Source organism: Desulfoscipio geothermicus DSM 3669, assembly GCF_900115975.1.
In the GTDB taxonomy this organism is placed as follows: Bacteria; Bacillota; Desulfotomaculia; order Desulfotomaculales; family Desulfallaceae; genus Desulfoscipio; species Desulfoscipio geothermicus.
This window is the reverse complement of record NZ_FOYM01000002.1, coordinates 115,343-173,013: the sequence shown is the minus strand read 5'-3', so window position 1 is coordinate 173,013 and position 57,671 is coordinate 115,343. Positions and strand designations below refer to the sequence as shown.

At 51.6% G+C, this 57,671-nt stretch carries 54 protein-coding genes and 1 riboswitch (2 of these 55 running past the window's edge); of the genes, 5 read left to right on the top strand and 49 right to left on the bottom strand.

Features of this window, described 5'->3' with window-relative positions:
* The 13 genes from BM299_RS02315 to BM299_RS02255 all read right to left on the bottom strand — a co-directional run.
* A protein-coding gene (locus tag BM299_RS02315; RefSeq protein WP_092481843.1) for an acyl--CoA ligase family protein crosses the window boundary here: on the bottom strand, positions 1-213 show its beginning. 1,383 nt of this gene lie to the left of the window's left edge; the window shows 213 of its 1,596 coding nt (coding positions 1-213); the start codon lies at positions 211-213; its stop codon lies off the left edge, out of view.
* A gap of 283 nt (positions 214-496) precedes the next feature.
* Complete coding sequence (locus tag BM299_RS02310; protein ID WP_092481842.1) at positions 497-1,132, bottom strand: GDSL-type esterase/lipase family protein; 636 nt, start codon at positions 1,130-1,132, stop codon at positions 497-499.
* Positions 1,132-1,740, bottom strand: a complete 609-nt coding sequence (locus BM299_RS02305) for a DedA family protein (protein WP_092481841.1) — start codon at positions 1,738-1,740, stop codon at positions 1,132-1,134. Before BM299_RS02305 ends, BM299_RS02310 begins: the two co-directional genes overlap by 1 nt.
* Positions 1,741-1,825: 85 nt before the next feature.
* Positions 1,826-3,577, bottom strand: coding sequence for a pyruvate kinase (gene pyk, locus BM299_RS02300; protein WP_092481840.1), 1,752 nt, complete (start codon positions 3,575-3,577; stop codon positions 1,826-1,828).
* A 14-nt stretch (positions 3,578-3,591) separates the two neighbouring features.
* Positions 3,592-4,554 (bottom strand): 6-phosphofructokinase, encoded by a 963-nt coding sequence (pfkA, locus tag BM299_RS02295; RefSeq protein ID WP_092481839.1) that lies wholly within the window; start codon positions 4,552-4,554, stop codon positions 3,592-3,594.
* A 200-nt stretch (positions 4,555-4,754) separates the two neighbouring features.
* Complete coding sequence (gene mtrB / locus BM299_RS02290) at positions 4,755-4,985, bottom strand: trp RNA-binding attenuation protein MtrB (RefSeq protein ID WP_092481838.1); 231 nt, start codon at positions 4,983-4,985, stop codon at positions 4,755-4,757.
* Between the two features lie 167 nt (positions 4,986-5,152).
* Positions 5,153-8,578 (bottom strand): DNA polymerase III subunit alpha, encoded by a 3,426-nt coding sequence (locus BM299_RS02285; RefSeq protein WP_092481837.1) that lies wholly within the window; start codon positions 8,576-8,578, stop codon positions 5,153-5,155.
* Positions 8,579-8,643: 65 nt separating this feature from the next.
* On the bottom strand, positions 8,644-9,219 hold the full coding sequence (locus BM299_RS02280; protein ID WP_245779607.1) for a class I SAM-dependent methyltransferase: 576 nt from the start codon (positions 9,217-9,219) through the stop codon (positions 8,644-8,646).
* Between the two features lie 158 nt (positions 9,220-9,377).
* Complete coding sequence (locus tag BM299_RS02275) at positions 9,378-11,096, bottom strand: sigma 54-interacting transcriptional regulator (protein ID WP_245779606.1); 1,719 nt, start codon at positions 11,094-11,096, stop codon at positions 9,378-9,380.
* Between the two features lie 147 nt (positions 11,097-11,243).
* Positions 11,244-12,134: an AAA family ATPase gene (locus BM299_RS02270; RefSeq protein ID WP_092481835.1), complete on the bottom strand. Its 891-nt coding sequence runs from the start codon at positions 12,132-12,134 to the stop codon at positions 11,244-11,246.
* A 69-nt stretch (positions 12,135-12,203) separates the two neighbouring features.
* A complete protein-coding gene (trmL, locus tag BM299_RS02265; protein ID WP_092481834.1) occupies positions 12,204-12,662 on the bottom strand; it encodes a tRNA (uridine(34)/cytosine(34)/5-carboxymethylaminomethyluridine(34)-2'-O)-methyltransferase TrmL in 459 nt (152 codons plus the stop codon).
* A 7-nt stretch (positions 12,663-12,669) separates the two neighbouring features.
* Positions 12,670-13,299: an endonuclease III gene (gene nth, locus BM299_RS02260; protein ID WP_165608139.1), complete on the bottom strand. Its 630-nt coding sequence runs from the start codon at positions 13,297-13,299 to the stop codon at positions 12,670-12,672.
* A 29-nt stretch (positions 13,300-13,328) separates the two neighbouring features.
* Entirely contained in the window at positions 13,329-13,739 is a 411-nt protein-coding gene (locus BM299_RS02255; RefSeq protein WP_092481832.1) for a CoA-binding protein, read from the bottom strand.
* 248 nt (positions 13,740-13,987) lie between these two features.
* Between BM299_RS02255 and BM299_RS02250 the strand changes: the two genes are divergently transcribed.
* From BM299_RS02250 to BM299_RS02240, 3 genes are all read left to right on the top strand, one after another.
* Positions 13,988-14,743 carry a DUF4912 domain-containing protein gene (locus BM299_RS02250; protein ID WP_092481831.1) on the top strand — a complete coding sequence of 252 codons (756 nt, stop codon included), beginning with the start codon at positions 13,988-13,990 and terminating at the stop codon, positions 14,741-14,743.
* Positions 14,744-14,821: 78 nt separating this feature from the next.
* Entirely contained in the window at positions 14,822-16,432 is a 1,611-nt protein-coding gene (locus BM299_RS02245; RefSeq protein WP_092481830.1) for a glycoside hydrolase family 57 protein, read from the top strand.
* 394 nt (positions 16,433-16,826) lie between these two features.
* Positions 16,827-17,444 carry an acetate uptake transporter family protein gene (locus BM299_RS02240; RefSeq protein ID WP_092481829.1) on the top strand — a complete coding sequence of 206 codons (618 nt, stop codon included), beginning with the start codon at positions 16,827-16,829 and terminating at the stop codon, positions 17,442-17,444.
* 146 nt (positions 17,445-17,590) lie between these two features.
* Here the strand turns inward: BM299_RS02240 and BM299_RS02235 are convergent, their stop codons facing one another.
* From BM299_RS02235 to BM299_RS02095, 29 genes are all read right to left on the bottom strand, one after another.
* Positions 17,591-20,089, bottom strand: a complete 2,499-nt coding sequence (locus tag BM299_RS02235) for a sugar phosphate nucleotidyltransferase (RefSeq protein WP_092481828.1) — start codon at positions 20,087-20,089, stop codon at positions 17,591-17,593.
* A 21-nt stretch (positions 20,090-20,110) separates the two neighbouring features.
* Positions 20,111-21,352, bottom strand: a complete 1,242-nt coding sequence (locus tag BM299_RS02230; protein ID WP_092481827.1) for a glycosyltransferase family 4 protein — start codon at positions 21,350-21,352, stop codon at positions 20,111-20,113.
* Positions 21,353-21,510: 158 nt separating this feature from the next.
* Entirely contained in the window at positions 21,511-21,882 is a 372-nt protein-coding gene (locus BM299_RS02225; RefSeq protein ID WP_092481826.1) for a carbohydrate-binding protein, read from the bottom strand.
* A 318-nt stretch (positions 21,883-22,200) separates the two neighbouring features.
* Entirely contained in the window at positions 22,201-23,202 is a 1,002-nt protein-coding gene (locus tag BM299_RS02220; protein ID WP_092481825.1) for an isocitrate dehydrogenase (NAD(+)), read from the bottom strand.
* Between the two features lie 70 nt (positions 23,203-23,272).
* Positions 23,273-24,445, bottom strand: coding sequence for a homocitrate synthase (gene nifV / locus BM299_RS02215; RefSeq protein ID WP_092481860.1), 1,173 nt, complete (start codon positions 24,443-24,445; stop codon positions 23,273-23,275).
* A gap of 247 nt (positions 24,446-24,692) precedes the next feature.
* Positions 24,693-26,135 carry an Asp-tRNA(Asn)/Glu-tRNA(Gln) amidotransferase subunit GatB gene (gene gatB, locus BM299_RS02210; protein ID WP_092481824.1) on the bottom strand — a complete coding sequence of 481 codons (1,443 nt, stop codon included), beginning with the start codon at positions 26,133-26,135 and terminating at the stop codon, positions 24,693-24,695.
* Between the two features lie 21 nt (positions 26,136-26,156).
* Complete coding sequence (gene gatA, locus BM299_RS02205; RefSeq protein ID WP_092481823.1) at positions 26,157-27,611, bottom strand: Asp-tRNA(Asn)/Glu-tRNA(Gln) amidotransferase subunit GatA; 1,455 nt, start codon at positions 27,609-27,611, stop codon at positions 26,157-26,159.
* A gap of 24 nt (positions 27,612-27,635) precedes the next feature.
* A complete protein-coding gene (gene gatC / locus BM299_RS02200) occupies positions 27,636-27,917 on the bottom strand; it encodes an Asp-tRNA(Asn)/Glu-tRNA(Gln) amidotransferase subunit GatC (RefSeq protein ID WP_092481822.1) in 282 nt (93 codons plus the stop codon).
* Positions 27,918-28,023: 106 nt separating this feature from the next.
* A complete protein-coding gene (gene ligA, locus BM299_RS02195) occupies positions 28,024-30,069 on the bottom strand; it encodes an NAD-dependent DNA ligase LigA (RefSeq protein WP_092481821.1) in 2,046 nt (681 codons plus the stop codon).
* A gap of 21 nt (positions 30,070-30,090) precedes the next feature.
* Entirely contained in the window at positions 30,091-32,259 is a 2,169-nt protein-coding gene (gene pcrA / locus BM299_RS02190) for a DNA helicase PcrA (protein WP_092481820.1), read from the bottom strand.
* Between the two features lie 75 nt (positions 32,260-32,334).
* The gene (gene hisI / locus BM299_RS02185) at positions 32,335-32,727 is read right to left on the bottom strand and encodes a phosphoribosyl-AMP cyclohydrolase (RefSeq protein ID WP_092481819.1); all 393 of its coding nucleotides are present in this window, start codon (positions 32,725-32,727) and stop codon (positions 32,335-32,337) included.
* A 151-nt stretch (positions 32,728-32,878) separates the two neighbouring features.
* Positions 32,879-33,637 carry an imidazole glycerol phosphate synthase subunit HisF gene (gene hisF / locus BM299_RS02180; RefSeq protein WP_092481818.1) on the bottom strand — a complete coding sequence of 253 codons (759 nt, stop codon included), beginning with the start codon at positions 33,635-33,637 and terminating at the stop codon, positions 32,879-32,881.
* A complete protein-coding gene (gene hisA, locus BM299_RS02175; RefSeq protein WP_092481817.1) occupies positions 33,631-34,377 on the bottom strand; it encodes a 1-(5-phosphoribosyl)-5-[(5-phosphoribosylamino)methylideneamino]imidazole-4-carboxamide isomerase in 747 nt (248 codons plus the stop codon). Before hisA ends, hisF begins: the two co-directional genes overlap by 7 nt.
* A complete protein-coding gene (gene hisH, locus BM299_RS02170) occupies positions 34,371-34,982 on the bottom strand; it encodes an imidazole glycerol phosphate synthase subunit HisH (protein WP_092481816.1) in 612 nt (203 codons plus the stop codon). The genes hisA and hisH overlap by 7 nt, the downstream gene beginning before the upstream one ends.
* A gap of 19 nt (positions 34,983-35,001) precedes the next feature.
* Entirely contained in the window at positions 35,002-35,604 is a 603-nt protein-coding gene (gene hisB / locus BM299_RS02165; RefSeq protein WP_092481815.1) for an imidazoleglycerol-phosphate dehydratase HisB, read from the bottom strand.
* Positions 35,601-36,683 (bottom strand): histidinol-phosphate transaminase, encoded by a 1,083-nt coding sequence (gene hisC / locus BM299_RS02160; RefSeq protein ID WP_092481814.1) that lies wholly within the window; start codon positions 36,681-36,683, stop codon positions 35,601-35,603. Before hisC ends, hisB begins: the two co-directional genes overlap by 4 nt.
* A complete protein-coding gene (hisD, locus tag BM299_RS02155) occupies positions 36,680-38,218 on the bottom strand; it encodes a histidinol dehydrogenase (protein ID WP_092481813.1) in 1,539 nt (512 codons plus the stop codon). The genes hisC and hisD overlap by 4 nt, the downstream gene beginning before the upstream one ends.
* A gap of 59 nt (positions 38,219-38,277) precedes the next feature.
* The gene (locus BM299_RS02150) at positions 38,278-38,604 is read right to left on the bottom strand and encodes a YerC/YecD family TrpR-related protein (RefSeq protein WP_092481812.1); all 327 of its coding nucleotides are present in this window, start codon (positions 38,602-38,604) and stop codon (positions 38,278-38,280) included.
* Between the two features lie 156 nt (positions 38,605-38,760).
* Complete coding sequence (purD, locus tag BM299_RS02145) at positions 38,761-40,026, bottom strand: phosphoribosylamine--glycine ligase (RefSeq protein WP_092481811.1); 1,266 nt, start codon at positions 40,024-40,026, stop codon at positions 38,761-38,763.
* A 34-nt stretch (positions 40,027-40,060) separates the two neighbouring features.
* Complete coding sequence (gene purH, locus BM299_RS02140; RefSeq protein WP_092481810.1) at positions 40,061-41,602, bottom strand: bifunctional phosphoribosylaminoimidazolecarboxamide formyltransferase/IMP cyclohydrolase; 1,542 nt, start codon at positions 41,600-41,602, stop codon at positions 40,061-40,063.
* Positions 41,603-41,669: 67 nt separating this feature from the next.
* Complete coding sequence (gene purN, locus BM299_RS02135; RefSeq protein WP_092481809.1) at positions 41,670-42,284, bottom strand: phosphoribosylglycinamide formyltransferase; 615 nt, start codon at positions 42,282-42,284, stop codon at positions 41,670-41,672.
* A gap of 20 nt (positions 42,285-42,304) precedes the next feature.
* Positions 42,305-43,345, bottom strand: coding sequence for a phosphoribosylformylglycinamidine cyclo-ligase (gene purM, locus BM299_RS02130; protein WP_092481808.1), 1,041 nt, complete (start codon positions 43,343-43,345; stop codon positions 42,305-42,307).
* A 22-nt stretch (positions 43,346-43,367) separates the two neighbouring features.
* Positions 43,368-44,804 carry an amidophosphoribosyltransferase gene (gene purF / locus BM299_RS02125; protein ID WP_207545100.1) on the bottom strand — a complete coding sequence of 479 codons (1,437 nt, stop codon included), beginning with the start codon at positions 44,802-44,804 and terminating at the stop codon, positions 43,368-43,370.
* Positions 44,805-44,873: 69 nt separating this feature from the next.
* Positions 44,874-45,578, bottom strand: a complete 705-nt coding sequence (purC, locus tag BM299_RS02120; RefSeq protein ID WP_092481807.1) for a phosphoribosylaminoimidazolesuccinocarboxamide synthase — start codon at positions 45,576-45,578, stop codon at positions 44,874-44,876.
* 91 nt (positions 45,579-45,669) lie between these two features.
* Positions 45,670-46,962 (bottom strand): adenylosuccinate lyase, encoded by a 1,293-nt coding sequence (gene purB / locus BM299_RS02115; RefSeq protein WP_092481806.1) that lies wholly within the window; start codon positions 46,960-46,962, stop codon positions 45,670-45,672.
* Entirely contained in the window at positions 46,959-47,492 is a 534-nt protein-coding gene (gene purE / locus BM299_RS02110) for a 5-(carboxyamino)imidazole ribonucleotide mutase (protein ID WP_092481805.1), read from the bottom strand. Before purE ends, purB begins: the two co-directional genes overlap by 4 nt.
* Before the next feature lie 140 nt (positions 47,493-47,632).
* Positions 47,633-47,746: riboswitch (guanidine-I (ykkC/yxkD leader) on the bottom strand.
* Positions 47,747-47,905: 159 nt separating this feature from the next.
* Positions 47,906-49,447, bottom strand: coding sequence for a glutamine-hydrolyzing GMP synthase (guaA, locus tag BM299_RS02105; RefSeq protein ID WP_092481858.1), 1,542 nt, complete (start codon positions 49,445-49,447; stop codon positions 47,906-47,908).
* 145 nt (positions 49,448-49,592) lie between these two features.
* A complete protein-coding gene (hpt, locus tag BM299_RS02100) occupies positions 49,593-50,132 on the bottom strand; it encodes a hypoxanthine phosphoribosyltransferase (RefSeq protein ID WP_092481804.1) in 540 nt (179 codons plus the stop codon).
* Positions 50,133-50,266: 134 nt separating this feature from the next.
* Positions 50,267-50,965, bottom strand: coding sequence for a hypothetical protein (locus tag BM299_RS02095; RefSeq protein ID WP_092481803.1), 699 nt, complete (start codon positions 50,963-50,965; stop codon positions 50,267-50,269).
* 148 nt (positions 50,966-51,113) lie between these two features.
* On the opposite strand from BM299_RS02095, the gene BM299_RS02090 reads away from it, so the two are divergent.
* Both BM299_RS02090 and BM299_RS02085 read left to right on the top strand, forming a co-directional pair.
* Positions 51,114-51,446, top strand: coding sequence for a nucleotide pyrophosphohydrolase (locus tag BM299_RS02090; protein ID WP_092481802.1), 333 nt, complete (start codon positions 51,114-51,116; stop codon positions 51,444-51,446).
* Complete coding sequence (locus tag BM299_RS02085; protein WP_092481801.1) at positions 51,447-52,757, top strand: DUF1015 domain-containing protein; 1,311 nt, start codon at positions 51,447-51,449, stop codon at positions 52,755-52,757.
* A 75-nt stretch (positions 52,758-52,832) separates the two neighbouring features.
* Here the strand turns inward: BM299_RS02085 and fliY are convergent, their stop codons facing one another.
* The 7 genes in view from fliY to BM299_RS02050 are tightly spaced (at most 26 nt apart) and all read right to left on the bottom strand, a layout consistent with a single transcriptional unit that may run on beyond the window.
* Complete coding sequence (gene fliY / locus BM299_RS02080; RefSeq protein ID WP_092481800.1) at positions 52,833-54,212, bottom strand: flagellar motor switch phosphatase FliY; 1,380 nt, start codon at positions 54,210-54,212, stop codon at positions 52,833-52,835.
* Positions 54,205-55,200 (bottom strand): flagellar motor switch protein FliM, encoded by a 996-nt coding sequence (gene fliM, locus BM299_RS02075; RefSeq protein ID WP_092481799.1) that lies wholly within the window; start codon positions 55,198-55,200, stop codon positions 54,205-54,207. Before fliM ends, fliY begins: the two co-directional genes overlap by 8 nt.
* Before the next feature lie 16 nt (positions 55,201-55,216).
* Entirely contained in the window at positions 55,217-55,582 is a 366-nt protein-coding gene (locus BM299_RS02070) for a response regulator (RefSeq protein WP_092481798.1), read from the bottom strand.
* A gap of 19 nt (positions 55,583-55,601) precedes the next feature.
* Entirely contained in the window at positions 55,602-56,222 is a 621-nt protein-coding gene (locus tag BM299_RS02065) for a chemotaxis protein CheC (protein WP_092481797.1), read from the bottom strand.
* Between the two features lie 26 nt (positions 56,223-56,248).
* Complete coding sequence (locus BM299_RS02060; protein WP_092481796.1) at positions 56,249-57,019, bottom strand: CheR family methyltransferase; 771 nt, start codon at positions 57,017-57,019, stop codon at positions 56,249-56,251.
* Complete coding sequence (locus BM299_RS02055; protein WP_092481795.1) at positions 57,020-57,520, bottom strand: chemotaxis protein CheD; 501 nt, start codon at positions 57,518-57,520, stop codon at positions 57,020-57,022. It abuts the gene before it with no gap.
* Positions 57,521-57,538: 18 nt separating this feature from the next.
* Positions 57,539-57,671, bottom strand: the 3' portion of a protein-coding gene (locus tag BM299_RS02050) for a flagellar hook-basal body protein (protein ID WP_131820594.1). 650 nt of this gene lie beyond the right edge of the window; 133 of the gene's 783 nt are visible here — the last part of the coding sequence; its start codon lies beyond the right edge, outside the window — the gene reads right to left on this strand; it ends in the stop codon at positions 57,539-57,541.

Sequence of the window (57,671 nt, the reverse complement as noted above, 5' to 3'; positions counted from 1 at the left end):
CGGCGGGAGGTTGGGGCACAGGAACGCCACCTTGTCGTCCTTGCTGATTCCCTGCTGCTTTAAAGCAGTGGCGAACTTTTCCACGCGCTGTTTAAATTCAGCATAGGTTGCTGTAAAGTCATTATAAATTACAGCCTTTTTTTCGGGGTAAACAAAAGCACTTCTCTCCAGGAAGCTTAAGGGTGACAATGGTTCATAGTTGGTCTGGCGCATATGGTCCCTCCTTGGCATCATTATTTTTTAAGGATAAAATAAGTTGTTGCTGGCGCCGTTGCCAGATGTTTGTATGCAATTCTTTCAGGGCGTTGGAAGAGGTTTTGGTTCTATTTGCCACCTCCCCGGAGTGGGTGTGATGTAATATTTATAATTGCAAAAATTGTGCAACTTTTTTAAAAAACAAGGCCGCGTGGTAAAATTTCCAGTGTAAATGGTATGTTTTTAAAGCTAAACGGTTGATTGTTCCGGTATTCGATCAGTTAGTGTAAATCATCATTTACTATAGTGTAAAAAATAGTGACTGCTCTTCAGTGGTTAATAAGTCTTTAAAGGATTTCGCCGCCACCACTGCCATCATCGCGTTCCCATCGTGATTAAGATGACCTTCATCATAAAAATACCTGGCCTCGCCTTCCTCGGTTCCCGGCAGGCAGAGCGGTGTGTAATAGTCAATCAATGGAATATCATGCAGTGCGGTGTAATCTTTCAGCCATTTCCGGAAACGGGACAACCAGACCTTGATCTTGTCTGTGCCAAACGGAAAAAAGGAATTGCCTGCCAACGGGTTTGAGCAAATTGGCGTTGTCAGGCCGAGAACGGGTTTTATGCCGTGTTCCAGGCTCAGTTCGACCATATTGCATATGCTGTGCTGCGATTCTTCAGGGTCAAATGCAAGCCAGGCATCATTGGTTCCGCCCAGAATATGCACATGGGTGGGGGCCGACGCCAGCACATCCCTGCTGAAACGGCGCAGCATATCATTGGTGGTATCGCCGTTCATGCCCCGGTTAACCAGGTTCAGACCCTGGCTGCGCAGCCGGTTGATCCAGGAAAATGCGGGTCCGAAAGGATAACCGAAAGTAATGCTGTCGCCCAAGCAGATTATTTTGTGATTTGTTTGTATTGGAGTTGTCATTAAATTTTTTCACTCCTCAATGCGTGCAGTTGTCTGACCAGGTATTTGACAACCAGGTACAGCAGCAGCAAAGCCAGGGCCGCCAGGGGCACCTGGTTCTTGAAGTAACCTGCTATTAAAGGCCAGTTGTGCCCGAACAGCATACCCACGGAAACATTCATTGAAACCCAGATAATGGTAAAAATAAAATTATAAAATAAAAAATGGTACCATTTGAGGCCGCTGGCCCCGGCCATATACGGGGTTAAGTTGCTGACCATAGGTACAAACCGGCCGATGATGATAAATACGGCTGCTGATTTTTCCATCCAGTCGCGGGCCTGTTCCATTTTACGCCGGTCTATGCGCAAAAATTTACCGTAGCGATCAAACACGGGGTCCCCAACGTAACGACCGATGGCAAAGGCCAGAACGGCTCCTATATTGAAACCCAGCACGGCAACCAGGAAAACGCTGTAAAAGTTCAGCTGGTGCTGGTTGACCAAAAAGCCGGAAAACATAATCATCACTCCGCCGGGAAAGGGCAGTCCCAGCGCTTCGATTATCAACCCGCCGAGCAGGCCGCCCAATCCCAGCGTGTCAAGGTAATTTGCCAAAAAATCCTGCATGTGAAAAATCGCCTCCCCCCATAGCATATCCTGCGAGGAGGCCATTTTTTCACAATTCAATGCCCGATACCTTAAACGGGTAATTTTACAGGACTTTGGCTATGCCCTTGTAGACCAGTCCCCGCTGGCCGTCAACGGTGACGAAATCCCCGTCCGGAATTAAGGACGTGGCATTCTCCACCCCCACGACAACGGGTATGCCGTATTCCAAGCCCACAATGGCGGCGTGTGAGGTCAAGCCACCGGTTTCGGTAACGATCGCTGCGGCTTTTTCAATGGCCGGTATAAAATCGCGATCAGTATCGTAAGTGACCAGTATATCGCCATCCTGGATTTTATCCTTGGCATCCCGAGGGTCGGTGGCTATACAAACCTTACCGGTCACCGCCCGGTTGCCGATACCGGTGCCCCTGGCCAGAATATCGGCTACAGTATGTACCTTGATCAGGTTGGTGGTCCCGTGTACACCCACGGGCACGCCGGCGGTAATTACTATCAAGTTGCCGGGTTTGATCAGTCCGGCTGCCAGAGATACCTGCACCGCCGCCTCGATCATGCTGTCGGTGTCCCGGGTATGGGCCACCGGCAGGGGGTGTACGCCCCACACCAGAGCCAGTTTGCGTAACACGCGGTAGTGAGGTGTAACGGCGATGATGGGGGCCCGGGGCCTGTACTTACTGACCATTTGGGCTGTATATCCGGATTCCGTTGAAGTAATGATTGCCGCCGCCCCCAGATCCTGGGCGGTGGAAACAGTGGCGTGGCTGATGGCGTCGGTAACCGTTCTGGATAGGACCCGGCGCTTGTTTTTCAGTACTTCTTCATACTTGATGGCCGATTCAGCGTGGGCGGCAATACGGGCCATGGTTTCCACCGACTGTACCGGGTATTTGCCGGCGGCTGTTTCTCCCGAAAGCATAATAGCGTCCGTCCCGTCCAGGATGGCGTTGGCCACGTCGCTGGCCTCGGCCCTGGTGGGGCGGGGATTGTGAATCATCGACTCCAGCATCTGGGTGGCGGTGATCACCGGTTTCCCTACCTGTACGCATTTTTCAATGATGGTTTTTTGGATCAGCGGCACCTCTTCGGGAGGAATTTCCACGCCCAGGTCGCCCCGGGCCACCATTATGCCTTCCGATACCTTTATGATTTCATCCAGGTTCTTAACCGATTCTTGGTTTTCTATTTTGGAAATGATATTAATGTGACCGTTGTTGTCTTCGATAATTTTACGGATGGTCAGCACATCGTTTGCCGTACGCACAAAAGAAGCGGCGATAAAATCAAAATCGTGTTCCACGCCGAAAATAATATCGCGTTCGTCCTGTTCGGTAATCGCCGGCATTTTTACAAAAACACCGGGTACGTTCACACCTTTTTGGCTGGTTATCTCGCCCCCGTTTTCCACCAAACAGTCAATTCTCCGGCCCTCCACTTTTTGCACCCGCAAGGCGATTAACCCGTCGGATATTAATATTCTATCGCCCGGTTTGACGTCATCCGGCAGGCCCTGGTAAGTCACCGGCAATATTTTTTCGTTGCCCTTGATATTTTCCGTGGTTAGACTTACCACGGAGCCGGCATTGAGCCGGACGGGTTCCTTTTCCAGATAGCCCAGTCGTATCTCAGGACCTTTTGTGTCCAGTAAAACAGCTATATTTTTACCTGTATTTTTGGCTGCCCGGCGGATAGCCGCCAAGCGCCGGGCGTGATCGTCATGGGAGCCGTGCGAAAAGTTTAGCCTTGCCACATTCATGCCGGCCTGTATCATTTTTTCCAGTATATCTACCGATTCGCTGGCCGGCCCAATGGTACATACTATTTTGGTGCGCCGCAAAAGTTATCCCTCCCTCAAATGGATAGTATATTAGCCAGGTTATATATTTCCAGGTCGATGGGTCTTTTGCCATGGAAAGCCGCCTCAAGGGGGGACGCAACAACCTTGCCCGCCACCATTCCCACCATGTGATTGCGACAGCCTTCCATCAATAGTTCCACGGCTTTGGCGCCCATCTGGCTGGCCAAGATGCGGTCAAAGGCGGTGGGCGTGCCCCCGCGCTGCAGGTGGCCCAAAATAGTGACCTTGGTTTCCAGTCCTGTCATCTCCCTGATTTGCTTGCCCACCTCCAAACCACTGGCTGCTCCTTCAGCTACGATGATAATGCTGTGCAGCTTGCCTCTCTTGTATCCGCGCTTGAGTTTATCACATACTTCTTCGATGCTTTGCCGGAGTTCCGGGATCAGTATGGATTCGGCCCCGCCTGCCAGGCCCGCCATTAAAGCGATGTATCCGCTTTCGCGTCCCATAACTTCCAGAATGAAAGTTCTTTCGTGTGAGGTGGCGGTATCTCGAATCTTGTTGATTGCTTCCACCACGGTATTGATTGCGGTGTCAAAGCCGATGGAAAATTCAGTGCCTGTGATATCGTTATCTATGGTACCCGGCACGCCGATGACCGGTAAATTGTATTCCCGGTTAAAAACCTCCGCTCCCTTGAATGAGCCGTCGCCGCCGATAACCACCAGGCCCTGGATACCGAAGCGCTGGACATTGGCAAAGGCTTTGGACCTGCCCTCGGGCGTTTTGAATTCTTCCGACCGGGCTGTGCGCAGGACGGTACCGCCCCGGTGGACTATATCGGCCACCGAGCCGAGGTTCATCGGGCCCATGTCGGCCTCGATGAAACCGCTGTATCCCCTCTGGATGCCGATTACTTCCAGACCATGGTAGATAGCCTTCCTGACCACCGCCCGGATGGCCGCGTTCATACCCGGTGAATCACCGCCACTGGTTAAAACGGCAATGCGCTGCATCATATGCTCCCCCTTTTATGCATTAATCGGAATGTTAGTCTTGTTGTGCATAGGATAGTTACCTATTTTGCCGTAACGACTTAAATATGCAATTATTTTTTCTGGTAGCGGTGTTTAATATCCAGTGAGCTTTGCATAAAGATATTTTGGTAAATAAAGAAATATATCCAGAGCGCTTGCTCTGGATGAAATATGTTCAGTCACTCGTCGGTTCTAACCGTGCCGTGCTTGGACATTATTTCCGCCCGGCCGCGTATTTTGATGGCTGAAGTATGCTGGGTGAATTGCGCAATCATCACTTCACCCTTGTCCAGTTTTTCGGAATGATGGAATTTCGTATCGCGTCCCCGGGTCAGCCCGATAATGGTGACCCCGTTTTCCAGGGCCTTGATTACGACATATTCCCCGCTGACTTCATTAAATTCTGCCATGCTTTCACCTCGTAGTAGTTACCTTTTTCTAGCAGTCATCATAACACAAGGGAGCGGGTTTGACAAGCTGGCAGCTTATGAATTGCTGGACCGTTGTTTCCGCTGCGCCGGCGAAGATACATTGATTGCGGGGAACAAACGGTCCCAGCGGTTGTCCTGCCGGGGTTTTATGCAGAACAGGTGGGGGCTGCCGGTTGTTCCTTGATCTTGACCCGGTCCGGGCCCAGTAGGGCGGTGAGTTCCTCCAGCACTCCGGAATCCAGGTTGACCCAGAAACGGCGGTCGGCCCGGGCCAGCTTTTTTTCCCGCGGGAAATAAAGATAAACCGGGCATTCACCGTGGAATGAGCATAAAACCATTTGTATTTTGGAGAGGATCTCCGGCGATGTGTCCTCCATTTTAATGTATAATTCTCCGGTCCTTTGTAAAATTAGCGGCTCTAAGGCATTGATAATGATTTTAACTTGTTCGTCCTTTTGCTCGGCAACCCCTTTGACTATTACCGGGTTGTCCACTTTGAGCAGGGCGGCGTACTGCTGGTAAGTACGGGGGAAAACCACCAGTTCCACCGTGCCGGTCAGATCCTCCAGGTTGGCGAAGGCCATGCTGTCCCCCCGCTTGGTGACGATTTTCTTGACCATGGTTAACAGGCCTCCCACCACCACTTCTGATCGTTCTTCCAACTCCGTCAGGCCGGCTACTTGGTGTGTGGCCTGGCGCATGATGGCTTCACGGTATTCGGAAAGGGGGTGCCCGCTGACATATAAGCCCAGGGCCTCCTTTTCCAGTGCCAGTAATTCCCCGGGGGAGAATTCCTTGAGATCGGGCATGTCCAATGATAAGGTGTCTTTAACTTCATCGCCCCAGAAGTCCAGCAATGACAGCTGCCCGTTCTTCTGGTCCTGCTTGGTCAACTGGGCCAGTCCCAGCCCGGCGTCTATGGCGGCCATCATCTGGGAGCGATTATGCCCCAGGGAATCGAGAGCGCCGCTTTTAATCAAATTTTCCAGTACCCGGCGGTTGATTACTTTGGTGTCCAGCCGCTGGCAAAAATCGGCAAAGGATTTGTAGGGGCCGCTTTTTTCCTTGGTTTCAATGATGGCCTTTACTGCATTCAGGCCCACATTTTTAATGGCGGCCAAACCAAAACGTATTTTATCACCGTCCACCGTAAAGTCCGTGCCGCTGGCATTAACGTCCGGAGGCAGTACGTCAATTTTCATGCGCCGGCATTCCTCGATATAGAAAGATACCTTGTCGGTGTTGTCCCTGATCGAGGTCAACAGCGCTGCCATGAACTCCACCGGGTAGTTGGCCTTTAAATAAGCCGTCTGGTAAGAAACCAGGGCGTAAGCTGCTGAGTGGCTTTTATTGAAACCATAACCCGCAAAGTATTCGATTAAATCAAATACCTGGCCGGCAATTTCCGGGTCGACCTCGTTTTTCTCCGCACCCTCCATGAACTGCACCCGCAGGTTGGCGAGAATTTCCGGTTTTTTCTTGCCCATGGCCCGGCGCATCAGGTCCGCTTCGCCCAGGGTAAATCCCGCCAGGTCGCTGGCGATGCGCATGACCTGCTCCTGGTAGAGAATAACGCCGTAGGTATCCTTGAGAATGGGCTCCAGCTTCGGGTGCAGGTATTCAACCCTTTTTTCCCCGTGCTTCCTTTTAATAAAGTCCTCCACCATGCCGCTGCCCAGCGGCCCGGGGCGGTACAGCGCCACCAGGGCGACAATGTCTTCAAAAACTTCGGGCTTTAACTCGCGCAGGATGGCCCGCATGCCGCTGCTTTCCAGTTGGAATACGCCCACTCCTTCGCCGCGGCCCAGTAGTTCAAATGTTTTGGGGTCTTCCAGGGGAATCTCTTCAATGTTAATGTCGACACCCCTGTTTTCCCGGATCATTCCAATGGCATCGGCGATTACCGTTAGAGTGCGCAGACCAAGCAAATCCATTTTCAACAGGCCCAGTTCTTCGGCCTGATCCTTGGCGAACTGGGTGGTCAGCGGGCCGTCGGCGGCTTTATATAATGGAAGATAATGGGTCAACGGCTGCCGGGTAATCACCACCCCGGCGGCGTGGGTGGAGGCGTGTCGGGGCATACCCTCCAGCAGGGCGGCCATGTCGATGAGTTTTTGCACCTGGCTGTCTTCCCGGTATGCCTGGGCCAGTTCCGGGGAGTCCTGTAGCGCCTTTTCAATGGTGATTTTCAAATCATTGGGCACCAGCTTGGCAATTCGGTCCACGTCCCCGTAAGTCATGCCCAGCGCCCGGCCCACGTCCCGGATGGCCGCCTTGGCGGCCATGGTGCCGAAGGTGGCGATCTGGGCCACCCGGTCGGCGCCGTATTTCCCGGTCACGTACTCAATGACTTCGCCGCGCCTTTCAAAGCAAAAGTCAATATCGATATCGGGCATAGACACCCTTTCGGGATTCAAAAACCTTTCAAACAGCAGGTCGTATTTCAATGGGTCCAAATTGGTGATGCCCAGCACGTAAGCCACCAGGCTGCCCGCCGCCGAGCCTCGCCCGGGTCCTACGGGGATGCCGGCCTGTCTGGCAAAGTGAATAAAGTCCCAGACGATCAAAAAATAAGCGGAATAACCCATTTGCTTGATGATGCCCAGTTCATATTCCAGCCTTTGCCGCACCGGTTCGCTCATCCCACCGTAGCGCCATTCCACGCCCTGCAGGCATAACTCGCGCAAGTAAGAGTCCACGGTATGCCTTTCCGGTACATTGAAAACCGGCAGGTGCAGTTTTCCAAACTCCAGCTCGACGTGGCACCGGTCAGCGATACGGTAAGTGTTTTCCAGGGCGTCCGGCACTTCCCCGAACAGCGCGGCCATTTCCTGTTCGCTTTTCAAATACAGTTCCTGGGATTGAAATTTCATTCGCCTGGGGTCATCAATGGTCTTGCCGGTCTGGATGCACAACAGCACATCCTGCATTTCGGCGTGTTCCCGCAGCACGTAGTGCACGTCATTGGTGGCCACCAGCGGTATGCCGGCCTTTTGGTGCAGCTGAATCAAGCCCCGGTTGGCCACCCTTTGTTCATCAAACCCGTGGTCCTGTATTTCCAGGTAATAGTTGTCTTTGCCGAATATATCCAGGTATTCGGCCGCGCTTTTGGCCGCCTGCTCCGGATTGTCTTTAATTATATGCGAGGCCACTTCACCGGCGATGCAGCCGCTCAAAGCAATGAGCCCTTCGCTATGCGCGGCCAGCAGTTCTTTGTCCACCCGGGGCTTATAATAAAAGCCTTCGATGAAGCCCAGAGAAACGAGTTTGAGCAGATTTCGATAGCCCGTTTCGTTTTCTGCCAGCAACACCAGATGGTACAGGTTATCGTCCACCCGGGGTGTCCGGTCGTGCCTGGTGCGCGGGGCCACGTATACTTCGCAGCCAAGCACCGGTTTAATATTTTGCTTTTGGCAGGCTTTATAAAAATCCACAATACCGTACATGACCCCGTGGTCGGTCATGGCCAGGGCGGGCATGCCCATCTCGGCGGCTGTTTTGACTACCTCTTTGATTCTGGCCGCCCCGTCCAGCAGGCTGTATTCGGTATGCACGTGGAGATGGACAAACAAGATAAATTACCTCCGTGAATTTAATTTGCACTGTCTAATTGGCGCAAAGGGTGTATCGTAAATAATTAAACATTATCAAAAATGATATGATGTACATATATATCGTAATAAGGAAAGTAGGGATCATCGATGGTCACCGGTATAACGGCCCGGTGTGCTTCATTGAGCTGGCGCCGGTAGCGCAGTTCATCAATGAACGCGAAGGTGGCCGGCCTTCCCGGGTGGGCTATTAAAAGATTGCCACCGGGGGCAGCTGCCCTGGATATTACGTTTATTAAATGTACATTTAGTTTGGGATCGTAAAAAATGTCCGAGCCCATGACCCACTGGAACTGCCGGGTTACATTAAAGTCGCGCCAATCACCCCGGAAAACGGCAAAGTCGGTAAGTCCGTTACAGGCGGCGTTCTTTTTTACCAGTTCCAGGGCGGACGGGTTGAAATCGGAAAAAGTTACCCTGGCCCCTTTCAACCCGCACACTATGCCGGGGAGACCCAGGCCCGCGCCCAATTCCAGCAACTGAGCGCCCTTAAACTCCAGGTTGTCCCATACCCAGCTGGACAGCCCGCGGGCCGCCGGCCATATTTCCGCCCAGCACGGTACCTTGTCTTCGTCTGCCGGGTCGGTTATTAGTTTTTCCACATCCTTGACCCCCAGCAGGTGTAATTGCCGCCCGGGCAGGTCAAAGGTGATCTCCCTGGTTTCGTAGGCTAATATTTTTCACACCACCTTTGGCACAAAAAACTCCCCTTGCTCTCAAGGGGAATTTTACCGCAAATTAAGCCGGGATACAATTGGCATTACGTTTCAATCTGATACTGTTTAATTTTTTTATAAAGCCAGGCCCGTGATATGCCCAGTAGTTTAGCTGCCCGCAACTTATTGCCCCCTGTTTTTTCCAGGGCGTCCAGCAGGGCTTCCCTTTCCACGTTTTCCAGCAGGGCCGGGAGGGTTTTTTCCGCGGTTGCCTCTTTGCCGTCTGTTCCCTGCCTGGTCAGGTAATGTGGCAGGTGTTCCAGCTCTATCTTTTCTCCTTCCACCAGGTTAAACGCTCTTTCTATAATGTTTTCCAGTTCGCGAACATTGCCAGCCCAGTGGTATTCAGCAAACAGCCGGTTAACTTTTGTACTACAACTTTGTACGTTTAAATTAAATTCGCGGTTGAATTTATTAATGAAATGATCTACTAAAACTGTAATGTCTTCTTTTCTCTCCCGTAAAGACGGTATATTAAGATTAACCACATTTAAGCGATAATACAGGTCCTGGCGGAATTTGCCCTCCTCTGTCAATTTAGTCAGATCCCTGTTGGTGGCGGCGATGACTCTTACATCCACTTTCCTGACGTATCTGTCGCCCAGCCTTTCAATTTCCTTTTCCTGCAGCACCCGGAGCATTTTAGCCTGCATATACAGCGGCATATCTCCTATTTCGTCAAGAAAGATGGTTCCGCCGTGGGCCAGTTCAAATTTACCGATCTGGCCTCCTTTCCTGGCACCGGTAAACGCGCCCTCCTGGTAGCCGAATAACTCCGACTCCAGTAAATTTTCCGGTACTGCCGCACAGTTAACCTTGACAAACGGCCCTTCGCAGCGGGGTGAGTGGGCGTGCAGGGCGTGGGCAAACAGTTCTTTGCCGGTACCGCTTTCACCCGTTATCAAAACGGTGGACGGCCCTCTGGCCACCCGCCGCACAATTTCTTTCAGCCTGCCGATGGTTTTGCTGCAACCTATTATATCATCGAGCGTGTAGCTGGCGCCCTTGCCCGGCGCACCGGGTTTGACAGTTTTGCGCCTGGTGGCCAGTGCGGCCAGCCTATCAATGTCCTGGTATATAACTTTGCTGATGGAGCCGTCTATTTTACCGTTTTTCACCACCGGATAACGGCTGACCAGCGCACTTTGCTCGCCGAAACGCATCAATTCGCTGTGCTGCGGCTGGCCGCTAATGGGCATCAAATGAAGTTTGGTTTCGGGCACTATCTCGGTAATGTGCCGGCCCAAAGCATCTTTCGGCGCAATCGCCAGCAGTTCCGCCATCGCTTGATTGATAAAGTTTATATACCCCTCGCTGTTAATTGAAATGTAACCTTCGTGGGTATGATCAAATATTGATTCCAGGGCGTTCTTTTGTTTGGTGACTTGTTTCAATTCTTCAGCCAGGTGGTGCAGCTCTGTTATTTCCTGGACCACCCCGATGGCGCCCACGATGCTGTTATCCTTGATAATCGGGGTGCGGTTGGTAATGTAAAGGGCGTTGCCCAGCACGAACTTGCGCCCGATATGGGCTTGACCGGTCTTTAATACTTTAATCAGGCCGGTATAGGGAATGACATCTGAAATTAACCTGCCTTTGGCCTGTTCAGCAGTGATACCAAACAATTTTTCACAAGCGCGATTAAATATGGTAATTCGCCCCCGGTGGTCCACGGCTATCACCAGGTTGGCAATGCTGTTAAAAATGAAACTGTCATCACCCAAAGGCGACGGGCTTTTAACCAGGTTGCTTTTAACGGCCACCTAAATCACTCCCTTTGACCGCAGGTAGAGCGCTAATGTTCGACAATTTAAAATATTCTACAAAAAAGAAATAAGTCCTGCATGCAAAAATAAAAATTGTTTTAATTATATTAGTATTCTATTATACACAAATATACACAAGCAGGTTTAATATTTACCAATAATTTTATTAAGATTTTCTCCCAGTTCATTTTTAAAAACATCCTGGTCATCTTTATTTTTCAAAATCAGGTTTATAGTTTTATTTATATTGTCTGTATTTAGTGAACTTTCTTCCAGTGCGGCCAGCGCCCTGGCCCAGTCGATGGTTTCGGCAATGGACGGTTTCTTGCGCAAATCCAGGTTTGCCCGGATATAACGGGCCACGTTGGCTATTTGGGCGGTTATTCTTGTGCCGGCCTGGGGAACCTTGACCTGTAAGATGCGTGTTTCTTTTTCCACAGACGGAAAATCAATGTACAGGTAAACGCAGCGCCTTTTCAGCCCGTCTGACAATTCCCGTTCCCCGTTGCTGGTAAGCACTACGATGGGTACATGCTTTGCCGTCAGGGTGCCCAATTCGGGTATGGATACCTGGAAGTCGGACAGCACCTCGAATAAAAAGGCTTCGAACTCGGCCTCAACTTTATCAACTTCATCAATTAAAAGAACAATTTTATCCTCGGAACGGATGGCCCGGAGCAGCGGGCGCTCCAACAAGTATTCCTCGTTGAATAAATTGCGCTCCAGATGGTCTTCCGCTGCGGAGTTCCGGGAAATCTGAATCTTGATTAGCTGTCGCTGGTAATTCCACTCATAAAGGGCCTTGTATTCGTCCAACCCTTCGTAACACTGCAGGCGGATCAATTCAGTATTGAATATGGAGGCCAGCACTTTGGCAATTTCCGTTTTACCGACACCGGGCGCTCCTTCCACCAGCAGCGGTTTTTCCAGGGTCAGCGCCAGGTAAATGGTTACCACCACTTCTTCTTCGCAAATGTATCCTTCCTTTTCCAGTGCCGCGCGTAATTCCGGTATGGTTGGTACGGTCGGTTTCATATAATCCCCCCATTTTAGTCAGTTATTTTAAAGTATCCTCGGGTGCTGCATTCGGGTGGTTGGCTGCCGTTACTTGAGACCGCAAAACCCGTTTTGCCTTAATGCTTCATAGAGCACCACCGCCACCGAGTTGGACAGGTTGAGCGAGCGGGCGTCGTTGATCATGGGAATGCGTATGCATTGATCGGAGAAACGCTGTAGCAGGTGGTCCGGCAGGCCGGCAGTTTCCTTGCCGAAAACCAGAAAATCGTCAGGTCCGAATTTAACGTCGGTGTATCTCCGCCCGGCCTTGGTGGTGGCAAAATGAAAACTGTGACGGGGATAGGCGGATAAAACTTCCTCGAAATTGTCATGGTAATGAATGGTCAATAAATGCCAGTAATCCAGCCCCGCCCTTTTCAAGTGCTTATCATCCACCGAAAAGCCCAGGGGCTTGACCAGGTGCAATTCTGCGCCGGTAACGGCACAGGTGCGGGCTACGTTACCCGTATTCGCGGGAATCTCGGGTTCCACCAGTACCAGGTGCATGATTGATTCAATTCTCCTTGTCAGGGTGATGTACTTTTTTTTTGGAATGCCGGCAATACCGGTTAACTGTGCATTCGTGGCATTTCGGGTTCCGCGCCGAGCAGGTCGAACGCCCGAAACTAATCAGGCGGTGATGCCAGACGCCCCGTTCAGCGGGCGGTATCAGACGGGTTAAATCCTTTTCCACCCGCAAGGGGGTGCTGCTGCTGGAAAGGCCCAGCCGGCGCGCCACCCGAAAAATATGGGTATCCACAGGGAAAGTGGGCTTGCCGAAGGCTACATTCAGCACCACATTGGCTGTTTTGCGACCCACCCCGGGCAACGATTGCAGCACAGCGGGATCTTCCGGCACTTGGCCACCGTATTTTTCCTCCAACAGGCGACAGGTTTTTATGATATGCAGGCTTTTGTTGCGGTGCAGGCCGCACCCTCTTATTTCCCGGGCCAAATGTTCCTGACTCAGGGAGGCAAAGTCCGCCGGCGTTTTATATTTGGTGAACAGGCGGGCGGTGGTTTGGTTTACCCGTATATCGGTGCACTGAGCGGATAAAATAACAGCGATCAGCAGTTCGAAGGGGTTTTTAAAATGTAGGGTGGGCCCGGCTTCCGGGATATGCCGGGCCAGTGTCTGTAGGATTTTTTTTTACTGTCCATAGTTAAGTCCTCCTAAAACAGTCGCGCATGTTCCACTTTAATGCACTTGTCCATGATGAAATCCACCCCGGCTTCCCGGCACAGGCGCGCCGCTTCGTCGTTGATGATGCCCAACTGCAGCCAAATAGCCCCGGGCTTGATTTTCAACGAATCCTGCACGATGGGCAGCACCTGGTCGCTGCGCCGGAAAATGTTGATTATATCCACCTTTTCCGGAATTTCCAGAATGTTGGTATAAGCGGTTTCGCCCAATACAATTTTTGCCCTTGGATTAACGGGGATTATCCGGTAACCTTTTTCCTGCATGTACCGGGCCACTTGATAGCTGTCACGATGGACTTTATCGGAAAGGCCGACCACTGCGATAGTGCGTCCCCGCTCTAAAATTTGCTTAATTTTATTATCGTCAGGATGAATGTACATATCTATTTACACCCCCGTAAATTATTATAAAAAATTTTTTCTATAAAACCTAAAGAGTACCTTCCACCGCTAGAATTGCTTAAACTTCTTTGCACAAAAAAATTATAATCCCAAAACCTGTTGGCAATAATAAAAAAAGCTCTGAGGATAAAACAATTATACCGCGGAAAACTAATGTTTAGCAAAAAATCCGTCGGTTTTAATTTTTTTAGCGTAAACTATCAATTTCATAACAAGGAGGGCATTGCATGAATGTCATGTTGACCTGGGTCCTGGGGGCCGTCATCTTAATCGTGCTCTTGGCCGTTTTTTTATGGTTGGCAAAAAATCGGCAGAAGAAACCCGCCTCATTATCACCGAAAGTGCCTGACGCTCCCCGGGAAGAATATGCCGAAGAAATTGCTTTCCCAGTCCCCGCTTTTCAACCCAAACCGGCAGTAAAACCGGAAACGCCCGAGATACCATGGCATTATGGTATGGATAGAATGGTGCTCATGGTGCGTGACCCCAGCTGGATTTTTGCTTACTGGGAAATTTCGGCTACCAAACAAGAAGAGTTTGCCAGACAGTACGGGCCGGATGCCTGGAACAACTCCAGGTCAGTGCTGCGTGTTTATGATGTGACAGGTATAGAACACTTTACCGGCCTGAACGCTAATAATTACATGGATATATCCATCAACGACGAAGTGGATAGCTGGCATATCGATGTTTCCCGGCCCAATTCGGCTTTCTGCGTTGACCTGGGACGACTTTTTCCCGACGGCACGTTTATAACCCTGCTGCGGTCCAATATTGTTCAAACACCCAGCGTCAGCATATCCAACCTGCTGGATGAAGAATGGATGTGGATAGAAGGTATTTACCGCAGCATTACTCACCTGCATATGGGCAGTTCGCCCATGATGGCCGAGGAAATTGCGCAGGGGATGGGGCTTGTACCACTGGGCATAAGCTCGCCCGGCTATATAAGTTCCACCGGATTTGCAGCTGGAAAAGAATAACCGCCGTCCCGGTCCGTTATCCGAGCGGGCGTTGTTTTTAATCAACTTTGATTAAATGCTGTAAAGGAGAAGTAAACATTGGCTAAAGGATACCTGTGTTTTGTTTTGCATGCACATTTGCCCTTTGTAAGGCACCCCGAGCATGAATATTTCCTGGAAGAAAGGTGGCTTTACGAAGCCATTACCGAAACCTATGTGCCGTTGATTGAAGCTTTCGATGAACTTGTAGAAGAAAACATACCGTTTCGGTTAACCTTTTCGGTTTCCCCGCCCCTGATGACCATGCTAACCGATGGGCTTTTGCAGGAAAGGTATTTGAGACACCTGCATAAACTAATTGAACTGGCGGAAAAGGAAGTTGAGCGAACCAGGGGTACAGAATTTCATGCCACCGCCCAAATGTACAGGGACCGGTTCCACCGGATCAGATATATTTTCACCGATAAATACCAGCGTAATATTTTAAATGCTCTGCGTAAGTTTCAAGACCTGGGCCGCCTGGAGGTCATCACCTGCGCCGGTACCCACGGGTTTTTACCGTTGTTGATGCACCAACCGGAAGCGGTACGCGCTCAAGTCGGTGTAGCTGTGGACCTGTATGCAAAACACTTTGGCAGAAAGCCGCAGGGTATTTGGCTACCCGAATGCGCATATACCCATGGTATTGATAATATCTTGAAGGAATTCGGCATCAAATACTTTTTTACCGATACCCATGGCGTGCTCTTTGCGTCACACCGGCCCAAATACGGTATTTTTGCGCCCATATTTTGCCCTTCGGGGGTGGCTGTTTTCGGGCGGGATGTGGAATCGTCCAAGCAGGTTTGGAGTTCTAACGAAGGTTACCCGGGAGATTTTGATTACCGGGAATATTACCGGGATATCGGCCATGACCTGGAATACGGGTACGTCAGCCCTTATATCCACCCGGACGGCATCAGGGTCAATACCGGTATCAAATATTTTCGCATAACCGGTAAAACCCACCATAAAGAACCGTACCGTTGGGAGTATGCTTTGCGTAAAGCCGATATGCACGCCGGCAATTTTATGTTTAACAGAGAACATCAAATCCGCCACCTGTGTTCATTGATGGATCGGGAGCCCATTATTGTTGCCCCGTACGATGCGGAACTCTTCGGTCACTGGTGGTTTGAGGGACCGGACTGGCTCAAGTTTTTGTTGCGCAAGATATACTACGATACGGATATCGTTGAAACCATAACGCCTTATGATTATTTGCAAAAATACCCTTGTAACCAGGTGGCCCGGCCCTGTCCCTCCACCTGGGGCAATAAAGGGTATAATGAAGTATGGCTGAGCCGGGAAAACGATTGGATATACCGGCATCTACACATAGCTGCCATGAAAATGGTGGAACTGGTGGAACAAAATCCCTTTGCCGGCGGTTTAAAACACCGGGCTTTAAAACAGGCCGCCAGGGAGTTGTTGCTGGCGCAGAGCAGCGACTGGGCCTTTATTATGTATACCGGCACCATGGTGGATTATGCCGTCAGACGGACCAAGCAGCATATTCATAATTTTTTGCGCCTTTATGAACAAATCAAAAACAATTGCATTGATGAAGGTGCGCTGAGGGAATTGGAATACAGAAACAACATTTTTCCCGATTTAAATTTAAGTTACTATAATAAAATTAACCCCGGTATATATAAAGCTACGGGATAAAACTGATAATATATTTTACACTGTAAATATATATTTACATGGTTTGTAAACCCCGGCCGGGGGTTTTTTTTATGCCGGTACAAGGGTACTATTTCCCAGAATTATAAGAAAATTTAATCAAGTGTAAACAATCATATAATTTTTTATTTTCATTTCAAGTGAACAATAAGTAAACAGAATACCGTTAGAGCTTGTAAAATAGCCTTTTAAGGGTGGTATCAAGCCGTTTAAAGGCTAAATTCTTAATTATCATTCTATATGACATGCTTTTTGCAAAAAATATTTAACATGCAAGTGTACGATTTTTATGTTTTTTATCGCGAGGGGGGTGGTATATCCAAGTAATTTGGTCTTTCTGAGGAATATAATATTAAATTTATAAGGAGGTTGTTTAATGTCTCACGGACACGGACCGGCAAACCCCGGACCTGCGGGTCTGGTAGCCCTGGCAATGGCTTGTTTTACTTTTTACGCCGTACACACGGGAAAAGTTGATGGTTCCTGTATACCTTTATTGGGTATTTGGCTGATCGGCGGATTTATCGTACAGGTTATTGTCGGCATTATGGAGCTGAACCACGGTAATATAGTGGGCGGCAATATATTTACCTTTTTCTCCGCCTTCTTTATGTTTGTTACCGGAGGCGAACTTATTTTTAAGTTTTTCGCTGCGCAAAACGGCTGGACCATTGACGCCCGCATTGACGGGTGGGCCTGGCTGGCTTTGGCCATAGCGTTGTTAACTTGGACGCCGGCTTATTTCAAGTCGCCGCTTAGTCTGCTGGGCGTGGTGTTGGCTCTTGATGTGGCCGTTCCGGTGGTGGCTTTTATGGATCTGGGTATTCTTGGCCACGAATGGCATGCCGTTTCAGGCAATTTCCTCGGTCTGGCCGGAATTTTCGGTTTATACACTGCCTGGGGCGTCATCTTGAATACGCAATTTGGCCGGACAATAATTCCCCTGGGTGGACCGATCGTGAAAGATCAGGTTTCAGTAAGTGCCAGCAAGTAAATACAATAAATATATCCCGAGTAAAAAACAAAAGGGGACAGGCACCGATTCGTTTTATGAATCGGTACCTGTCCCCTTTTACGGTGCCCTTTTTGCGTATGCTTTTCTTAGCAATAAAAACAGCGGAGGTTTGCCTCCACTGTTTTTTAACCGATTTTCTTGACCGGCCCCACTATATTATTTATTTTTTCAATGTAAAAGTCAGCCAGTGATTCGGCGATTTCCATGGTGCTTCCCTCGCTGAAGACGCGGCACACCGGCTCTTCCGGGTCCGGCAGTACCAGCGCCCAACCGTCGGGGTGGTAAACCTTGACCCCGTCCAGTAATTCCAGGTTGTCTTTGGGCATTTCTTCGATGAGACTGCGAATAACGGTACCTTTGGCTTCCCAGGGTACCTGGGTTTCTTTCTTTTCCATGAAAAACGATGGGACTTCGTCAATTAAGTCCGCCAGGCTGATTTTTTCCGTGGATAAGTATTCAGCTACCTTAATGATCTCCGCCAACGCGTCGAAGTGGAGCAGCGACTGGGAAATTTGCCATCCGGAGCCGTTTGGTGCCAGGTTGTCCTGGTGCACCAGCTTTTCATAAAAATCCTGTACCGCCGTTTTGGTGCGGATAACCCGGGCGCCGTATTTTTCTGCCAGTGCTTCAACCGCCCTGGGGGCGGTCACCGGCACCACCACCGCTTCGCCACGGGAGCGCAGTATCAGCAGGGCGGTCAGCGCTATGAGCATATCGTCCTGTACCGTGCGCCCCCGGTTGTCTATCAAAGCCAGGTGGTCGGCGCCGGAATCCATGATTATTCCCATGGCCAGGCCCTCTCCGGTAACCACATCGGCAACCTTGGCGGTTATTTCCTTGTAATTGCGCCAGTTCAGGGGCAACTGCCATGTTTCCGCCATATCCAGGCGTTTAATGTCAATGCCCAGTTCCCGGCACAGCGGTTCCAAAAAACGTCCCGCACTGTCATGGTCGTAAACGGCAGCGATGCGCAGACCCATTTCTCGAATGGCCTTCTTATTAACGCTGCTTGACAGCATTTCCAGGTAATCTGCGGGTATTTCCCGCTCATGTTGCGTTTCCGTAATATGAGCAAAGTCAGCACGTTTGAAGTCTTCGCGCGCCAACAGGTTTTCCACCTTACGTTCCAGACTTCGGGCAATATTGCCGCCGTTTTTATTGGTAAAAATAATATTTAAGAAATTGGTTTGTCTGGGTGAAACTCTTACATGTATTCCCCCGTCGCACTTTAGTTTGCGCACCGCGTAACGGTGCATGGCGGTAATGCCGTCGGGCAGTTTTACAACTCGGACTCCCACCGACCGCAGGCCGCAGATGACTGCGTCGCCGATCATATGGGACGGCGAATAAATATCGCTGCTCACGCAAATGCGCGCCCCCGCGCCCAGGGCGCTGGCATAAGCCGCCGCCACCCGGGTGGCGAATTCTGGTGTAATTTCTACATTAGTGATGCCTGAGATACCCTCCAACCCAAAAATGCGTCTTGGCGCACGGTTTCCCCAAACCATGCTTTCCCGGACCACTGAACCGGTTTCCACCATTTTATGCGGCCAGAGCTTGATGTCGGGATTGATGGTGCACCTTTCCTTGATCACCGAGTCACTGCCTATTACAGCTCCTTCATAAATATTGCTGCCGGATTGTACCTGTACCCGGCTACCCAGCACGGCCCCGCGCAGGTTGACCCCCGGGCCGGTGAAAACATTATTCCATAATACACTTCTCTTAATGGAGGTTTTTTCCTGAATAGTACAACCCAATCCGATCACGGTAAATTGTCCGATGCTGCAGTTCCTGCCGATGGTTGTGTTCTCGCCGATGAACACCGGACCGTTGATCCTGGCGGTTGGGTCTATCTGTACATCATTACCGGTAAAAATCCCGGATCGGATTTCTTTTGCCGGAATTGGCAAGCCGACTTTCCCGGAGAGAAAATCATAGTGGGCCTGCAGGTACTGTCTTAAATCGCCGATGTCACACCAGTAACCCGTAAGTACCACCCCGAAAAGCGGTTTGCGGTTTTTCAGCAGCAGGGGGAACAAGTCCTTGCTGAAATCGAACTTTTGACCCTCCGGGACAAAGTTCAATACTTCCGGTTCGAGAATATATATCCCGGTATTGACAGTATCGCTGAAAACTTCGCCCCAACTGGGCTTTTCCAAAAATTGATTAATGCGGCCATCCTTACTGGTAATTACCACTCCGTATTCCAGCGGGCAGGGCACCCTGGTCAGTACCAGCGTAGCAATGGCGCCGTTTTTGCGATGAAAATCCACCGCTTCGGATAAATTGAAATCGGTCAGGGCGTCACCGCTGATAACGATAAATGTTTCATCCAAAAAAGTTTCCGCATTTTTCACGCTACCGGCCGTACCCAGTGGCGTTTTTTCTACAAAGTATTTTAAGTTCGCCTGGTAATCACTGCCATTACCAAAATGATTGCGGATCACCTCCGGCAAATATTGCAGGGTAATCCCGATATCGTTGAATTTATGTTCTTTTAGCAGACCGATAATATAAGACATGATAGGTTTGTTCAACACCGGAACCATCGGTTTGGGGATGCCGCAGGTAAGCGGCCGCAGGCGGGACCCTTCACCGCCCGCCATAATAATAGCTTTCAAAACTTACTCCCTCCTCGTAGATTATGAATATTTTCCAAAAACCCTGGAAAAACGGTCAAACATTCTGCCCTGGCGCACATGCCAGCTGCTGCTGCGGTGTTCATTCCATACTTTTTGGTAAACATCCAGGGTTTTTGCGGCAATATCCTGCCAGTTGAACCGCTGCTTTATTTTCTGATAAGCATTTTGCTGCAGCTGTTGTGCCGGTCCGGGGTTTAATAAAATGGTCAAAATCATATCTGCCAGTGACCGGGGGTTGCCTGGATATGCTTTTAAACCGTCAATGTTATGCATTACAATTTCACTCAAGCCCCCCGTGTCCGAAACAACCACCGGGGTTCTGGCGGCCATTGCTTCCAGGGCCACGATGCCGAAGGGTTCATATAGGCTGGGAAATACTGCCACATCCGACCAGCTGTACAGCGAATTGCGAGTGTAATCGTCAACATAACCGGTAAAATATACACGGTTGCCAATCCCCATGCGCTTTGCCTGATCTTGTAATTCTTTCAAGTAAGGGCCTTTGCCGGCAATGACGAATTTGGCGTTGGGTACCCGGCCAAGTATCATGGGCGCGGCATCCAGGAGTACCTGCACACCTTTTTCCCGCACCAGCCTGCCAACGTAAAATATAATCTTTTCATCCGGAGTTGCATAATTGTTGCGGGAAATGTTGTTGTTTTTTTGTATGTAATTTGCCGGATCCACCCCGTTGGGGATAATCACCAGCTTATCGTCGGGAACTTGAAAAACAAATTTCACTTCACCCTTCATGTATTCGCTGCAACAGATAACCTGCCAGGCTTCATAACAGAGCCACCATTCCACGTCACTGATATGACGCTGCAGGTTATTATGCAAGCCCTGATTCCTGCCATATTCAGTGGCATGTATGGTTGCGATCAGGGGTCTGCGATACGCGTGCTTCAAAGCTCTAACCGCGTAAGCCACCAGCCAGTCATGACCGTGGATGATGTTCCAGTCGCTCAGTTCATTGAATACAGGTATGGCTTTCTCCAGCATGGCCACGTTGAGCTGGGTTACCCAGGTGGTGAAATCGGGTGAAGAAACGTTATAAGGGTTCACCCGGTACACTTTAACACCGTTTACCCTTTCATAGTCCGGTAGGCCCGGCTCGCCCATAGTAAACAAATGTACGTCAACTCCGAGATCCGAAAGGGCGTTAGTAAGGTCGTAAACGTGCTGGGCCAGACCGCCCACGCTTTTAGGGGGGTATTCCCAGGAAAACATAGCCACGCGCATGAAATATCCTCCTTGCAATCTTGTTGTAATGATATAAATTGACAACATTTATATTTTATGTTAAACAGTGAAAATTTATTATAAAGAAACCCAAGAATGTATGTAAAAATAAAAACCTGCCGTAGTTTCCCCGGCAGGAATTAATATTATCGATTAAATTAATGCTGTCTGCCGCCATGAATTTGAAAACTCCAGTTGATGCCGTTATTATTATCCCAATTGCCATACCCGTCATGGAAGCAAAAATTGAACCGGTTGTCATCGGGTATTTGTAAGGTTTTCACCCATCCCCAGCCGGTGCGCGACATGCGCAGGTCCTGAACATTGTGCCACTCCTTGCTGTCACCGTACCCCACGTGCAGGAATATTTGTGTGGCACCGCTGGCCGCCAGCAGGCCGTCGTACAGGACGGTGATTTCCTCGCCGATGGTGATGGGGGTGGGATCGACCACTACCCCGCCCGGGTAACGGGCCTCGTGCATGGCTCTTAATTTATATTCTCCAGTACCGAAGTTGGTGGGATCGGACATTTTATCGCCTCCAAATTGATCTTTTCTTCAAGAAGTATTATCTATTGGAAAGACCATTTTTATGCGTTATAAGAAAAAGGGGACTGGCTCCGACGTTTTGTGAATCGGTGCCAGTCCCCTTTTTCTTATGTCCCCTTTTGCATTTTAGTAAATCTTAACACTACAGTATAATATTGCTTATTTCGCTATGCCCGCTAGGCCAAGGGGACGGTTCCATCGTCTTCCCTTCGGCCCTTCGCTGCGCTTCGGGGACGCTCGAACCGTCCCCATGGCTCCGCTAACCTTTAAAATACGCTGTAGTATTGAAAAAAACTGCAGTTATCCCAGCTTGCTGATGATGGCATCGGCCATGCCGCTGGTGGAAGCGGTGCCGCCCAGGTCGTAGGTGACGCTGGCTCCTTCCTCCAGAACGTCAATAACAGCCTGCATAATGCGCTCAGCGTGTTTGTCTTCGCCCAGGTGCTGCAGCATCATGACTCCGCTGAGAATAATGGCCAGCGGGTTGACCTTGTTTTTGCCCGCATGCTTGGGTGCGCTGCCGTGTACCGGCTCGAAAACGGCTGCTTCCGTGCCAATGTTGGCTCCCGGCGCCACACCCAGGCCGCCCACCAGCCCGGCACAGAGATCGCTTAAAATATCTCCGTACAAGTTGGACATCACCATTACATCGTAATTTTCCGGCGTCTGCACCAGCTTCATGGACATGGCGTCCACGATCATGTCTTCAAATTCGATATCCGGGTAGTCTTCGGCCACTTTACGGGCCGATTCCAAAAACAAGCCGTCGGAAAGCTTCATAATGTTGGCCTTGTGTACTGCCGTAACCTTTTTACGGCCCTGTTTGCGGGCCAGCTCAAAGGCATGACGGCAAACGCGCTCAGACGCCTCACGAGTGATTATTTTTATGCTTTCGGCGGCATCCCGGCCCACCCGGTGCTCAATACCTGCGTACAAATCTTCCGTATTTTCCCTGACCACGATCAGGTCAATATCACGGTACCTGGTGACGATACCGGGCAATGAACGCGCGGGTCGTATATTGGCGTATAAATTCAGGCTTTGGCGCAGTGTAACGTTGACGCTGCGAAATCCCTTACCTACCGGCGTGGTCAGAGGGCCTTTCAAAGCCACCTTGTTTTCCTTGATTGAGTCCAGCACGTATTCCGGCAGTGGAGTGCCGTATCGTTCAATAACCGCTTCTCCTGCTTCCACTACTTCCCAGTTAATGTCCACCCCGGTGGCATCAATAACCCGCCGGGCCGCTTCCGATATTTCCGGTCCGATACCGTCGCCCGGTATCAATGTAACATTGTAGGCCACTGTAAAAAACCTCCTAATTTAGCTTGGAACCGCCGTTAATGCTGATTCACACGGGGGCGGGCCCCGTGTTTTATATCGTATTAGGTGAATTTAATCTCTTTCCGCCGTAATAATCTTCGTAAATATACATCAATTCTTTGTCGAAAAGGGGCCGTTTCATGGATACCGTGTAGGAACGAATTTTGGGCAATAATTCTTCGGCCTGGTGTTCGGTAAGGCGAATACCGTATTCCGCGTATTTCGCTTTCAGCGCGGCTGTTCCCGAATGTTTGCCCACCACGATTTGTCTTTGCAGTCCTACTTCCTCGGGCAGGAAGGCCTCATATGTTTTGGGGTTCTTCAGCGCGCCGTCGGCGTGGATACCGGATTCGTGCGCAAACATATTGGAACCGACAATAGCTTTCCAGGCCGGCAATTCACGCCCCGAGGCGCGGGAAACATATTCCGCCACTTCCCGGAACATTTCGGTTTTAAAGCCGAGGTCTATTTTAAACAGGTGTTTCAATGCCATAACCACTTCTTCCAGCGCGGAGTTGCCGGCCCGCTCACCGAGACCGATGACGGTTACGCCCACCCAGTTGGCACCGGCCATTAAGCCCGCCAGGGCGTTGGCGGTGGCCATGCCGAAGTCATTATGCGTATGCATTTCAATGTTGATGTCTACATTGTCCAGGATATGCCTGATGTTTTTATAGGTTGTAAAGGGCTCAAGGATGCCCACGGTGTCACAATAACGCAGCCGGTCGGCACCGGCTTCCTTGGCAGCCTTGGCGAATTTAATCAAAAAGTCCAGGTCGCTGCGGGAAGCGTCCTCTGCGTTGACGGAAATATACATACCTTCTTTTTTGGCAAATTCCACGGCCTTGACCACATGGTCCAGCACCCATTCACGACTGGTTCTCAACTTATGTTTGATGTGGATGTCCGAAGTGGATATGGAAATGGCCACTGCGTCCACACCGCACTCCAGGGAGGCTTCAATGTCCTTGATCACCGGGCGGTTCCAGCCCATGATGCTGGCTTTGAGGCCGGACTGGCAGATCTTTTTGATGGCGTCTTTTTCATCGCCGCCCATTACCGGGATGCCTGCTTCAATCTGATGCACGCCCATTTCGTCCAAAAATTTGGCAATTCTTACTTTTTCCCTGTTGGCAAAAACCACCCCTGCGGTTTGTTCCCCGTCCCGTAAAGTTGTATCAATGATGTAAATGTCTTCGACGGGAGGAATTCTTTTCTCAAACATTATCATTGTGTTTTCCTTCCTTTCCTCTCAATTAATTAAATATATACAGAATATTAATAAAAATTAAGTATGCCAATTATTAAAAACTCACATTTAATTTTATCATAATAATTCAATTATGAAAAGATTTAGAAGGTATAATATTGTATACATTAAATATTCACCAAAAATGTATAAAATGAATCAGAGCAGGGTAAGCCCCCTGCTCCGCAGAAAAATTATGATAAAGCAACATAAATGAGTAATTTCAGCTATCCAGTTTTTCCTTGAGCAATTTATTGACCAGTCCCGGGTTGGCTTTTCCTTTAGTCGCTTTCATGACCTGCCCCACCAGAAAACCAATGGCCTGCTTTTTGCCACCCCGGTAATCTTCCACAGATTTGGGATTGGCGGCAATAACATCGCTGACGATTTTTTCAATTTTCCCTTCGTCGCTGATCTGTACCAGCCCTTTTTCCTCCACGATAACACCGGGGTCCTTGCCGGTATTAAACATTTCTTCAAATACCGTCTTGGCGATTTTGCCGCTAATGGTACCTTTGTCCAGCAGTTTCAGCATTTCGGCCAGTTGGGCCGGTTTGATGCGCACAGCGCCGATTTCCCGACCGGTGGCATTCATCATTCTGGCCAGATCGCCCATTACCCAGTTACTGACCGTCTTGGGGTTATTAAACAGTTCTACGCATTGCTCAAAGTAATCCGCCAGTTCCCTGGTGGAAGTCAGTACCAGAGCGTCATATTCCGGCAAACCATACTCATTGACAAAGCGGGCTTTGCGTTCGTCCGGCAATTCGGGCAGGGAGGCCCTTATTTCGTCAACCCATGCTTCCGAAATGACCAGTGGCACCAGGTCCGGGTCGGGAAAATAACGGTAGTCGTGGGCTTCCTCCTTGCTGCGCAGCGGCAGGGTGACGCCCTTGTCTTCATCCCAGGTCCTGGTTTCCTGCACCACTTGCCCGCCCTCATCCAACACGTCAATCTGGCGTTCAATTTCGTAGGTGATGGCTTTATGCAGGGCCTTAAACGAATTCATGTTTTTCAACTCGGTTTTGGTGCCGAATTCAACCTGACCCACGGGCCTGACGGATATGTTGGCGTCACAGCGCAGGGACCCTTCCTGCATTTTACAGTCGCTGACTTCGGTATATTGGATAATGGCCTTTAATTTTTCCAGGTAGGCCACCGCTTCCTCGGGGCTGCGCATATCCGGTTCGGAAACTATTTCTATGAGCGGCACTCCGGTGCGGTTATAATCCACCAGGGAATAAGGGGTGGTGGAAATGGTACCCTGGTGCACCAGTTTACCGGCGTCCTCTTCCATGTGTACACGGGTGATGCCGATGCGCTTGGTTTCCCCGTCCAAGTTGATTTCCAGTTGGCCGTGTTCGGCGATGGGCAAATCATACTGGGATATTTGATAGTTCTTGGGTAAGTCCGGGTAATAGTAGTTTTTACGGTCGAACTTGGAAAAGGGAGCAATTTTACAGTTTAAAGCCAGGCCGGCCTTGATGGCGTACTCGACGACTTTTTTGTTGATTACGGGCAGCACGCCGGGTAAGCCCAGGCAGACCGGGCAGACATGGTGGTTGGGATCGGCACCGAATTCGGTGCTGGAATTACAAAAAATTTTGGTGTTGGTTTTCAATTCAACGTGCACTTCAAGGCCGATAACCGCCTCGTATTGAGCCAAAACTGGCACACCTCCAGGAATTTATTCGGGAAACTTACGGTGGTGTTCGGTAGTTTGTTCAAAGGCATGCGCGGCGCGCAGAATGTCGCCCTCGCCGAAGGGCCTGCCGATCAACTGCAGCCCCACGGGCAGATTGCCGGCCATCCCGGCGGGAACGGAAATGGCGGGCAGGCCGGCCAGGTTTACGGAAAGGGTACAGACATCCACCATATACATCTGCACCGGGTCGTCCACTTTTTCACCGCGTTTAAAAGCTGTCACCGGCGCAGTCGGCCCCAGCAGCAGGTCAAACTTTTCATAAGCCTGATCGAAGTCTTGCTTAATCAAGGTACGTACCTTGAGGGCTTTATTATAATAGGCATCGTAATAGCCGGCCGAAAGGGCGTAGGTGCCCAGCATGATTCTGCGCTTAACCTCGGGCCCGAATCCCTCACTGCGGGTTTGCATGAACATGTCCACAACGTCACCGGCCTTTTCCGAACGATAGCCGTAACGTACCCCGTCGTATCTGGCCAGGTTGGAACTGGCTTCGGCCGGGGCGATCAAGTAATAGGCCGGCAGGGCGTGTTCGGTATGCGGCAGGGTTGTTTCCGCCACCTCGGCACCCAGGTTGCTCAGCACGGCAATGGCTTTTTTGATTACTTCTTTTACGGCGGAGTCTATTCCCTCGCCCATGTATTCCACCGGCACCCCTATTTTCATCCCTTTGATATCGCCGGTTAAAAACGAGGTATAATCAGGCTTGTCGTAAGGGGCCGATGTTGAGTCAAAGGGATCGTGTCCGCAAATTACATTGAGTAACAGGGCACAATCGGTGACATCCCTGGTCAGTGGACCGATCTGGTCAAGGGACGAAGCGAAGGCCACCAGCCCGTAACGGGATACGGTGCCGTAAGTGGGTTTCATACCCACCACCCCGCAAAACGACGCGGGCTGGCGAATGGAGCCGCCGGTATCGGAGCCCAGTGCCAGGACGGCCTCGCCGGCCGCTACCGCTGCTGCCGACCCGCCGCTTGAACCGCCGGGCACCCGCTCGGTGTCCCAGGGGTTGCAGGTGGGAAAAAAAGCTGAGTTTTCACATGATGAACCCATGGCAAATTCATCCATATTGGTCTTGCCGACCATAATGGTGCGGGCATCGTTAAGTCGTTCCATGACCGTGGCGTTATAAGGGGGTATGTAATTGTACAACATTTTGGAAGAACAGGTGGTACGCACGCCCACGGTGCAAATATTGTCTTTTATTGCCACAGGTATCCCGGCCAGCGCGGGCAGTTCTTCACCGGCCGCCCGGGCATTGTCCACCTGTTGGGCCTGCTGCAGCGCCTGTTCCCTGGTCAGGGTGACGAAAGCACGGATTCTATCGTCCAATTTATCAATGCGCGCAAACACCGATTTGGTCAATTCGACGGCGCTGATTTCTTTGTTGACCAGCATGTTATGCAGCTGATGTGCAGTCAAATAATATAAATCCAAAACAGTTCCCTCCAGCCTGAAAAACTAGACAATCTTTGGCACTTTAAAGAAGTTGTCCTGCCGCTGCGGTGCATTGGCCAGCACTTTCTCCACCGCCATGTGCCCGCCCACCCGGTCTTCCCGGAAGACATTCTGCAGCGGCAGTACATGCGCTGTAGGCGGGATGTTTTCGGTGTCAAGGTCCTGCAATTTGCGAAAATTATCCAGAATATCGCTTAACTGTCTACGGTAGGTTTCTTTTTCTTCGTCGGTCAATTTTAAACGGGCCAGCAGGGCCACGTGTTCCACTTCTTTTGGGCTTAGCATGGCGCACCTTCCTTTTCTCTCAAAAACTGACATCATTATATCACCAGGCAACATATGGTAGCAAGGGTCGACGCAGCGGGGCTTGCAGCCCACTACGCCGGCCAGTCTACGTGTCCCCGCCACCTTCGTTTTCATCTGCCCCGATCAGTTCCAGGAAGTCTTGCTCGTCAAGTATTTCGATTCCCAGCTTGACAGCCTTGTCGTACTTGCTGCCCGGGCTTTCACCCGCCACCACGTAATCTGTTTTTTTACTGACCGATGAGGAGACTTTGCCCCCGTTCTTTTCAATCAACTCTTTGGCATCGTCTCTTTTCAGCGTGGCCAGGGTACCGGTCAATACAAATGTTTTGCCGGCCAGCCCGGCATTCTCCCCGACCGCGGCGTTATTATCCGCCGTGACGTTGACTCCCAGGTCGATTAAGCGCCCGATTAAAGCGCGGTTTTGTTTTTCGTGCATGAAACTGACCACGCTTTCGGCAATCTTGGGGCCGATCTCCGGGATGGCCACCAATTCCTCGTATTCAGCGTCCATAATTTTTTGTATATCCCCGAAATGTTCGGACAAAAGGCGAGCCGCCCTTTCACCCACGTGCCGAATGCCCAGGGCGAAAACCAGCCGGTGCAGGGGGTTTTCCTTGCTGGCGGCGATGGCCCGGACCAGGTTTTGTGCTGATTTATCGGCAAAGCGTTCCAGGTGGACCAGCTGTTCGGCAGTGATTTTGTACAGATCGGAAACGTCTTTGACCAGGCCCGCCTCCACCAACTGCCTGAGTACGGCCGGTCCCAGACCGGCTATATCCATGGCCCCCCGGGAGGCGAAGTGAATCAATCCCTCAAGCAATTGCGCAGGGCAGGCTGCGCCTGTGCAGCGGTGGGCGGCTTCGCCGGTCTGCCGCACCACTTCGGCTCCGCAGGCCGGACACGCGCGGGGCATGGAAAATTCTCTTTCCGTACCTGAGCGCCTGTCCTTTAATACCTCCACCACTTCCGGGATGACGTCACCGGCTTTCTGAATAATCACCCGGTCACCGATGCGAATATCCTTTTCCTTTACGATATCTTCGTTGTGTAAAGTGGCCCGGCTGACCGTGGAACCGGCTAAGGACACGGGTTCCAGCAGCGCCGTGGGGGTTAGTACCCCTGTCCGCCCCACGCTGACGATGATATCACGTACGGTGGTTTCGGCCTGTTCGGGAGGGAACTTGAAGGCAATGGCCCAGCGAGGGCTTTTCATAGTGGCGCTTAAAGCGGCCTGCTGAACCAGGGAATTAACCTTGATTACCATGCCGTCGATGGCGTAGGGCAGTTCGGATTTTTTATCTTGCCAGATCCGACAATAGCTTACGGCCTCATCAATATCCCGGCAAACCTGGAAATGCGGGTTTACGCGCAGGCCCAGGCGTTCTAAAAATTGCAATCTTTCACTGTGCAGGTTGGGGGCCTGGCCGCCGGTAAATTCCAGCACGCCGATGGCATAAACAAATATCGTCAGGTTGCGCCGGGCGGTGATGTTCGGATCCAGCTGCCGCAGTGAACCGGCGGCAGCGTTGCGCGGGTTGGCGAAGGGCGGTTCGCCCCGTTCGTTGCGCCGGCTGTTGAGGGCCAGAAACGAATCCTTGGGCATGTAAACTTCGCCCCGCGCTTCCAGCAAGTCCACCGGTTCGCGCAGGCGCAGGGGGATGCTCCTGATGGTTTTGAGGTTGGCGGTGATGTCTTCGCCGGTTTCTCCGTCCCCCCGGGTGGCTCCCTGTACAAAAACGCCGTTTTGGTAGGTTAAGGATACCGCCAGGCCGTCGATTTTCAATTCCACCACATATTCGTACCGCTCACCACCCAGGGCGCTCTTCACCCGGCGGTCAAATTCCCGCAAATCCTCTTCGCTGAAAGCGTTTCCCAGGCTGAGCATGGGCACGGCGTGTTTTACGGTAACGAATCCTTCCCGCGGTTTGCCGCCCACCCGCTGGGTCGGGGAATCCGGAGTGATTAAAAAGGGGTATTCCTTTTCCAGTTGCTGCAATTCGACCATCAACCGGTCATACTGTGCGTCGGTAATGGTTGGTGCGTCCAGCACGTAATAACGGTAGTCGTGTTTTTCTATTTCGCGGCGCAGTGCCTCAACTCGCGCGCGGATTTCAGCAAGTTCAGCGCCCATGAGCATTCCCCTTCCCCTTACTTATCGTTCCAAAGGTGCGTATCGGGCCAGCAATGTTTTCACTCCCCGGCCGGGAAATTCTATTTTCAACTCGGCGTTGTCGCCCTTGCCCCGCACATCTATGATTGTACCCTCGCCCCACTTGCGGTGTTTGACCACTTCTCCGGTTTTATAATTGATATTTGACCCCGGTGTTGCTGCTTGCGCGGAGCCGGTAATTTTCCCTGCTGCGGGTTGCTGCTGCATTTTACTGTAGCTTTTGTCCAAACGGTCTTCTTTACTCAACAGGCCGGGCGGCAGTTCGTGCAAAAACCGGGAGGGCTCGTTGGAGCGAGTATGCCCGTAAAGAGTACGTTCCCAGCAGTGGGACAGGTACAGTTGTTCCATGGCCCGGGTTATGCCTACGTAGCACAACCTTCTTTCCTCCTCCAGTTCGTGCCTGTCTTCCAAGGAACGGGAATGGGGAAAAATACCTTCTTCCATGGCCACCATAAAAACAATGGGAAACTCCAACCCCTTGGCGCTGTGTAGAGTCATCAGCGTTACCTGGTCACTATCCTCCTCGTACTGGTCCAGGTCGGTAACGAGGGACAGTTCCGCCAGAAAGTCTTCCAGGTTACCCGTTACGACATGCTGGTCATATTCGTTGGTAACTGAATAAAACTCCTGCAGGTTTTCCAGCCGCGTTCGGGATTCCACGGTGTTTTCAATCTCCAGGGCCTGCCAGTAACCGGTTTCCTCCAATACCATTTGGACCAGCCGGGTAACGGGCAGGTCGTGCATGCGTTCCCGCAATTCCCGCATTGTGCGCCCCAACATGTAAGCTGACTTGGCGGCTTTTCCGGTCAGACCAGGTATGGTTTCTCCGTTTTCCAGCAAGGTCAACGGGTCCAGACCCAGTTCATCGGCCCGCTCCAGTATTTTGTTCAGCGAAGCGGCCCCGATGCCTCTTTTAGGCTCATTGATGACGCGGCGCAGGCTCAACCTGTCCCCCGGGTTGACCAGCAGCCGTAGGTAGGCCAGCAGGTCCTTGATTTCCTTGCGCTCGTAAAAGCGCAGTCCGCCGACTACGGTGTACGGGATGCCTGCCGCCAGGAATTTTTCTTCCAGTACCCGTGACAGGGCGTGGGTCCTGTATAAAACGGCGATATGGCTGTAAGGTCTTTTTTGCTCAATATGCCAACGGGTGATCTTGTCCACCACGAAGTTTGCCTCAGTATGCTCGTTTCGGGCGGTGAACAACATGATGGGGTCGCCTTCCGGCCCGGCGGTCCACAAATTTTTCTTCTTACGGTCCCGGTTGTTGCTGATTATTTCGTTGGCCGATTCCAGAATGGCGCGGGTGCTGCGATAATTTTGCTCCAAAATGATTATTTCGGCGTCCGGATAGTCTTTTTCGAAACTTAAAATGTTCTGGATATCCGCGCCCCGCCAGCCGTAAATACCCTGGTCGGGGTCTCCGACCACGCATAGGTTGCGTTTTCTTTGCGCCAGCAAATTAACCAGTACGTACTGGGCATGGTTGGTATCCTGGTACTCGTCCACCATTATATAGTGAAATCTTTCCTGGTAATAGTCCAGTACATGGGGGTTGTTCTGCAGCAGGCGCACCGTTTGCATAAGTAAATCGTCAAAATCCAGGGCATTGTTCTGCTGCAGCTTGTTCTGGTACAGGTTATATACTTTGCATATAACCTGGCTGTAATGGTCGTATGATTTTTTTTCCAGTTGCGATGGACCGTAAAGCATGTTTTTGGCCTGGGATATGGCCGCCGCTATGGCGGGCGGTGTATATTTCTTGTCATCAATGTTTAGTTCCTTCAAACATTCCCGGATTACCGTCTTCTGGTCATCCGCGTCGTAAATGACGAAATTGGGCGTATACCCGGCAAACCCGGCCTGACGCCGCAGGATGCGCAGGCAGGCGGCGTGAAAAGTACACACCCACAGGTCCTGCGCCATCTCGGGCACCGCAGCGGCAATTCGCTCCCGCATTTCCCGCGCCGCTTTGTTGGTAAAGGTTATGGCCAGTATGTTGTAGGGGTCCACGCCCTTTTCTTTTAGCAAGTAAGCGATCCTGGTGGTGAGGGTTCTGGTTTTGCCGCTGCCCGCCCCGGCCAGGATGAGCAGCGGGCCGTCGCCGTAAGTTACCGCTTTTTTTTGCGCTTCGTTCAGCGCGGTTAAATCCATAGAAAACCTCCGTATTTAGCTTAAAACTTCCTGAAAAGACGACTAAAATGCCACCTTGCGGTGGCTTGGGTGAATTTATTTATTCTTGCCGTAAACCTTTTCCGGGTCGAATAATTGCTCTCCCTTTACGGTTACAGTTCCATCCGGGGCCAGGGCGTAGTGAAAACAACTGTAGTAGCCCTCGTGACAGGCCGCGCCCTTTTGTTCGACCAGCAGCAGCAGGGTGTCTTTGTCGCAGTCAAAATACATTTCCTTGACCTTTTGGACGTTACCCGACGATTCGCCCTTGTGCCAGAATTTTTGCCTGCTCCTGCTCCAGAACCAGGTTTCGCCGGTGGACAGGGTTCTGGCTACGGCTTCGCTGTTCATGTAGGCCATCATGAGCACTTCTCTGGTTTTGACATCCTGCACGATGGCGGGTATGAGTCCATCGCTGTTGTATTTCAATTCTTCGGGTTTAATCTGCAATTCGCCACACCTCGTTAAAGCTTTTTATATTACCTGTCCCCATGTTGCTTACTGCTGTACGGGGAATAACCGGACCCGTGCATTTCCATCTTTTCCTGTAATGTCAACATGGCAGCCATGTTACCGGCGACCAACCTCTGACGACCGATGACTATATCCTTACCGGTACGTTGTGTTTTTTCAGATACTGCTTGGCCTGGGCAATGGAGTAAGTACCGAAGTGGAAAATTGACGCCGCCAGGGCGGCATCGGCTTCTCCTTCCGTTAGCCCTTCCACTATGTGGCCGAGATTGCCCACTCCGCCGGAAGCGATGACCGGTATTTTTACGGCCCGCGAAATGGCCCGGGTGAGGGCGATATCGTACCCGTCCTTGGTGCCGTCCCGGTCCATGCTGGTCAACAGTATTTCCCCGGCGCCCAGGTTTTCCATTTTAACCGCCCAGGTTACAGCATCTATGCCGGTGGGGGTTCGTCCGCCGTGAATGTAAACTTCCCATTTATCCCTGCCGACGTTGCGCGCGTCTATGGCTACCACAATGCACTGACTGCCGAATTTGGCGGAGGCTTCAGCGATGAGCTGTGGATTTTTCACAGCGGCGGTGTTGATGGAAACCTTGTCCGCGCCCGCGGACAGCATGGCCCGGATATCTTCCAGGGTACTGATGCCGCCGCCCACGGTATAGGGGATAAAAACTTCTCCCGCGGTGCGGTATACCATATCCAGTACGGTTTTACGTCCCTCCGCGGAGGCGGTGATGTCCAGGAAAACCAGTTCGTCTGCGCCTTCCCGGTCATAAAAGGCGGCCAGTTCCACCGGGTCGCCCGCGTCCCGCAGGTTGACAAAATTAGTCCCCTTGACCACCCGCCCGCCGGTGACGTCCAAGCAGGGGATAATGCGCTTCATCAACATGTTGCAGACCGCTTTTCCGCCGCCAGGTTCAGCGCTTCATCTAAACTTACCGTACCCGCGTAAAGTGCTTTCCCCACAATAACCCCCTCCACGCCGAAGGGCGTTAAACTATTGAGCGCGGCTATATCTTCAATGGTGGAAACTCCGCCGGAAGCAATAACCTTTAATTTGCTGACCTGGGCCAGCTTTTTTATAGCTTCAAGATTCGGCCCCTTTAAGGTGCCGTCGCGGGAAATGTCGGTAAAAACTACCCGGGTTGCGCCCATGCGGCTGATTTCATCGGCCAATTCCAGCGCATCCTTTTCCGCCGTAAAGCCCCAGCCTTCAATAGCCACTTTGCCTTTGCGGGCGTCAATGCCCACCACGATGCGTTCGCTGCCGAAGCGGGCGCAGGCCTGGGCAACCAGCGCCGGGTTTTGTATAGCCACTGTACCAAGAATCACCCGGGCCACGCCCATTTGCAGCAGGCGCTCGATGGTGGCCAGGTCGCGTATGCCGCCGCCCACCTGGACAGATATGTTTATTGCACTTATTATTTCCTGTATTGTGTCCAGGTTTTTCGGTGAACCGGCAAAAGCTCCATCCAGGTCCACAACATGCAGCCACTGTGCGCCGCTGGCTTCCCATAAGCGAGCCACGGCCACCGGATCGTCCGAGTATACTGTTTCGCGGTCCAGCTTGCCTTCCACCAGGCGTACGCATTTACCTTCCCGCAGGTCAATAGCGGGGAAAATTAACATTTTTTAACCAACCCCCCAAAATTCTGCAAAATACGCAGGCCCAGGGCACTGCTTTTTTCCGGGTGAAACTGAATACCGAATATGTTATCTCTGGCGGCAACAGAAGTAAATTCAATGCCATATTCGGTGGATCCCGCAGTTAACCCGGGATCGGCGGGATCCACATAATATGAATGGACAAAATAAAAGGCGGCATCATCGGGAATACCGGTAAAAACAGGGCATGGTTGTTTAATTACTAAAGTGTTCCAGCCCATATGCGGGATTTTCAACCCCGACGGCAAACGCCGCACCCGGCCGGGAAAAATTCCCAAGCCACTGGTGGTCCCCCACTCTTCGCTTGATTCAAATAATAATTGCAGCCCCAGGCAGATGCCCAAAAAAGGCTTTCCCTGCTCAACGACCCGGTGGATGGCTTCCACCATGCCCAGGTCATACAGGTTGCGCATGGCGTCGGAAAAGGCGCCCACGCCGGGCAGTACCACTCCCCGCGCCTCTGTCAGCTGTTTCGGGTTACCGGTGACCCGGACGCTGACGCCCATTCTTTCAAACCCTTTGGCTACACTGCGCAAATTGCCCATACCGTAATCTATAATGGCAATCAAAATAATTCCCTCTCCCCAATCATAGTATACCCTTGGTGGAAGGTATGCCCCCCGTGGGGTCTTTAATCACCGCGGCCGAGCGCAGCGCACGCCCCAATCCTTTAAAAACGGCCTCTATTATATGATGGGTGTTTTTGCCCGCCATCAGCCGCACATGCAGGGTCATCGCGCCGTTAGCGGCAAAGGCGCGCAAAAATTCCTCCACCAGTTCGGTGTCGAAATCGCCCACTTTGCCGGCCGGTAGGGAGACGTCAAAAGCCAGATGCCCGCGACCGCTGAAATCCAGGGCTACAGCCACCAGGGTCTCGTCCATGGGCAGCAGGACGTGTCCGTATCTTTCTATACCCCGCTTGTCGCCCAGCGCCGCCTTGAGTGCCTGTCCCAGGCAGATGCCCACATCTTCTACGGTGTGGTGGGCGTCTACTTGCAGGTCGCCGCGGGCGTCAATACTGAGGTCCAGACCGCTGTGCTTGGTGAACAGGTCCAGCATGTGGTCCAGAAAAGGTACGCCCGTATCTATAGCCGGTTTGCCGCCGCCATCCACATTTAAGTCTACGGAAACTGAGGTTTCAGCTGTTTCCCGGTTAACCTGCGCAATGCGCGAATTTTCCCTTACCGTCATTTTTTCTCCTCCAGGACCCCAATAACCTGCTGCAGTGATTGCAAAAATATTTTATTTTCCCGCGGCCGGCCCACGGAAACCCGCAAACAACCCTCAATCAGCGGATCGTTGAATTTGCGCACCAGCACTTGCCTCTCCAGCAAACCATTATAAATATCACCTGCCGGGTATTCGGTTTTAAACAAAAGGTAGTTGGCGTCCGAGGAATATACCGTGACTCCCGGCATCTTTCGCAGGGCGGCATATAAATTTTCCCTTTCGGCGATAATTTCGGCTATCTGCTGCTTGAAAATATTCCGATGGCGCAGCACCTCCGCGGCGGCTAATTGCGAGAACGCGTTGACGTTAAAAGGCTGCTTCACCTTCAGCAAGTATTGCATTATCCCGGGACCGGCGAATAAATACCCGACCCGCAGTCCCGCCAGCCCAAAGGCTTTGGAGAATGTGCGCAGTATCACCAGGTTGGGATAGCGTTCAAGCAAGGGCAAAAAGTCCGTACCGCCAAATTCGACATATGCCTGGTCCACCACCACCGGGCATGGACAACTTTCCAATATCGCCTCCAATTGGGCGGCAGTGGCCGAATTGCCCGTGGGATTGTTGGGTGAACATAGCACCACCAGGGCTGCGTCACCGCCGGCCCGGGTGATGTCCTCCACGGGCAGGTCAAAGTCCCGGTGCCGGGGTGCTTCCACAACTTTTGCTCCCGCCACCCTGGCGTGTATGCCATACATGGAAAAAGTGGGCACAGCAATAACCACCCGGTTTCGGGCGCCGAAGGCCAGCATGAGATTAAGAATCAGTTCATCAGATCCGTTGCCTGTCAGGATCTGATCCGCCGCTATGCCGTGCAGGTCAGCCAGTTCCCGCACCAGGTCCCGGGCCATGGCATCCGGATAACGGGTGAATAACCGACACCCGGACTTGGCGATGATGGCTTGGCGTATTTCTTCCGGGAAGTCGAAGGGGTTTTCGTTGGCGTCCAATTTAATGACATCCGGATAATCTTCAGCTTCATAGGGGGTTAAATTACGAAGTTCATCCCGCACCAGTCTACCCGGGTCAAATCTGTCGTTCATTTGCATTTACCCCTTCCATTCCGGCTTTCGTTTTGAAAGTGGTTAAAACTATTAATGTTATTAACGCCAGTTACTGTTTCCCTCTTTTGCGGTAAATTGCCAAAACCCGGCTTTAACGACGTCATTCCGGGCACATTCCGCGCTCCGGGTGTGTTCTCGTTCATTACCAAGGCCGGTAACTTATGTAAAGCGGTTGTGTAATTTCCACCGGCACCGGACGTCCCGGGTGCGGTTTTCTCTATATCCCCGGGCAGCGAATCCAATCTGAACTGTACGGAAGCCGCGTGGGCATCCAGTCCTTCCATGCAGGCCAGGGTAACGGCGTGTTTTCCGAAACGGGCCAGCTTCTGCGGCGTATAACCGATCAGGCTGGTTTTCTTCATGAATGTATCCACGTTAAGGGGCGAAAAAAACCTGGCCGTGCCCCCGGTGGGTAAAACGTGGTTGGGTCCGGCGATATAGTCGCCCACCGGCTCGGGGGAATAGTGCCCCAGAAAAACGGCACCGGCATTGTTAACACTGCCCAGCCAGCGATAAGGTTCGGCCAGCAACAGTTCCAGGTGCTCGGGCGCGAATGAGGCGGCAATTTCCACGGCCTGGGCCAAGTTTTCGGTAAGGATGATGGCTCCTCTTTGGTTGATTGATTTTTCTGCTATTGTACGTCGGCTTAACTTTTTCAGTTGTTTATATAATTCTTGTTGTACTTGATCGGCAAGTTCAGCAACCGGTGTTACCAGGATTGCCGAGGCCAACTCATCGTGTTCGGCCTGGGCCAGCATATCCGCGGCCACGTAATCGGGCCGGGCGGATTCATCCGCCACTATCAGCACTTCGCTGGGGCCGGCCAGCATGTCGATATCCACTGTACCGAAAACCTGCCGTTTGGCCGCCGTGACGTAAATATTTCCGGGGCCGGTTATTTTGTCGACCCGGGCAATGGTTTGTGTCCCGTAAGCCAGGGCCGCCACCGCCTGCGCTCCGCCCGCGCGGTAGATCTCGGTAACCCCGGCCTCGGCGGCAGCAACCAGGGTATGGGGGTTAACGGAACCGCTTCGGTCGGGCGGGGTGACCATCACTATTTCCGGGACCCCGGCCACGGCTGCCGGTATGGCGTTCATTAACACCGAGGACGGGTAAGAGGCTTTACCCCCGGGTACGTAAATGCCCACCCGGCGCAGTGGTGTCAGCAATTGCCCCAGCAGAGTGCCGTCGGGCTGCGGGTCGATCCATGAATTGCGCAACTGGCGGCTGTGGTAATGGTAAATATTCCGGACCGCCGTGCGCAGGGCAGTTAAAAAATCGGCATTTACCTTACCGTAGGCGGCTTGAATTTCATCCCGGCTCACGGGTAAATCGGCGGGTGCAAGCCGAATGCCGTCAAACCGGGCGGTAATCGTGCACAGTTGCTCGTCCCCGCCGCTGCGCACGGAGTTGATTATTTCTTTAACTGAATCCTCAACCTTTTCCAGGTCGATGGTTCTTTTTTGCAATAAATCGTCCAGGGCCTTATCTGTAGACCGGATTAAACGTATCAAAAAAATCCCCCTTTAATGCATTAAAGAGATAATATAATAAAATATTAAATTAAGCAGTGTTAACTGTCAATACCTTTTTTGTCGCCGGCTTCAGACAGACCCAGTCTTTCCAGCACTATTTTATATCCGTCCGCACCATAATGCAGCGCCCTTTTAACCCTGCTGATGGTGGCGGTGCTGGCGCCGGTGCGCGCGGCAATTTCCCCGTAGGTGTAATTGCCCTGCAGCATTCTGGCCACTTCCAGTCTTTGGGCCATGATTTTCAGTTCGGCAACCGTACAAACGTCTTCGAAAAATTGATAACATTCCTCAGAATCTTGCAATTGCAGGATAGCCTGAAACAGTTGGTCCAGTAGCGGGTCACGCAGTTTTCCGGTGTAAGCCACCTGTATTTCCTCCCGGTTCTAATTATACATGATTAGGTTGATGTTTCTGCATCTTTTATATGCAGTTTCGACAGATAGCCGGCAAATCCTTTTTTTTAGTAAAGTATTAAAACAAAAAAGATAACCGCCGTGGACGGTTATCTAAAAAAACATTTATTACCTGTTTAACGCTTTTTGACCGATGTCCTTGCGGTAATGCATGCCGTTGAAGTGTACCCGGGACACGCCCCGGTAGGCCAGGTCGATGGCGGCGGGGATGCTGTCGGCCCGGGCGGTGATGCCCAGCACCCGGCCGCCCGCGGTGACGAATGCGCCGCCTCGCATAGCGGTACCGGCGTGGAAGGCCGTCACATTTTCCGGCAGGCTTTCCAGGCCTGCAATAACTTCGCCCTTCTGATAAGCGCCGGGGTAACCGCCCGAGGCGAGCACCACGCATACGGCGGCGCCGTCGAACCAGCGCAGGTCTGCTTTGTGCAATTCCCCGGCCAGCAGCGCTTGTATAACATCCACCAGATCGGATTCCAGCATGGCCATGATGGGCTGGGTTTCCGGGTCACCGAACCGGGCATTGAACTCCAGCACCTGCGGCCCTTTTTCGGTAAACATCAGCCCCGCATATAACACCCCCCGGTACGGGCGATCCTCAGCGGCCATGCCGCGTACGGCGGGCAGCATGATTTTTTCCATCACTTCTTGCTGTATAGCCGGGCTTAAAACCGGCGCCGGGGCGTATGCCCCCATGCCGCCGGTGTTGGGCCCCCGGTCACCGTCGAAAACCTGCTTGTGGTCCTGGGAGCTGATCATGGGCACCACGTGTTCACCGTCGGTAAAGGCCAGCATGCTGGCTTCCTCACCGCGCAGACGTTCTTCCACCACTATGCGGCTGCCCGCCGCGCCGAAAACCTTTTGTTCCATGATGGATTCCACGGCGGCCAAGGCGGTTTGTTCGTCTTCGGCTACGATTACCCCTTTTCCGGCGGCCAGTCCGTCGGCCTTCACCACACAGGGGGCGCCAATTTCCCTGATATAATCCCGGGCGTCACGGGCACTGTCAAAAGCGGCATACCGGGCCGTGGGAATGCCATACTTTTGCATAATCTCCTTGGCCAGCACCTTGCTGCCTTCTATTTCCGCGGCCCGCTGCCGGGGGCCGAAAACGGGAAAGCCTTCCTTTTCCAGGATATCCACCAAGCCTGCCACCAGCGGGGCTTCCGGCCCCACCACGGTCAGATCGATCTTTTCCCGCCGCACCAGGTCAACCAGCGCCGGTATATTACCGTCCTTTATATCCACGCACTCCGCCAATTGCGCAATGCCGGCGTTACCCGGCGCACAGAAAATTTTCTTCACCCGGGGACTCCGGCTAATCTTCCAGACCAGGGCGTGTTCCCTGCCGCCGCCCCCGACAACTAAAACTTTCAAAGAAAATACCTCCTAAAAATTTCACGTTGCCGGTTTAGTGCCGGAAATGGCGCATACCGGTAAATACCATGGCCATATCGTTGTTGTCGGCCACGGCAATGGATTCATTGTCGCGTACCGAACCGCCGGGCTGTATAACGGCACTGATTCCCGCCGCCGCAGCCTCTTCCAGGGTGTCAGAAAACGGAAAAAACGCATCCGAAGCCAGCACCGCCCCTTTGGCCTGTGCACCTGCCTGTCCCAGGGCTATGCGGGCCGAGGTGACGCGGTTCATCTGGCCGGCGCCCACGCCGAGTACCTTTTTGTCCTTTACCACCACGATGGCATTAGACTTCACATGCTTTACCACGGTCATGGCAAATATCAAGTCGTCCATTTCCTCCCTGGACGGGGACCGTTTCGTGACTACTTTCATTTTTTCGTTATCCACCACGCCCCGGTCAAAATCCTGGACCAGCAGACCTCCGTTAACCTTCCGCAGCTCGTAGCGGTCAAGGGTTTCACCGGTAAGCGGCCCGGTTTTTAATATGCGTAGATTTTCTTTTTGTTTTAAAATGGCCAGGGCGTCGTCGTGGTAATCCGGCGCGATGACCGCTTCCAGAAATATTTTGTTCATTTCCTCCGCGGTGGGGGCGTCCACCGGGGCGTTAAAGGCGACGATACCGCCAAAGGCGGATACCGGATCACCCTCGTAGGCCATTTTATATGCGTCAACCAACTTTTCAGTGCTGGCCACCCCGCACGGGTTGTTGTGTTTGACAATGACGGCTGACGGGGCATTGAATTCCTTGACAGTTTCAAAGGCTGAATTAATATCCAGGATATTGTTATAAGATAGTTCTTTGCCGTGCAGTTGCTCGGCGTTGGCCACGCAGGCGCCGGATATGGACGGGTCGCGGTAAAAAGCCGCTTGCTGATGCGGGTTCTCACCATAGCGGAGGGTTTGCACAAGTTCGTATTTTTTCTCCCACACAGCTGGAAATGCGCCCTTTTGCTTGTCCAGGCCGGATAGGTAAGCAGATATGGCCGCGTCATAGGCGGCGGTATGGGTAAACGCCTCCCTGGCCAGGTTCAGGCGGAATTCTTCGGTCAGGTTGTCTTGTTTGATAGCTTCCAGCACCGCGGCATAACGCTGCGGGCTGACCACCACCAGAACGTAGCGGTAATTTTTGGCGGCGGCCCGGACCATCGCAGGCCCGCCGATGTCGATGTTCTCAACGGCCTCTTCCAGCGTCACCCCGGGTTTGGCCACAGTTTCCCGGAAGGGGTACAGATTTACGACCACCATATCGATCGGTGTTATATTTTGTTCTCTTAGCTGGGCCAGGTGTTCATCGGTGCGCATGGCCAGGATGCCGCCGTGCACTTTGGGATGCAGCGTTTTGACCCGGCCGTCCAGAATCTCGGGAAAACCGGTGACATCAGTTATATAGGTAACGGGTATTCCAGCCCCGCGCAGTGTTTTGGCCGTGCCGCCGGTGGAAACAATCTCCACGCCGTTTTGCGCCAGGACCCGGGCAAATTCAACCAGCCCGCTTTTGTCGGACACACTGATCAGCGCGCGTTTGATCGCCATTATACAACCTCCTCTTTATTCTTTGGTGCCGAGTGTTGAAAGCTTGAGTTGTTGAAAGTCGATTCAGTCAGTCTTTGCTTATGTATACTTTCCGGCCCTTTATTTCCAGCCTGTTCAGGCAGTACAGTTTAATCGCTTCGGGGTAAATTCGGTGTTCCTGCTCCAAAATGCGGTCGGCCAGGGTGTCGGCGGTATCATCATCGTAAACAGGCACCACGGCTTGCATGATGACAGGTCCCGTATCCATACCTTCGTCCACGAAATGTACCGTACAACCGCTGTATTTTACGCCGTAACGCCAGGCTTGTTCCTGGGCATGCAGACCCGGAAATGCCGGCAGTAATGCCGGGTGGATATTCATGACCCGGTTGGGATAAGCCGCCAGCAGTGTATATCCCACCAGTCGCATGTACCCGGCCAGACATACCAGGTCCACCCCGTGTTTCTGTAGTATATTGACAATTTCCTTTTCATACTCCGCTTTACAGGTAAAATTGCTTAAATCCACATGCACGGCAGGTATGCCCGCGCACCGGGCCCTTTCCAGGGCGTAGGCATCCTTTTTATCGCTGATGACTACGGCCACCCGGGCCGGAATTTGCCCGGCCGCGCAGGCATCCATAATGGATTGGAGGTTGGAACCACGGCCCGAGGCCAGCACCCCAAGGTTTTTATCCCCCATACTCTCCCCCCCGATATGTTCTAAATCAACTCAACTTTACCATTGCCGGCGATAACCCTGCCGATTGGACAGGCGTTTTCGCCATGCCCGTGCAATTCGTTGATAACGTCGCCGGCCTGGCTTTCGGGCACTACCAGCACCATCCCGATGCCCATGTTGAACACACGGTACATCTCGGTTGTTTCCACCGGGCCCTCCTCAGCAATGATTTTAAACACCGGCGGGGTCTCCCAGGCGTCGGTGTCGATTTGCGCGGCGGTGCCCGGCGGCAGTACGCGGGGTACATTTTCCGGCAGGCCCCCGCCGGTTATGTGGGCTATACCTTTGATATGGAATTTTTGCAACAGCGGCAACACGGTGGGAACGTATATTCTGGTAGGGCAAAGAAGCTCTTCGCCCACCGTGCGGCCCAGCGCCGGGTGTACCTGGTCTACCCGGTAGCCGGCCCGGTCCAGCAGCACCCGGCGGGCCAGGGAGTAACCGTTACTGTGCAGGCCGGATGATGAAAGTCCAATCAACACATCACCGGGGACTATGGCGCTGCCGTCGATAATTTTACTTTTTTCTGCCACACCCACTGCAAAACCGGCGATGTCATATTCCCCTGTTTCATAAAAATCAGGCATTTCAGCGGTCTCACCGCCGATCAACGCGCAGCCGGCCTGGCGGCAGCCTTCGGCCACACCCGATACGATGTCCGCCACCTTTTCCGGCTCCAGTTTGCCCACGGCCAGGTAATCCAAGAAAAATAAAGGTTCGGCGCCCAGGGTCAAAATGTCATTGACACACATGGCCACGGCATCGATGCCGATGGTATCATGTTTTCCGGTCAAAAAAGCCACACGCAGCTTGGTACCCACCCCGTCGGTACCCGAAACCAATACGGGTTCACGGTACCTGGTTGTATCCAGGGCGAAAAGCCCGCCAAAACCGCCGATACCGGTGAGCACCCCGGGGCGGAAGGTGCTCCGGACCGACTTTTTCATCAGTTCCACGGCGCGATTCCCGGCATCTATATCCACACCGGTATCCGCATAAGTTAGATTTCGTTGTTTGGGCATTTTATTTCCCTCCGCTCCCGGGTCATTCGAGGCTATACTTGCCCGCTTCCTTTGTTTTGACTACTTCCACGGGATATCGGCCGTCGAAGCAGGCCGTGCAGAAATTATCCCGCGCAGAGCCGAATATGTTCAGTAAGCCCTCAAGGGACAGGTAATACAATCCGTCGGCGTTGATCAACCGGCGTATTTCGTCCAAGGGCATCCGGGCGGCGATTAATTCCTCCTCGTTTGAGGTATCAATACCGTAATAACATGAGTGGGCAATGGGGGGCGAACTGAGGCACATGTGTACCTCCCGCACCCCGCAGGCGCGCAGCATGGATACCAGCTTGTTGCTGGTGGTGCCGCGCACGATGGAGTCGTCCACCATCACCACCCGCTTCCCGGCCAGCACTTCCCGCACGGGGTTCAGTTTGAGCCTTACCCCCAGGTCGCGCATATCCTGGGTGGGCTGAATAAATGTCCGGCCTATGTACCGGTTTTTCATGAGTCCCTCTTCAAAGGTAATGCCCGAGGCTTCGGCAAACCCCCGGGCCGCCGCCGTGCCCGAATCGGGCACCGGAATGACAATGTCCGCCTCCACCGGATATTCAGCGGCCAGTACCCGGCCCATTTCCCGCCGCACCTGGTTGACATTGAAGCCGTCTATCACGCTGTCCGGGCGGGCAAAGTAAATGTATTCAAATATACAGTGCGCCCGCCGGCGCGGTTTGAGCACCTGAATTGATTCCAGACCGTTATCGCCGATGACCACAATTTCTCCCGGCTGGACATCCCGTAGGAACTTGGCGCCCACGGTATCCAGGGCGGCGGATTCCGAGGCTGCCACGTAGCCGTTGTCCAGCGTGCCCAAACACAGGGGCCGGAAGCCGTTGGGGTCGCGCACGGCGATAAGCTTGTTTTCGGTAATTATCACCAGGGAGTAAGCGCCTTTTACATCGATCATGCACTTGACGATGGCGTCCACCAGGTCTTTCTGGGCGAACCTGGCTATAATGTTCACAATTACTTCGCTGTCGGTTGAGGATTGAAAAACAGAACCGGTGGCCATAAGTTGGGAACGCAGTTCTGTCACATTGGTGAGATTGCCGTTATGCGCCAGCCCGAGCATGCCTCCGGAATAGCGGAACAGTAACGGCTGAGCGTTTACCGGCTGGCTGGCCCCGGTGGTGGAATAGCGCACGTGGCCAATGGCCAGATGCCCTTTCAGGTGGTTAAGCCGGTCACCGGAAAATACTTCGGGAACCAGGCCCATTCCTTTATAAATTTGTATTTTTGCCCCGTCGGCAACCGCTATGCCCGCGCTTTCCTGCCCGCGGTGCTGCAGGGCGTAAAGACCATAATAGGTCAGCCTGGCCACATCATGCCCCGGGGCATAGATACCGAAAACGCCGCATTCTTCCCGGGGTTTATCCGGTAAATGCATTATATTCGTAAATCCGGGCCGGCAGCTTGCCATTCTATCTCCCCCAGAAAATAATATTCTTAAATATAATCTCTTATCGATTATTGGTACCAACCGGCTCAACTACTGTGTCAGACGCCGGTACACTTCCCGGTAGGCTTCTTCCACATTGCCCAGGTCCCGGCGGAAACGGTCCTTGTCCAATTTTTCGTTGGTGTTTTTGTCCCAGAACCGGCAGGTGTCAGGTGATATTTCGTCACCCAGCAGCAGTTCACCTTTATGCAGGCCGAATTCCAGTTTAAAATCAATGAGTTCAATGTCCCGCTCGGCCAGGTGGGAACGCAGTATGTCGTTGACCTTCAAGGCCGTGGTCTTGATCCGGGCCATTTGTTCCGGAGTGGCCAGTTTCAAAACCTGGATATGGTCGTCGTTGATCAGGGGGTCGCCCAGTTCGTCGCTTTTGTAGTAATACTCCACCACCGTAGCGGGCAGCGGGGTTCCTTCCTCCATGCCCAAACGCTTGGCCAGGCTGCCGGCGGCGATATTGCGCACCACCACTTCCACCAGGATGATTTGCAGGGCTTTAACCACCATTTCCGTGTCGGATTTTTCTTCAACGAAATGGGAATCTATGCCGTGCTTGGCCAGCAGGCTGAAGAAATACGCGGAAATCCGGTTGTTCAGCGAACCCTTGCCGGTGATGGTGCCTTTTTTAAGGCCGTTGAACGCGGTGGCATCGTCCTTGTATTGCACCCAGTAGAAGTCGGGATTATCGGTGCGATACACCTTTTTGGCCTTGCCTTCGTAGAGCATCTCTTTGATTTCCATATTTCCGACCTCCAGTATTTTTTTAAAACTTGACGTAATGGCTTTAGTAGGGACCAACCGGCCAGTGCGGCTAAAGATGGTCTGTCTGACCTTACAAACCGAACCGTTTGTAAATATCATCAACGTGTTTCAGGTGGTACCCGAAATCAAACAGTTCGTTGATTTCTTTTTCCGAGAGAATATCCATTACTTCCGCATCATCCAGCAGCAATTGCCGGAAATCAGCACCGGTGTTCCAGGTCTGCATGGCGTTGCGTTGTACCAGCGCGTAAGCCTTTTCCCTGGTTAGGCCGTGGTCCACCAGTGCCAGCAATACCCGCTGGGAAAAAATAAGGCCGTGGGTTTTTTCCAGGTTCTTTTTCATGTTTTCGGGGTAAACTATCAAGTTTTCCATGACATTTGTAAACTTGTACAGCATGTAATCCAGGGTAATGGTGCTGTCGGGGATGATAACCCTTTCCACTGAAGAATGGGATATATCCCGCTCGTGCCACAGGGCCACATTTTCCAGGGCGGCCAGGGCGTTACCGCGCAGTAACCGGGCCAACCCGCTGATCCGCTCCGTTGTAATGGGATTGCGCTTGTGCGGCATAGCGGATGAACCCTTTTGTCCTTTTTTGAAAAACTCCTCTGCTTCCAAGATATCGGTACGCTGCAGGTTTCTGATTTCCGTGGCGAATTTATCCAGCGAACTGCCGATTACGGCCAGGGTGGTCATGAATTCGGCGTGCCGGTCCCTTTGCAGTACCTGGGTGGATACCCGGGCCGGCTTCAGGCCTAACCTGGCGCAGACGTGCTCTTCCACGGAGGGGTCGATATTGGCGTAGGTGCCCACGGCCCCGGAGATTTTACCCGCGCTGATCGTGGCGATGGCATTTTCCAGGCGTTTGATGTTGCGCTCGGTTTCCGCCACCCACAACAGCATCTTCAAGCCAAAGGTGGTGGGTTCGGCATGAATTCCGTGGGTGCGTCCGATCATGATGGTGTACCGGTGTTCTTCGGCTTTGGCCAGTAAAACGTCCCGCAATTTGTGCATGCGATGGAGGATCTGTTCCCCGGCCTCCTTGATCTGAACAGCCAGGGCGGTATCCAGCACATCGGACGAAGTCATGCCCAGGTGGATGTATTTGGAAGCGTCCCCCACGTATTCAGCCACGCAGGTAAGAAAAGCAATGACGTCGTGATTGGTTACCGCTTCAATTTCCTCGATGCGCTCCACCGTAAAGTTGGCTTTTTCTTTGATTTCCCGCAGTGCGTCGTTCGGCACCACGCCTTTTTCAGCCAGCGCCTCGCAGACGCAGATTTCCACCTCCAGCCACTTGCGGAATTTATTCACCTGGGACCAAATGGCTTTCATCTCCGGTAATGTATAACGGTCAATCAAGCTTTTTTACCTCCTATTTTTTGCAAATACATCTCTACGCCCAGCTCTTGCAACAAGGCTGATTTTTCTTCCACCTGCCGGGTCATTTTTTGTTTATAGGCAATAATTTTCTCACGTACTTCCGGCCGGCCTGCGCTGACTATCTGTGCCGCCAGGATGCCCGCATTTTTGGCTCCGTTTATGGCCACGGTGGCCACCGGTATGCCCGGGGGCATTTGCACGGTGGCGTAAAGGGCGTCAACGCCGTTTAAGGCGCCGGATGAAATAGGGACCCCGATTACCGGCAGCGGTGTATGCCCTGCGATGACCCCGGCCAGGTGAGCCGCGCTGCCGGCGCCGGCGATAATCACCGCCAAACCGCGACCGGCGGCTTCCCTGGCGTAGGTCGCCGTTTTTTCCGGCGCCCGGTGGGCGGAGGAAATGATCATTTCCCAGGGGATGCCGAATTCATCGAGTATATCCGCCGCTCCGCGCATGACCGGCAGGTCGGAATCACTGCCCATAACTATTCCCACCAGTGGATTGTTCATGATTCGCCTCCTCACCAAAGTTATGTTTGATTTGCGTGGCATATTTATTCAATTTTTTTTAAACTCTTGGTTTATAATACTGTAATTCACCGGATAAAATACAAAGCCCAAGCAGGGCAGGTTCATTTGAGTGAAACCTACCCGCCTGGGCTTTTATCCCGACCGGTGTAGCCGCGCCCGGCCTGGCCGGCGCTGCCTGTACCGCTTGGACCGAACCACCGGCTTGCCGGTGTGGAACCCTAGGTACACTTTCTCTCACAGTGGATATTTGATTAAATAACTTTCCACTGTAATATTAACCCGTAATTGTCAAGCAGTCAAGGAATAAACAACATTAAATTTACGTTAAAATAGTGGGCCTGTTGTTGACTGCCGTACATAAATATCCGCGCTGGCGGCTCATTGGCTTATACTTACTCCCACTCAATGGTTGCCGGCGGTTTGGACGTAATATCATAAACCACCCGGTTGATTTCCTTTACTTCATTGACTATCCGGCTGGAAATGCGCTCCAATACCGGATAAGGTATCTTGGCCCAGTCGGCGGTCATGCCGTCGTGGGAATAAATGGCCCTGACGGCCACGGTATGTGCGTAGGTGCGCTCGTCACCCATGACACCCACGCTGTATAAATTTGGCAATACGGCAAAGTATTGCCAAATTTCCCGGTCCAATCCCGCCCGGGCAATTTCCTCAGTAACAATGGCATCCGCTTCCTGCAGTATGGCAATCTTGTCCCGGGTGACTTCGCCCAGGATGCGCACTGCCAATCCCGGTCCCGGGAAGGGCTGTCGCCAAACTATCCGGTCAGGCATGCCCAGTTCTTCCCCCACTTTCCGTACTTCGTCCTTGAACAGCCAGCGCAAGGGCTCGATCAGGGACAGGCGCATGTCTTCGGGCAGCCCGCCCACGTTGTGGTGCGACTTGATGACCGCTGCAGTGGCTGTGCCGCTTTCCACCACGTCCGGGTAAAGGGTGCCCTGCACCAGGAAATCTATTTCACCCAGTTTGCCGGCTTCTTCTTCAAACACGCGAATGAATTCCTCGCCGATGATTTTGCGTTTGCGCTCCGGGTCGGTAACGCCCTGCAGTTTATTTAAAAAACGTTCCGAAGCGTCCACGTAAACCAGGTTCATATTGAAGCGGTCCCGGAATATTTCCTGCACCGATTCGGCTTCGCCCTTACGCAGCAGCCCGTGGTTGACAAACACACAGGTCAGTTGGTCGCCGATGGCCCGGTGAACCAGCACGGCGGCCACTGATGAGTCGACGCCCCCGCTGAGCGCGCAGAGCACCCGGCGGCCCCCCACCTTTTCCCGCACTTCGGCCACTGTTTGCTCGATAAATGAACCCATGGTCCAGTTGCCGACGCAGCCGCATATGTCAAACAAAAAATAGCGCAGCACATCCTGCCCTTTGGGGGTGTGCACCACTTCGGGATGGAATTGCACCGCGTACAGGCTGCGCTCCGGGGCAGCCATGGCGGCCACCGGCAGGGTTTCGGTGGACGCCAGCACCTCAAAACCCGGCGGTGGCGCTTCCACCAGGTCCCCGTGGCTCATCCAGCACTGCGCCCGCTGGCCCATGCAGCTTAAAAGCCCTTTTCTCGGCGCGATTTGCAGTTCCGTTTTACCGTATTCCCGCCGGACGGCCTTGTTCACCTTGCCGCCCAATTGGGAGGCCATCAATTGCATGCCGTAACAGATACCCAGCACGGGTATGTTGAGGTCGTAAATGGCCGGGTCCACCACCGGGGCGCCTTCCTGGCAGACACTGGACGGTCCCCCGGAAAATATGATGCCCTTTGGCTTTTTGGCCTGTATTTCAGACAAGGGGGTGTTATAGGGCAGCATTTCGCAAAATACGCTGCACTCACGGATCCGGCGGGCGATCAGTTGGCTGTACTGGCCGCCGAAATCCAATACGATCACCAGTTCCTGTTCCGGAACAGACATGGCGTAATCCTCCGTTTCATCGTTCATGCGTAAATCTATTTTGTGGGGCGGGTTGTACTCCGCTGCGCTTGCGGATTTACGCGCCAACGGGATTATGGTTTGCACCCCGCACCATGCTTATTTGTCTTTCGGTATCCCAGATACCCTATTTCTGATAAACTTCCTTTTTAAGCACGTATATTTCCGGCAGGTTGCGGTACTTTTCGTTGTAATCAAGACCATAGCCCACCACGAACTCATCGGGGATGGAAAAGCCATTGTAGTTCACCGATACGTCCACTTCCCGCCTGGAGGGCTTGTCCAGCAGCGTGCAAACACGCACGCTGGCCGGTTCCCGAGCTTTTAAAATTTCCAGCAGGTAATTCAGGGTCAAACCGGTATCCACTATATCTTCCACGATCAACACATGCCGACCTTCGATGTTTTGCTCCAGGTCCTTCATTATACGTACGACACCCGTTGATTTACTGGAGGCCCCGTAGCTGGAAACCGCCATAAAGTCAATCTGCACATCAACGGAAATGTTCCTGATCAGGTCGGCCATAAAGACCATGGCCCCTTTTAATATGCCCACCGCCAGCAGATTTTTGCCGGCGTAATCCCGGGATAATATTTGGCCCAGTTCGGTAACTTTATTCTTTAATTCTGCGGTAGATAGTAATACTTTTTCTACATCCGGATGCAATTGCGTTTCCCCCTACGTCAAAATCTGGGTTATTATAACAAAGTGCGTGAATTGTTGTCAATATAAAGCTTGCCGCGGTACGCCCGTACAACGACAAGCTTTATAAACTGCCGGTAACCGGCCTAGAAAACCTATCACGAAACGTCGGGCGGGGTGATGGTTATCTGCTTGTTGTAATCCCAAAGTTCTAAGGTGATTTCCAGCTTATCTTTTTTACCGTTCTTGCCGCCGGCCTGAATATGCGACTTGCGGATCAACTGTTGCTTGGGGTCTATCCAAACGCGATATATAAAGTTTTCGTAGTTTAATTCCATCAGGGAGTTCTGCACGATGGGCCTGAGTTCCAGCACCTTCATTTTTGTGCCTTTGAACTCTTCCGTTTTAATGGTTTTGATGTACGGAATGTCTTTAAAATTAAAGGTGCCCAGCGGGTTGAATTCCGTGATGAACAATTCGGATTCGGCCATTTTGTTACCCTTTAGACTGGTCCAGTTATCGGACCAGTATCCCTTGATAAATGTTTCATCACCGGCATGAATGAATTCCACGGGCATATCCTGCATGGTGCCGCTGATATGGACGCTGTTTGGCGCCACCCTTTCACCCTGGACATTGGAGATAACGCTTTCACCTGTCTTTACCAATATACTGAACCGGCAAGAAGTGCTGTTCAAAGTATTTTCCAGAGCGGCGGCCACAAGTTCCTCCGGCGGTACGTTTACCCGGGTATAGTAGGCGGTGGTGCCCCGGTACAGTCCCGCCAGCAACAAAATCATCACAACCATACCCAGCATCTTTTTTTTATTGACCACCAGCCAGCGCGGTTTCACCATATTAATACACTCCTCATTCTATATTTCATGTAAAATTTATACTGGCTGTGGAAAGGAAATATTCCTTTTGGCAGGGGGATCCTGTTTTTTAAACCCCCGTTGTGTTAAAATAGTACTGTTGTAAAATCAAGGAGGAGTGCAACAGACCTTGGATATAAAGGATATGCAGCAGGAAGTCGATCGCTGGATCGGGCAGTTTGAAGAAGGTTACTGGCCGCCGCTGGCCATGCTGGCCCGCCTTACCGAAGAAGTGGGCGAATTGGCCAGGGAAATAAACCACCGCTACGGTGCCAAGCCAAAAAAGCCCGGGGAGCCCGAAGGCGACTTGGAACTTGAACTGGCCGACATATTATTCATTATTATCTGTTACGCCAATTCCCTGGGTATTGACCTGGGCGAGGCTTTTAAAAAAATGATGAATAAGTACAGAAAGCGCGATGCGCATAGATGGACCAGAAAAAAAATACGGGAGGAAAAATAAATGGCCACCATTATTCCCCTCAAGGGATTGCGCTATGATGAAGATAAGGCCGGGGACATCAAGGACCTGGTTACCCCGCCTTACGATGTGATTGACGCTGCCGCGCAGGAAGCATACTACCGCCGGAGCCCGTACAATATAATCCGGTTGGAATACGGTAAAAAGTTTCCTGCGGATAACGATACGGATAACCGTTACACGCGGGCGGCGGACTTTTTTCGTCGCTGGCAGGCCGAAGGCGTGCTGCGTCAGGAAGACGAGCCAGCCCTTTATCTTTACCAGCAGCAGTTTAACGTCGGGGATCAAACCCTGGTACGCAGCGGCTTTATTTGCTGTGTTAAATTGGAGCCTTACGAAAACGGGGTTGTCCTGCCGCACGAGGAAACCATGCCCAAGCACAAAGCTGACCGCCTGGCCCTGATGCAAGCCTGCCGGGCCAATTTCAGCCCCATTTTCGGGTTGTTTAGCGATCCGGCGCGTAAAATTGATGATTTGCTGTTAAGAGCATTTCGGGATTTGCCTCCGGCCATTGATTTTACCGATGAACAGGGGAACGGGCACCGGCTATGGGTAATCAAGGATACCGCGGTACAGCGGGAAGTGCAGAGGCTGATGGAGGCACAGCGCATTTTAATTGCCGACGGGCATCACCGCTACGAAACCGCACTGAAATACGCCCGGGAAAATCCGGATAAACCCGCCGCCGCTTACGTGATGATGACGCTGGTCAACCTTTACGACCCGGGCCTGGTGATATTACCCACCCACCGGTTGGTGTTAAACGGCGCTTTGGATGGCCTCGAGCTGCTTGCCGCTCTACGGGAAGATTTTATTGTGGAAAAACTGCCGTATTCCGAAGTGAGCCGGGTTACCGAGGTTATGTTTAATCTGGCAGGGATCAAGGGCAAGGGTAATACAGCGCACCGGCAGGTTTTCGGCCTGTATACCGGCAAAGGGGAGTTTTTCAGCCTGCTGCTCAAGGATGAAAGTTTGTTGGACAGCAAAATGCCTGCCGGTCGGTCCAAGGCCTGGCGAAGCCTGGATGTCTCTGTGTTGCAAAATTTAATCCTGGAAAATATTCTGGGTATTAACCGGGAAGCACTGGCGGGCGGCGAGGCGGTAAAATACACCAGGGATGAGAAGGAAGCGGTGCTAGCGGTGGATGAGGGCCGGTGCAACATGGCCTTTTTAATGAACCCCACCCTGATCGCCGAAGTTACCGAAGTGGCGGCCAAAGGAGAAAAGATGCCGCAAAAATCCACCTTCTTTTACCCCAAGCTGATCACCGGCCTGGTTATAAACAAGTTTTAAGGAGCAAAATAAAAGGGGTCAGGCAAAAAGGGGACAGGCACCGATTCACAAAACGAATCGGAGCCAGTCCCCTTTTTATTTCCCTAGGCTGTTGATTCTTTCCCTGGTAGAGATGATGTTGGTAATTTTAACGCCGAAGTTTTCGTTGACCACCACAATTTCTCCCTTGGCAACCAGTTTGCCGTTCACCAGAATGTCCACCGGCTCGTCAACCAGGGTTTCCAGTTCCACAATGGCCCCCGGGGTCATTTGCAGCACTTCCTTAATCTGTTTTCTGGCCCGGCCCAGCACCACGGAAACTTTCAGGGGAATATCCAGCAGCATGTTCAATTTTTCAGGGTCAACTTGCATGGCATGGTATACCCTTTCCCTCGCCCGGGTCGGTACATGGTTGGGGTCGCTGCTGTCCCGGCTTTGCGCGGGGGCGTCTGACGAAGTCTGCGCCCAGTCAGATGCCACAGTGTCGTTTTCCGGTAACTGTGCCGAGTAATCACCGGGCGCTTCTTGCGGCGCGGGCTGCTCTGGCGCTGCGTGCTGGGTTTCTTCATCTTCGTCCATAGCTCCATATCTCTTCCAGAGCAGTTCAGCCTGTTCACTGGCCGTTTGTATATCAAGCACCTGTATGATTTTGGTGTCCAAAAGATTTTCAATGTTCATGTTAAAGTAAGTAACCACTATAGGGTCGCCGAAGGGCAAAGACATGTTCATTTTTTCCGTTTCCTGCACCATGCTGGTCTCCGGCGGCATGATATTGAAGTTTCTTTCCAGCAGGTCGGCTAAGGAGGTTGAGGCCGTGCCAATCATCTGGTTCATTGCTTCCGCGGCGGCGCTGATCTCCATTTCAGAAATCTCATCCGGCAGTTCGGTGCCATCACCGCCCATCATTAGGTTGGCCATGACAATAGCATCCTGCATTTTGATGACCAATACGTTATAACCGTTAAAACCTTCTTTGAATTTTACTTTAATAACCAGGTAAGGAACATTAAACTGGTCAAAAAAACTCTTTTGACTGGTTACAAGCACTTTCGGGCTGGTGATCTGCACCCGTTTGTTCAAAAGCTGGGACAGGGTGGTGGCCGCGGCACCCATGGCGATGTTGCCTATCTCACCCAGCGCGTCCTTTTCTTCCACGGTCAGGTCGGGCTGCGCTTCGTCTTTCGGAGGATCATCGGACTGATTTTCCTGCCCGCCGTCGCCGTCATCCGGCTGGTCCTGCCCGCCGTTTTGGGCTGCCCTGATCAAAGCGTCAATATCATCCTGCTGCAGTTCCTTGTCATCATCCGCTTGGGCCGGTTGCTGCCCGCCGTTTTGCGCCGCTCGAATAAGGGCATCAATATCGTCCTGATTTAATTCCTTATCGGCAGTGTTTTCGGGTTGCTCTTGCCCACCTTTATCGGCGGACTTTAACAAAGTATCTATCTCATCCTGCTGTAACAGTTTATTTTCACTCATTACTATCTTCCCTTTCAATAAGTGAAACAATTTGGATGGCCAAATTGTCTCCTACTGCTCCCACCTGCGCGCCAAATTTTAAATTGTCTCCCACAAGAACATCCAGGTCGCTGTTGATGTTTTTATCCAGTACAATAACATCGCCCTGTTGGATCTGTAAAAAATCCTCCACCGTGATACCGGCGTCGCCAAGGACGGCAGTAATATCCACCTCACACCGGTTCAACCAGTAAGCGATATTTTTAGTATTATCTTCCTGTGTCGAAGAAAACTGCCTGATAAATTGCTGGCGCACCGAAAGCTTGGCAATAACCGGATCCAACATTATATAAGGCAGGCAAAGGTTGATCATACCCTGGTCATTTTCACCCAGCGTAACTGTAAATGTCAACAGCGCCACAACTTCGTTGGGCGAATACAACTGTTGAAGGCGGGGGTTGGTTTCTATGGAGCGTACCTCCGGCTTGATTTCGAATATATCCTGCCAGGTTGGAACCAGGTATTCCAGCATGCGGGCCACAATTTTTTTGGTTACCTGGGTTTCAATATCAGTCAGTTCCCTGTTTAAGTCACCGGTTGAACCGTTTCCCCCGAACAGCAGATCGATAATGGGAAATATGAAACCGGTGTTGGCCTCCATGATAGCCGAACCGTTAAGGGGCAATAAGTCAAAAACGGTCAGTATTGTGGGCGTCGGTATGGAACGAATAAATTCATCAAAAATAATCTGGCTCACTGAAGCCAGCTCAATATTGATATTGGTGCGCAAATACCCGGACAAGAAACTGGATAAATGCCTGGCATAATGCTGGTGCAGCATCTCCAGGGTCCTCAAGTGCTCCTTAGAAAATTTGTTGGGCCTGCGAAAATCGTAGCTTTTAACCTTAGCCATTTCGCCGGTCGTCTCAATTTCCTGTACCGGGATGCTGCCTGTGTTTAATGCTTGTAATAAAGAGTCAATTTCCCCCTGTGAAAGGATTTCCTGCATTTTTCTCCCCCAAAAATTACCTGTTCATAACCCTTTCAATGGCCTGTAGAATTCTGTCCTGTTTGAACGGCTTGACGATAAAGTCCATGGCGCCGGCCTGAATGGCCTCCATAACCATCGACTGCTGCCCCATGGCGCTGCACATGATAATCCTGGCGCCGGGGTCAATTTTTTTGATGGCTTTGACACTTTCAATACCGTCCATTTCCGGCATGGTTATATCCATGGTGACCAGGTCGGGCTTTATATCCTCATACATTTTTACGGCCTGGGCGCCGTTTTCTGCTTCGCCGACAACCTCGAAGCCGTTTTTGGTAACGATGTTCTTGATCATCATGCGCATAAAGGTTGCATCATCAACTATAAGAATTTTTATAGACATTTTTTTCCCTCCGTTCTGATTATGCATCTATACCCAAAGCAACAAATAATTTTTTAATGGAAGCCGGTTCCGACAGCAGGAAAAAATAGCCATTGACTTTTTTATCGTCTCTGAATATTTCTGTTTCGATAATTAATACATTATCTCCCTCCGGTTGGTCACTGACGATGATCAAAGAGGTAAATACGGCCGCCAGCATGTCGAAGGCAAATATCGGCGTAGAAGGAAAAACTTTTAAATTCGTAAAATTACCTATGGCCGAAATGAAAGAACCGGTTAAAATATTGCCGATTTCGTTGATGGTGGACGTGGCAATATCATCCAGTTCGGACGTAGTCCCATCCTCCAAGCCCATTAGCATGTCCACCAGGCTGTAAGTACTGGTTTCGTTAAAAATATATAAGACAATCCCTTTTATGTCGCCCTCCAGTTTCAGGCTGACACATGACACCAGTTCCTCATAACCACCAATTATTTCAATCACTTTTTCAAAGGAAATGAAGTCGGTTTGCGGCACCCCAATGCCTATTTTACTGTCCAGCATCTCCGCCAGTGAGGTGGCCGCGTGCCCCAGCCCGATATTGCTGATTTCCCGCAGTGCATCCATATGTAGTTCAGATAAATTACTGGGCTCGCCCATATCATCAATCCTTTCACAACACCACTTCAATTTACTTTTTTATAAAAACAAGGCGATAATTTCTGAAAACCAAATTCTTTATAATTAAAGATCATTTCGCTGCCGCCGATGAACAAAATTCCACCGGCATTCAGAGAATGACTGAATTTCTTATATATTTCATCCTGGGCCTCCCTGGTAAAGTATATGGTTACATTACGACAAACAATCAAATCGTAGCCTTTCCGGTAATCATTGGCCAGCAAGTTATGGTAACGAAATACAACTTTATTTTTAATAATATTTTTTAATATATAAACATTCCCTTGCCTGGTAAAAAAACGATCCAGTCTTTCAGGACTTACATTTTTAATACTTTCCTGGCCATAGCTGCCCGCCATGGCCTTTTTTAAAATTTGGCGGTCAATATCGGTGGCTTCAATATTACTTCTGGCTGCAAGCCCCAGTTCCTCCGTAATAATTGCGATGGAATAAGGTTCCGACCCGTTGGAACAGGCGGCGCTCCAGATTTTTACTCTATTACGGGTTTTAAAAAGTTCCGGTATGTATATGTTCTGTAATTCTTTAAACCTTTGGGGATCCCGAAAAAATTCCGAGACATTTATAGTCAGGTAATCCAAGAATTTTTCATAACAATCTCTGTTTTCAACTAACCGGTTATATAATTCCCGGTAACTGCCAAGTTTCAATTTGGTTAAATATGAATCAAGCCGGCGGCGCAGCTGTTTTTCCTTGTAACTATGTAAATCCAGGTGGAAAAAGGCCATTACTCCGTTTTTAAATGCATTAAAGTCCATTTAAATCACCTTCAGGTTTTTCCCAAGCGTTTTGATCAGCACTTCACCGGTAGCAAGATTCAGGTACATGGTCCGGCCTTTGTTTCCACCAACATCTTCACTGACAATATGTATAGAAAGTTCTTTCAAAACTTTACGGGAAACTTCCACGTTCCGTTCACCAATATTAAACAATTGTTTTTTATCCACGCCGGTGAACATCTGTGCGCCGCCCACCAATTTGGCCTGGAGCCTGTTCCGGTCGGCTCCCTGCCTGACCATATCCTTGACAATCAACGGTATGCCCAAATCGGCATATTTCTCTTTTTTGTTGATTTTTGTAAAATCTCTGCTATTAGGTAACATTACATGCAACAGTCCGCCTATTTTGCTCAACGGATCCCACAGGCTTACTCCCACACAGGATCCCAGTCCCAGCGTTACCAGCCGTCCCGGGCTCCTGGCAACTTTGTATTCACCGATACCGATGTGAATATCCTCAATATTATTTGCCGGTTGCATTGCATCACCTGTATTTGTTTACTTTTGAAGGTTGTTGGTTATATTCCATAACTGATCGACAGTGGTCATCGATTTGGCATTTAATTGGAAAGACCGCTGGGCTTCAATTAATAACTGAATTTCCATAACGATATCTACGTTTGAATTTTCC

Bases quoted from the DNA above. Each gene is read 5' to 3' on its own strand.
- BM299_RS02310 (WP_092481842.1), bottom strand. From the start codon at position 1,132: ATGACAACTCCAATACAAACAAATCACAAAATAATCTGCTTGGGCGAC.
- BM299_RS02305 (WP_092481841.1), bottom strand. From the start codon at position 1,740: ATGCAGGATTTTTTGGCAAATTACCTTGACACGCTGGGATTGGGCGGC.
- pfkA (WP_092481839.1), bottom strand. From the start codon at position 4,554: ATGCAGCGCATTGCCGTTTTAACCAGTGGCGGTGATTCACCGGGTATG.
- mtrB (WP_092481838.1), bottom strand. From the start codon at position 4,985: ATGGCAGAATTTAATGAAGTCAGCGGGGAATATGTCGTAATCAAGGCC.
- BM299_RS02270 (WP_092481835.1), bottom strand. From the start codon at position 12,134: ATGAAACCGACCGTACCAACCATACCGGAATTACGCGCGGCACTGGAA.
- trmL (WP_092481834.1), bottom strand. From the start codon at position 12,662: ATGCACCTGGTACTGGTGGAACCCGAGATTCCCGCGAATACGGGTAAC.
- BM299_RS02255 (WP_092481832.1), bottom strand. From the start codon at position 13,739: ATGTACATTCATCCTGACGATAATAAAATTAAGCAAATTTTAGAGCGG.
- BM299_RS02250 (WP_092481831.1), top strand. From the start codon at position 13,988: ATGAATGTCATGTTGACCTGGGTCCTGGGGGCCGTCATCTTAATCGTG.
- BM299_RS02240 (WP_092481829.1), top strand. From the start codon at position 16,827: ATGTCTCACGGACACGGACCGGCAAACCCCGGACCTGCGGGTCTGGTA.
- BM299_RS02230 (WP_092481827.1), bottom strand. From the start codon at position 21,352: ATGCGCGTGGCTATGTTTTCCTGGGAATACCCCCCTAAAAGCGTGGGC.
- BM299_RS02225 (WP_092481826.1), bottom strand. From the start codon at position 21,882: ATGTCCGATCCCACCAACTTCGGTACTGGAGAATATAAATTAAGAGCC.
- nifV (WP_092481860.1), bottom strand. From the start codon at position 24,445: ATGTTTGAGAAAAGAATTCCTCCCGTCGAAGACATTTACATCATTGAT.
- gatC (WP_092481822.1), bottom strand. From the start codon at position 27,917: ATGCTAAGCCCAAAAGAAGTGGAACACGTGGCCCTGCTGGCCCGTTTA.
- ligA (WP_092481821.1), bottom strand. From the start codon at position 30,069: ATGGGCGCTGAACTTGCTGAAATCCGCGCGCGAGTTGAGGCACTGCGC.
- pcrA (WP_092481820.1), bottom strand. From the start codon at position 32,259: ATGGATTTAACCGCGCTGAACGAAGCGCAAAAAAAAGCGGTAACTTAC.
- hisF (WP_092481818.1), bottom strand. From the start codon at position 33,637: ATGTTGATGAAGCGCATTATCCCCTGCTTGGACGTCACCGGCGGGCGG.
- hisA (WP_092481817.1), bottom strand. From the start codon at position 34,377: ATGTTAATTTTCCCCGCTATTGACCTGCGGGAAGGTAAATGCGTACGC.
- hisB (WP_092481815.1), bottom strand. From the start codon at position 35,604: ATGACGGTAAGGGAAAATTCGCGCATTGCGCAGGTTAACCGGGAAACA.
- hisC (WP_092481814.1), bottom strand. From the start codon at position 36,683: ATGAACGACAGATTTGACCCGGGTAGACTGGTGCGGGATGAACTTCGT.
- purH (WP_092481810.1), bottom strand. From the start codon at position 41,602: ATGGCGATCAAACGCGCGCTGATCAGTGTGTCCGACAAAAGCGGGCTG.
- purN (WP_092481809.1), bottom strand. From the start codon at position 42,284: ATGGGGGATAAAAACCTTGGGGTGCTGGCCTCGGGCCGTGGTTCCAAC.
- purM (WP_092481808.1), bottom strand. From the start codon at position 43,345: ATGCCCAAACAACGAAATCTAACTTATGCGGATACCGGTGTGGATATA.
- purF (WP_207545100.1), bottom strand. From the start codon at position 44,804: ATGGCAAGCTGCCGGCCCGGATTTACGAATATAATGCATTTACCGGAT.
- purC (WP_092481807.1), bottom strand. From the start codon at position 45,578: ATGGAAATCAAAGAGATGCTCTACGAAGGCAAGGCCAAAAAGGTGTAT.
- purE (WP_092481805.1), bottom strand. From the start codon at position 47,492: ATGAACAATCCACTGGTGGGAATAGTTATGGGCAGTGATTCCGACCTG.
- guaA (WP_092481858.1), bottom strand. From the start codon at position 49,447: ATGTCTGTTCCGGAACAGGAACTGGTGATCGTATTGGATTTCGGCGGC.
- BM299_RS02095 (WP_092481803.1), bottom strand. From the start codon at position 50,965: ATGGTGAAACCGCGCTGGCTGGTGGTCAATAAAAAAAAGATGCTGGGT.
- BM299_RS02085 (WP_092481801.1), top strand. From the start codon at position 51,447: ATGGCCACCATTATTCCCCTCAAGGGATTGCGCTATGATGAAGATAAG.
- fliY (WP_092481800.1), bottom strand. From the start codon at position 54,212: ATGAGTGAAAATAAACTGTTACAGCAGGATGAGATAGATACTTTGTTA.
- fliM (WP_092481799.1), bottom strand. From the start codon at position 55,200: ATGCAGGAAATCCTTTCACAGGGGGAAATTGACTCTTTATTACAAGCA.
- BM299_RS02070 (WP_092481798.1), bottom strand. From the start codon at position 55,582: ATGTCTATAAAAATTCTTATAGTTGATGATGCAACCTTTATGCGCATG.
- BM299_RS02065 (WP_092481797.1), bottom strand. From the start codon at position 56,222: ATGGGCGAGCCCAGTAATTTATCTGAACTACATATGGATGCACTGCGG.
- BM299_RS02060 (WP_092481796.1), bottom strand. From the start codon at position 57,019: ATGGACTTTAATGCATTTAAAAACGGAGTAATGGCCTTTTTCCACCTG.
- BM299_RS02055 (WP_092481795.1), bottom strand. From the start codon at position 57,520: ATGCAACCGGCAAATAATATTGAGGATATTCACATCGGTATCGGTGAA.